Genomic DNA, 56,722 nt, shown 5'->3' with positions numbered 1-56,722 from the left:
ACCAGCACGTGGAGAAGCTGATCCCGCGCTTCGTGACCAACCTGCTGTCGGGCCTGCAGGTGCCGCTGTACGGCGACGGCTGGAACGTCCGCGAGTGGCTGCACGTCGAAGACCACTGCCGGGCGGTGCAGCGGGTCCTGACCGACGGGACCGCCGGGGAGGTCTACAACATCGGCGGCGGCCACGAGCTGTCGAACCTGGAGCTGACCTCCGCCCTGCTGGAGCTGTGCGGCGCCGACTGGTCCATGGTCCGGCATGTGGCCGATCGGCCCGGCCACGACCTGCGCTACAGCCTCGACGACACCAGGCTGCGCACCCGGCTCGGCTGGGCGCCCCAGGTGGGCTTCGACCGCGGCCTGGCCGAGACGGTCGCCTGGTACCGGGACAATCCCGGCTGGTGGAAGCCTCTGTGCGAGGCGGGGGAGGCCAGGCCGCCGGCGGCCGTCGTGGGGTGACCCCCGCCGCCCGGACCGCGCCGGGCGCTCAGAGCCAGCCGGAACGGACCGCCAGGATGCCCGCCTCGAAGCGGCTGCGCGCGTTCAGCCGCTTCATCAGGTCCGACACCAGCCGGCGGATGGTCCGCAGCGACAACCCCAGTTTGCGGCTGATGGACTCGTCGGTGTGGCCGTCGGCCAGCAGCGCCAGGATCTCCCGGTCCCGCTTGGACAGGCCGTCGCTGTCGGCGGCGGGTTTGGCGTCCCATGGGCTCGCCGCCGCCCAGAACTGCTCGAACAGGACCTTCATCGCCGCGATCGCGCCCTGGCTGCGCAGCTCCAGCGCGCCGCGCCGCCCGTTTCCGGGGTCGAGCGGCACCAGGGCGACCTCGCCGTCCACGATGATCATCAGCATCGGCAGGGAGGGGACGATCCGCGCCTCCTCCCCCAGTGAGGTCAGCAGGCGCACGTACTGCAGGGTCGCGGGGTCGTTGCGGAAGCTCTCCTGGTAGATGGTGCGCAGCGCGACGCCCCGCTCCAGCGCCTGCTGGTTGAGCGGCTTGCCCGCCTCGATGGTGTCCGACAGCTGGGCGCCGCCCGGCAGGAACGACAGGCACTCGTGGCGGGCGGTCTGCGCCAGCTCCTCCAGGCGGTACCGCACCGCCTCCAGTCCGACCAGCTGGTGGACCAGCTCGGGCGCGTACCTGTCCTTGCCGCTGTAGCGGGACGCGAGGGTGGCCACGGCGGTGCGGGTGGCCTCGATCTGGCGCTGACGGGCCGCCAGTTCCAGCTCGCTGCGCGCCAGCAGGGCCGACAGGCCGACCTCCGGGCTCACCGGGTAGAGCCGGCCGGAGTCCTCGTCCATCGGCCGCAGCAGGTGCTTGTCGGCCAGGTCGTCCAGCGCCGAGCGGACGTCCGCCTCGGAGATCTCCAGGTGAGCCGCGAGCAGATCGGGCCCCCACTCCGGATGATCCAGCATCAGCAGGTAGACGGTCTGCGTGCGGGCCCTTAACCCCAGAGCTTCCAACATCGATACGGCTCCCTCGCCCATGGCCGCCGCAGCCACGAGGCCCCCAAACAATAATTGGGACCAAGAACCTGGACAACCACGAGCACGCTCAAAGTGGTTGAATGTTCAATCATTCAGTGGCGGGCGCGCCCGTCCCTTCCCCGCACGGCCGCGCGGCGTCACGGCCCGGCGGCACCTTGGTGCCGCGGCCACGACGTCCGCGCCGGAGCCGCGGCGTTCACGCCGGAGGCGTGGCACCGGCGTGCCATGACGGCCGCCCCCGGGCGCGGTACGGCTGGCACCAACAGGCCAGGTCAGATGGTGTCACGGAAACGAACGCGCTGCTCAACGCGGTCACCGTACCGTCCCCTGGCGCAGCACCATGATGCCAAGCACGTTGGTGCAACCCCAGATCGTGGAAACCGCCCCCTACCTGCTCCAATAATCGGCTTACCCGATACGGTCCCGGCAGGTCAGGGAGCCGGAAGCGGGAACCATCCCCCCCTCCGGAAACGGACGACTCCCAGGAGCGGTCACCATGAACCTCACCCCCCGCCTCGCGTCCCGCGCCCTCGCCACCCTCACCCTGACCGCCGCGATCGTCGCCGCCGGCGCGGTGGCCGGCGGCGCCGGCGCCTCGGCCGCGGTCACCGGCCCGACGGTGGCGTCCGCCGGGTCCGGCCAGTTCTCCGACCCCGACGACAGCGGCTTCGACTGGGGCGTCTCCGACCCCGACGGTGTCGGCTTCGACTGGGGCGTCTCCATCTCCCACGACGGCGGCTTCGACTGGGGGACCCCCACCCCCGCCCCCGCCCCGGGCGGGCACGGCCAGGGCTGACGAGACCGCCCCACGGCCACCCACCCCATCCAAGGACACCCCATGTACATGGTCGCCGCCTCCCTCACCGCCCCCGAGGGCTCCCCCTCCCCCGACGGCACCGTCGTCTCGGACGTCTTCTGGTCGCTGGCCGTCCCCGAGGACGGCCTGGAACACCTGCGCCTGGCGACCCGCCGGCCGGCCCGCGTCGACCTGGTCGTCTTCCTGCGGGCCCCCGGCGAACAGGAGGCGATGAAGGCCGCACGGCGACTGTGCGACCGGGTGATCGCGACCTCCTCCGTGCTCTCCGGCTGGCGGGTCGACGCGGTCGCCCCGATCGACTACGAGACCGGAACCGGCCGCTCCCCCGGCGGACGTCCGGCCGGCACCCCTCCCCCTGAGAACCTCCCGGAACCGTGAAGGAATCCAGAGAGGACCGAAAACCCCGTGGAAATCAGAATCCTGGGACAACTGGAAGCGTGGGAATCGGGCACCTCGGTACTCCCGACCGCGGGCAAGCCACGACAGATCCTCGCCCTTCTGGCCCTCAACCGCGGTCAGGTCGTGACCGCCGCCGCCCTGGCCGAGGAACTGTGGAACGGCAACCCCCCGCGCAGCGCCAGCACCACCCTCCAGACCTACATCCTGCAACTGCGCAGGAAACTCGACAGCGCGCGCGGCCTCACCCTCAAGCGCACCGGGAAGGACGTGCTCGTCACCCGGCACATCGGCTACCAGCTGCAGATGTCGGACGTCGAGGTCGACGCCTGGGAGTACGAGCGGCTCGTCGCCGCCGGCCGCCGGGCCGTCGACGAGCACGACGACGCCCGCGCCGCGCAGCTGCTGTCGAAGGCCCTGAACCTGTGGCGCGGCGCGGCCCTGGTGGACGTGCCGACGGGGCCGCTGCTGGAGCTGGAGGTGATGCGCCTGGAGCACCTGCGGCTGTGCGCCGCCGAGTTGCGCATCGAGGCGGAGCTCCGGCTCGGGCGCCACCAGACGCTGCTGGGCGACCTGGCCGTGCTGTGCGCGCAGCACCCGCTGAACGAGAACCTGCAGATCGACTACATGCTCGCCCTGTACCGCTCGGGACGGCAGTGGCAGGCGCTGACGGTGTACCGGCAGCTGCGCCACACCCTGGACCTCGAACTCGGCGTGGAGCCGTGCCCGCGCGCCCAGCAGATGATGCGGGCCATCACCGCCTCCGACCCCGCTCTGGACCAGGTCCTGCACCCCGCGCTGGGCCGCCTGGTCGGCTGAGCGCCGTCCCGTCCGTGCCCGCCCCGCGCACGGGGGCACGGGGCGCTCCCCGCGCCCACCCCGGGCGGCTCTCCCCCGCGCCCGCCCCGCGTACGGCTCTCTCCCCGCCCCCACTCCGCGTGCGGGACGTCCTCGCGCCCGCCTCGTGCGGAACACGGACGACCCTCTACCGCGGTGCGATGCGCCCGGCGCAGGCTGGTGACACGACGCTCCCCTCCCGCCCCGCCGGCCCGGGAGCGCCACGCCTACCCAGGGAGAGAAGACATGCCCCCTCACCTGTTCGCCCCCGGGCCGATGGCCGCAGGCCGCCCCGGCGGTGCGGCGGGCCGTACCGCCCCCGCGACCGGCGGTACGGCCCGCCGTGCCGTCCCCGCGAGCGGGCCGCGCCCCGGACCGGACGCCACCGGAGCCCTCCGGTGAGCCCCGAGCAGGTCGCCGCCCTCCTGCTCGGCGTCGCCGTGGTCATCATCGCGACCCGGCTGGCCGGCACGCTGGTCGCACGTCTCGGCCAGCCGCCCGTGATCGGCGAGATCCTCGCCGGGATCCTGCTGGGACCCACCCTGTTCCACGGGGCGGTGACCGACGCCCTGTTCCCGGCCGACATCCGCTCCCATCTCGGCGCGCTGGCCAACATCGGGGTCATGGTGTTCATGTTCCTGGTGGGACTGGAACTGGACCACGCCCTGCTGCGGGGCACGGGCCGGCTGGCGGTCAGCGTGTCGCTCAGCTCCATCCTGCTGCCGCTGGGTCTCGGCGCGCTGCTGGGGCTGTACCTCCTGGAAAGCCACCCCAACCCCCACCGCCTGGGGTTCGCGCTGTTCATGGGGGCGGCGATGGCGGTCACCGCCTTCCCCGTGCTGGCGCGCATCCTCACCGACCGCGGCATGCACCGCACCGCCACCGGCGGGCTCGCCCTCACCTGCGCCGCCGTCGACGACGTGCTCGCCTGGTCGCTGCTGGCCGTGGTGGTGGCGGTCACCGGCGCGGACACCGGCCAGTGGCACGCCGTCCTCGTCCTGCCCTACGTGGCGCTGATGTTCTGGGTGGTCCGGCCGCTGCTGCGCCGCCTGGCCGCCGCCCACCGCCGGACCGGGCACCTCAGCCCCGGCATGCTCGCCACCGTCCTGGCCGGGCTGATGCTGTCGGGCTGCGTCACCGAGTGGATCGGGCTGCACTTCATCTTCGGCGCCTTCCTGTTCGGCGTCGTCATGCCGCGCGAGGGCGCCGACCGGCTCCGCGAGGAGATCTCCGACCGTGTCGGGCAGGTCAGCACGGTGCTGCTACTGCCGATCTTCTTCGTGGTGAGCGGCCTCAAGGTCGACCTGTCCGCCGTCGGGGCGCCGGGCCTGACCGAGCTGGCGCTGATCCTGCTGGTCGCCGTCGGCGGGAAGTTCGCCGGCGCCTTCACCGCGGCCCGGCTGAACGGCCTGCCCCCGCACCAGTCGGCCACGCTGGCGACGCTGTTGAACACCCGCGGTCTCACCGAGCTGGTCATCCTCAGCGCGGGCCTGCAACTGGGCCTGCTCGACACCGGGCTGTACTCGCTGATGGTCGTGATGGCCCTGGTCACCACCGCGATGGCCGGCCCCCTGCTCCAGCTGCTCCGCCCGGGGCGGACGCCCGTGGCGGCGGGCGTCCGCGAAGCGGAGCTCAGGAGCAGTTCCACCTGATGCCCTGGTAGTTCAGCCCGTTGCCCCACTTGTACGACCGCCAGCGGTTCGGGCCGACGATGAAGCAGGGGCTGTCGGGCCCGACCCGCCGGACGGAGAAGGAGACGGTGGAGGCGCAGTTGTTGGTGACCTTCACGGTCTGGGTGACGTAGCCGGACGAGTGGCTGACGTGCACGCAGTTCGCGGCGCGCGCCGGGGCGGACGTGGGCGCGGCGGCGCTGGCACCGGCCTGGCCTGCGGCGGCGACGGTCAGCAGCCCCGCCGCGGACAGGGCCAGTGCGCCGTTGCGAATCCTCCGGTGAGTCATTCGCGGTCCTTTCTCGGGAATTCGCGGAAGAGATTCTCCCTTCCGCTCCACGGCCTTTTAGATGACCGCCGGACTCCCGGCGTTCGGCGTTTCACCGATTTTTTCCGGCCCGCTCTCATGGAATTTCCTGAATCACCAAATGTGAGATAATAAACGAAATAACCGGAAATTTTATTAAAAGCCGACACTGTACGGCGGAGCAGTCCGGAGTGCGGCCGCCGCCCTCGCGCCACGCGCCACGCGGTGCCTCGCCGGCGATCACGGACGGCCGTAGATTCGGTGGTGACGAAGCAACCGATGATCGTGGGAGGTTCCCGATGACACCGCTGAAGGGCAAGGTCGCCGTCGTCACCGGGGGGTCGCGGGGCATCGGCCGGGCCGTGGTGGAGCGCTTCGCCCGGGACGGCGCGGGGGTCGTGTTCAACTACGCCAGCAGCGCCGACGCCGCCGCCGAGGTCGAGCGGGCGGTGGCGGAGGCGGGCGGCGCCGCCCGCGGCGTCCGGCTGGACCTCGCCGAGCCGGACGCCGCCGAACGCCTGATGGAGACCGCCGCGAAGGAGTTCGGCGGCCTGGACATCCTGGTGAACAACGCCGTGCTGAGCTTCACCCCGACCCCCATCGCCGAGACCACGGACGAGCTGTTCGACCGGGCCATGGCCGTCAACGTCAGGTCGGCGTTCATGACCATCCGGTACGCGGCCCGGCGGATGCGCGACGGCGGGCGCATCGTCAACGTCTCCACCCTCAACACCGTGCGCCCCGCCCCGGGCCTGGCCCTCTACATCGCCGGCAAGGGCGCGCTGGAGCAGCTGACCGCCGCGGCGGCGCAGGAGCTCGGCAGGCGCGGCATCACCGTGAACACCGTCTCCCCCGGCGCCACCGACACCGACCTGCTGCGGGCCACCAACTCCGCCGAGAACCTCGAGATGGCCGCCAGGATCACCCCGCTCGGCCGGCTCGGGCAGCCGTCCGACGTGGCCGACGTGATCGCGTTCCTCGCGGGCCCGGACGGCCGCTGGGTCACCGGCCAGAACATCCGCGCCACCGGCGGCCTGGGCTGAGTCACTCGGCCGGGCAGACCGTGCCCGGCGCGGGCAGCGTCAGGTCGGTCAGATACCGGGTGGCGTGCCGGATCGGGCACTTCTTCCCCGACAGGTAGAGGGCGTGACCGGGCCCGTCGTAGGCGACGGTGACCGACCCCGGCACCAGCCGGGTGAAGCTCTCCGTCCACGCGTAGTCGCCCCACGTGCTGCCGGCCCCCAGGAACGGCGGCAGGCCGCGCACCGGCAGCGGGCGGGACGGGTTGGCCACCGGCAGCGGCCACCCGGCGCAGCCCAGCCCGCCGAGCTCGGCCCCCCCGAAGTTCGGCGAGGCCTTCCGCACCTTCCGGAGGGACGCCTGGAACTCGGTGTACCCGGCGTATCCCCGGCCGTCCCCGCAGCTCATCGCCGGCACCCCGGGCATGGCCCAGACCTGCGCGTTGCCCAGGGCCACGTCGGCGAAGCCGGACCCGTCCCCGCGCCGGGCCTTGTCCACCGATTCAGCGAAGGCCAGCCAGCGGGAGTTCCCCGGCCCGGGGTCGGTGAAGCCGAAGCTCTTCAGGCGCCATCCGGTCAGCTCGCCCTTCCCGAACTCCGCGGAGGTGACCGGGATCGGCCTGCGGTCGGCGTCGCGGATCAGCCGGCGCCAGACCTTCCCGGCGTCCTGCCCGTGCAACGCGCAGGCGGGGGTCTCCGCGCACCAGCGGACGAACCCGGCGAACACCTTCTCCCTGGCGGGAGATGACCGCAGTGCCTGGTCGGTCCAGCCGTTCACCAGGTTGATCGTGCCGTCGAGGTACATGGCCCGGATGCGCCGGGGGAACAGCCGGGCGTAGGCGGCGGCGGGGGCCCCGCCGTAGGAGTTGGCCATGAAGCTCAGCCGCTCCTCCCCCAGGGCCTCGCGGATCGCCTCCATGTCCCTGGCCACCGACAGGGAGTCCAGGTGCTCGAACAGCCCGGTGCGGTCCGCGTCCCGGCACGCCTCGAACGCCTTGGTCATCGCCGTGGTCAGCGCGGTGTAATCCTTGCGGTCGCGGGGCTCGCGCAGCGTCGTCCCGGGTTGCCTGCAGACCGGCGGCATCTGACCGAGCCACACGGTGACCCTGGGGGCGTAGGCGACGATGTCGAACCTGCGCCGCAGGTCGGTGAGGTCGGCGGCGGCGCGCTTCAGGTCGTCGATCCCGCTGTTGCCGGGGCCGCCGGGGACGCCCAGGACGCTGCCGATCCGGTGCCGGGGCTCGGTGGTCGCCAGCCGGGCCAGCTTCAGCGTGATCTTCGGCCCGTCCGGCCGGGACCAGTCCACCGGCACCTCGATCGCGGCGCACCGCATGTCCGCGGGCGCGTCCTTCCCGGCGCAGTCGCCCCACACCGGCCGATCGTCCCGGGCGGCCGACGCCGCCGGGGTCATCCCCGCCAACGCCGCCGCGGCCATGCCGATGACCAGCCATCCGGTCCTGCCGAGAGAATGTCGTCGCTTCGTCGTCGTCATGGCTCCACCGTGGCCGGGCCGGGCGGGCGTCCGCCACGGGGATGTCCTCCGTACCGGGTTCGGGATGTCCCCCGGGTGCCGTCCGGCTGGGCCCGCACCCGCGCGTCCGCCAGGCTTTACGACGACGCCGCCGGAAAAGAGCCGCCGGCGGCGCCGCGGGGTGAGGAGGGGCATGGAGAGTCAGGCGGGAAACGGGCCGCGGCGCGCGACGGGCGCGGATCCGGTGTGGGCGCGGGCGTGGCGCGAGCTCATCTACGCGCTGGTGACGCCGCTGATGGCCGTGATCGGCCTGGTCTACGCCGTCGTGGTGGCGCTGAGCGTCGTGTCGTCGGCCGGTGTCGTCGGCCTGCCGCTGCTGGCGCTGGGCGTCCCGGCGGCCAGAGGTCTCGGCGCGGCCAACCGGCGGCTGGCGCGCGCGCTGGCCGGGGTGCGGGTGGCCGATCCCGCCCCGTTCCGTTCCGGTCCGGGCCTGGCGGACCGGCTCGTGGCGGCACTCAGTGACCTGCCGGGATGGCGCGCCGTCATCCACGGCCTGGTCCGGCTGCCGGCGGCCGTCCTGGCCTTCGCCGTCGCCGCCGGGCTCTGGGGAGGCGGCCTGGCCCTGCTCGGCTGTCCCCTGTGGTGGCGCTCCGCCGCCCTGCCGGTCCTCTCCTCGTACGGTTGGCCGGGCGCGGTGCCGACGAGCGCCGTCGGGGCGGTGCTGCTGCTGGCGGCGCCGTGGGGCGTCCATCTCGCGCTGGCCCCCGAGCGGCTGCTCGCCCGGACGCTGCTGGGCCCGCCTCCGGGCGAGACCAGGACCCGGAGGCTGGAGCGGGCCCGGGCGATGGCGGTGGACGGCGCGGCCACCGAGCTGCGCCGCATCGAACGCGACCTGCACGACGGCACGGCCGCGCGGCTGGTCACGCTGGCCATGAGACTGGGCATGGCCCTGGAGGAGTTGGAGCACGCCGACCGGCCGGAGCGGCCGGCCCGCGCCCGCACTCTCGTCGAGGACGCGCACCGCGACGCCAAGGAGACCCTGGTCGAGCTGCGCGACCTGATCCGCGGCATCCATCCGCCCGCGCTCGGCGAAGGGCTGGAGACCGCCCTGACCACGCTCGCCGCGCGCAGCCCGGTCCCCGTCCGGTTCGACGCCGACCTGCCCGAGCGGCCCGCCCCGGCGATCGAGGCCATCGCCTACTTCTGCGCCGCGGAACTACTCGCCAACGTGGCCAAACACAGCGGCGCCCGCCGCGCCGTACTCGGCGTGCGGGCGTCGGACGGCCTGCTGACCCTGCTCGTGCGCGACGACGGCGACGGCGGCGCGGCGATGGACGCCGGATCCGGGCTGCGGGGCCTGGCCGGCCGGGTGGCGCCGGTGGACGGGACGATCGACGTCCACAGCCCGCCGGGAGGGCCTACGGTGGTCACCGTCGAGCTTCCCCTGCACGTCTGAACGGAGAACGAGCCCGTGCGCATCGTGATAGCCGAGGACGCCGCGGTGCTCAGGGACGGGCTGCGCATGCTGCTCACCTCCCGGGGTCACGAGGTGGCGGCGGCCGTGGGCGACGGTGAGGCGCTGGAGGCGGCCGTGGCCGAGCACCGGCCCGACGTCGCCGTGGTGGACGTGCGCATGCCGCCCTCCCACACCGACGAGGGGCTGCGGGCCGCGCTCCGGATCCGCCGCGCCCATCCGGGTCTGGGCGTGCTGGTGTTCTCCCAGTACATCGAGACGCGCTACGCCGCGCGGCTGCTCGCCGACGGCGCCCACGGGGTGGGCTACCTGCTGAAGGAACGCGTCGCCGACGTCGGGGACTTCCTGTCCGCCCTCGACCGGATCGCGGCCGGGCAGACCGTCCTCGACCCGGAGGTCGTCACCCAGATCATGGGTGCCGGCCACCGCGCCGAGGCGCTGGCCGCGCTCACCCCCCGGGAGCGCGAGGTGCTCTCCCTCATGGCCGAGGGGCGGTCCAACAACGCCATCGCCGCCGCGCTGTTCCTGTCGTACGGCTCGGTGGAGAAGCACGTGGCGCAGATCTTCACGAAGCTCGGCCTGTCGCCGTCCGACGGCGACCACCGCCGGGTGCTGGCCGTCCTGCGCTATCTCCAGGGCTGATTGTGTTCATTGCGACGCTGCGCGTCGCGGCTCGGGGTTGTGCTCATGGCGACGCTGCGCGTCGCGGCTCGGGGGCTTGAGCCCGGTGTCTTCCCTCGTCACTCCGTCGCTCCGCGACTGCGTTCCTCAGTCCAGACACCGGCGCCCCCGAGCGGGTCAATGGCGGATTTCGCGGTGAGCCTGTGCGGGGTGGTCGTGGCCCGAGCCCGCACAGGCCGGCCGCATCACGCGACGGCGGTCCCCTCAAGCTCGACCATCAGGCTGGGGATCGCCAGCCGTGTCACCCCGAGCATCGTGGTGGACGGTGCCACCCCGGCGGCGCCCAACCTCGACGCCAGCACGCCGTAGTGCTCGAAGAGCCGATCGACGTCGGTGGTGTAGACGTTGAGCCTGACGAGGTTCGCGAGGGACATGTCGGCCTCGCCGAGCACGGCCTCCAGGTTGTCGAGGCTCAGCGCCAGCTGCGCCGCCATGTCATCGGCATGCTGGGGCCTGCCGTCGCCGCTCATCGCGGTCTGCCCGGCGCAGTACAGGGTCCGGGTGTGCCCGGAGACGATCTCACCCTGGTTGTATCCCAGCTCCACCGACCATGCCCACGGGTTGACCGCCGTTCGCTCCATCTCCACATCAGCTCCATTCGATTCTTCATCACATGCGTCGACCGGATCGGTCGCCGCCGTCTTTCGGTCGTGTCGATGAGCCTGCCAACGAATCACGACATCCTGTGTCGTGTATTTCGGTAAATTCCTCGCATGCGCGCCGACCGGCTGGTCTCCCTGGTGTTGCTGCTGCGGCAGCACGGCCGGCTGTCCGCGGCCACGCTGGCCCGCGAGCTGGAGGTGTCCACCCGCACGGTGCTGCGCGACATCGAGGCGCTGTCCGCGGCCGGTGTCCCGGTCTACGCCGAACGCGGCCGGCACGGCGGTTTCGCGTTGCTGCCCGGTTTCCGGACCGAACTCACCGGACTGAACCCCGACGAGGCGCTTGCCCTGCTGGTCGCCGGATCGCGGCGCGGCGCGCAGGCATTCGGCCTCGGCTCGGCGCTCGCTTCGGCGATGCTCAAGGTGGTCGACGCGCTGCCCGAAAGCTATCGGGACACCGCGGCCGGCGCGGCCGAGCGGCTGCTCGTCGACCCGGAGACCGACCTGCTCTCGCGTCGGCTGGCCGCCGAGGAGGTACCCGACGCCGTGGCGGCCGAGGTCCTGCGCGCGGTGTTCGCCGGACACAGGCTGCGGATCCACTACGCGGCTGTGGACCGGACCCCGAAGTGGCGCACGGTGGACCCGATAGGCCTGGTCACCATACGCGACCGGGGCTACCTGCTGGCCACGAGGTCCGGCGAGGACCGCACCTACCGGTTGTCCCGGATCCTGTCCGCCGAGGAACTCGCCGAACCCGCACAGCGGCCGGACCGGGTCGATCTGGAGCGGGCCTGGCAGGAGCGCAGCACACGGTTCCGGGCCGGCGGCGACCAGGTCACCGTGCTGGTACGGATGGACCCGGCGCGGCGGGAGGACCTGGTGGGAACCGCGCTGGCCGTTCTCGCCGAGGAACCCGACTCCGACGGCCGGCTGCGGCTGGAGGTGACCTTCCAGGACGCGAGACACGCCGAATGGGCGCTGTGGCAGCTCAGCACGAACGCGGAGGCCCTGGCCCCACAGTGGTTGCGTGACTCCCTGCGCGACCGCGCCGCCGCGGTCGCCGCCCGCTACGGAATGTGATCCTGAGAGCCGTCGCCTTCCGCGGACCGCCCATCCCCTTCCCGCGGCGCATGGACCCCGGGCTGCGCTCTCCTCGGCCACACTGACTCCATGGAATACGTCGTCCGGGTGCCCGCGCCGCCGCTCGACCGGTTCATCGACGACATCTACTGCCTGACCGGGACGCCGCGCCACCGCCGGATGAACGTCCCGCCGATGCCGTCGGCACACCTGTTCGTCAACCTGGGCGGACCCGTCCGCCTGTGGGACTCCGACCCTTCGGTGCCGCCGGCGGTGCTCACCGACGGGTGGTTCATGGGTGTGTGGACCAGGCGTTTCCTCTTCGAGTACCCCACACCGGTGCGGCTCGTCGGGGTGCACTTCAAGCCCTGGGGGCTCTCGCCGTTCACCGGCATGCCGGCGGCCGAGCTGCGGAACCGGTGGGTGCCGGTCGACGCCGTCTGGCAACGGTCCCTGGACCGGATCCGCAACCAGGTCGACGGCATCGCGTCGGCCACCGGGAGACTGCGGGTGGTGGAGGAGGAGCTGCGATCGCGACTCGCCGAGGCGCCGTCGCACGGCCTCGACCTGGTCCAGCACACGGGCAGGCGTTTGGAGACCTCCCACGGCGCGATCCCGATCGGTGCGCTGACCGATGCCGCCGGGGTGAGCGGCAATCACCTGGCCACGCAGTTCAAGTCCCATGTCGGGGTCACCCCGAAGCGGGTGGCGCGGATCTATCGTTTCGCGCGGCTGATCGTGTCCGTGGACGCCCTGCGTCCGGTCGACTGGTCACGGCTCGCCCAGACGGCGGGCTACTTCGACCAGGCCCACTTCGGCAGGGAGTTCAAGGACTTCACCGGCCACACCCCGACGGATTACCTGGCCCTGCGCCGCCGGTTCCCCGCCGAGCGGGGGTTCCCGCCGGACAGCGGCCCGATGCCCGTCGATTGATTTTTTACAAGCCCACCCGCTCCCGAGGGCGGCAGGATCGGGGGCGGATACGCGAGGGACTTCGGGAGAACCTGTGGGCACAGTGATCATGCACAGCGTGGTGTCGGTGGACGGCTTCATCGCCGACGGGAACGACGACGTCGGGCCGCTCCACGACTGGTACTTCAACGGCGACATCCCGATCACCGAAGGCGGCGACGGGCAGTACGACCATTCCGGAGCCGGAGGCCGCATCAAGGTCTCACGTGCGTCGGCGGAGTACGTCCGGTCGACGTGGGAGACGATCGGCACGATCGTGATGGGCCGCCGGCTGTTCGACCTGGTGAACGGCTGGGAGGCGCAGCCGCCCGCGGGCGACCACGTGGTCGTGGTGTCCCACCGGCCCAAGCCCGAGGGCTGGCACCCCGAGGCGTCGTACCACTTCGTCGATGACGTGACGGCTGCGATCGGCAAGGCCCGGGAACTCGCCGGGGAGCGGACCGTCGCGGTGAACGCCGGCGAGGCGGGAGGCCAGATCCTGGCGGCCGGCCTCGTGGACGAGGTGGCGATGGACGTGGTGCCGGTGGTGTTCGGGTCGGGCAAACGCTACTTCGGCGGCATCGACGGGCGACGTCTGCTGGAGGACCCCCACGTGGTCATCCAGGGCGAGGGGGTGCTGCACCTGAGGTTCAAAGTGCGCCGTTGAATCCGATGGGGCGCGAAAACGCCGGCGGGCCCCGGCGCCGCGGTGGTGGCGGAGTTCAGCCGGCCCCGGACCGCCTTGCCTCACAGGGCGGAAGTACCTAAGCACGTCAGATTCCCCGTCGTTCCCGTCTGCGTAATTTGGTGGTCACAAGAGAGAACGACCACTGAGGAGACAGCCATGAGCGACATGAACGAGCTGGTCCAGCGCTACCTCGCCGCGTGGAACGAGACCGACGCCGCCGCGCGGCAGGCCGTGCTGGCGGAGGTCTTCGCCGAGGACGCGGTGTACACCGACCCGCTGGTCTCCGTCAGGGGCAGGGACGGGCTCGACGCCACCATCGCGGCGGTCCAGGGGCAGTTCGGCGGGCTGGTCTTCAGCCTCGGCGGCGCCGTGGACGCCCACCACGACATCGCGCGCTTCACCTGGCACCTGGGACCTGAGGGCGCCGAGCCGATCGTCATCGGCTTCGACGTCGCGGTGGTCGGTGACGACGGGCGGATCAGCCAGGTGCTCGGCTTCCTCGACAAGGTGCCGGCCGGAGCCTGAACGTCTCGGGGAGACGGCCGGTCCGTACCGCTCATCCAGGAACAGCGGAGGAACCATGACCGCCTACGTCATCGCTCACCTGCAGGACGCCGCTCCGCACCCGGAGATCGCCGAGTACATCGAGCGCCTGCCCGGGACCTTCGCGCCGTACGGCGGCCGCTACCTCGTGCACGCCACGCAACACGAGGTGAAGGAGGGCAGCTGGCCCGGGAGCGTCGTGATGCTCGGCTTCCCCGGGATCGCCGAGGCGCGGGCCTGGTGGGACTCACCCGCGTACCGGGAGATCGCACCGCTGCGCTCGCGGCACATCGAGGGCGACCTCATTCTGGTGGAAGGCGTCCCCGAGGGCTACGACCCGGCCGCCACCGTGAAGGCGATACGAGAGGCACTGCCCGCCGAGTAGCGGCCAGGTCAAGCGGGGACGTCGTAGTTGAAGCCGAAGACGCGCACACCGGTCTCAGTACGGGGCCGGTGGCTCGTCCTGGGACCGAAGGCGACGTAGGTGCCCGGTCCGTGGGTGCGGTCGTCCTCGATGAGCTCACCGCTCACGACGAAGTACGCCTCGCCGTAGGTCTCATGGACGTCGAGGCCCGGCCATTCGGCGCCCGGAGCGAGGTCGATCACCCACGTCCTGATCCCCGGCATGCCCGGGAGCATCCGTACGTGGACGCCGGGGCCCAGCTCGATCGGCGTGACCTCATCGACGTCCACGGGAAGAATCCGCCCAGGTGGCACCTGCTCCATCATCGATGACAGGATCTCACAGCCCCAGTTGATCGGCGAAATCCCTGAGCTCGCTCCGGGACGCGACGCCGAGCTTGGGATAGGCCTTGTAGAGGTGGTAGCCGACCGTCCGGTGGCTGAGGAAGAGCTGCGCCGCGATGTCGCGGTTGGACAGGCCCTGCGCGGCGAGCCTGGCGATCTGCAGTTCCTGCGGAGTGAGGCCGGCCGCCACGCCTTCGGCGGGCCTGGGGCCCTGGTCCTGGGCGCCGGTCGCGGTGAGCTCGCCGCGGGCGCGTTCGGCCCACGGCCGCATGCCGAGCCGGTCGAAGACCTCCAGGGCCTCGTTCAGCGGCCCGCGCGCCTCGGCCTTCCGCCGGGCCCTGCGCAGCCATTCGCCGTAGAGCAGCGCGGTCCTGGCGTACTCCAGCGCGCGGCCGTCCTGGTCGTGCAGTTCGAGGGCCGCCGTGTAGAACTCCTCGGCCCGGTCGTCGGCGGCGAGCAGCCCACGGCAGCGCATCACGAGCGCGTCGGCCCACGGCTGCCTGACCGACGCGGCCCACCGCTCGAAGCGCGCCAGAGGCTCGGCGGCGCGTTCCTGCGCCCCCACTCGTACGGCCGACTCCACCAGGTCGGGAGTGGAACGGATGGCGCAGATGTGATGGCGCATCGGCTCGCGGGTCAGGCGCTCGAAGCGGGCGAGCGCCGCCTCGGCGCGGCCGAGGCCGAGGTCCAGCAGGCCGAGCGACCAGTGCGCCCACGGCGCCCCGGGGGAGATGGTTCCGGCGGTGGCCCCCGCCAGTCCTTCATCGGCGTTGCGCCGGCAGGCGGCCTCCTCTCCCCTGGCCGCGGCGAGGTAGGCGAGCACGCTGCTGAACTGGCTGACCCACTGCTGCTGTCCGGTGTCGCGGGCGAGCCTCAGCGCCTCGGTCGCCGTGGTGAGCGCGTCCAGGTGCCGTCCGGTGAACACCTCGCCCTCGACCACGAAGAACAGCACCGTCGGCAGCCGCCCGGCGCCGCCCCTGGCGCGGTGCCCGGCGGCGAGCGAGGTCGCCAGCTCGTAGGCGTCGGCGTCCTGGCCCAGCGCGAGTGCCACGCCGCAGAGGATCATCAACACCTGGTCGGGGGTACGGCCCCGCCGACGCACCGCCGCGAGGGTGTCGCCCAGCGGCGGCGGGTTGTCGGACCGGTTCCGGTCGAGGTGGACGAGGTAGGGTCCCACCGGCGCGAGGGGATCCGCGTCGTCCAACGGCAGCGCGATCAGCCGTTCCAGCGTTTCCGCAAGCTGCTGCTCCCCCAGGTACCAGGAGGTGTGCACGGCCTGGATCAGCAGCACGGCGGCCTGGCCTGGATCGGTGTCGCGGATGAGCCCGGCGCCGTCGAGCAGCAACCGGTGGGCGGCGGAGTAGGAGCCCTGCCAGAAGTCCGCGAGCGCGCGCACGTGCGCGAGCCGCGCGTTCACCGCCGGGACCCCGTTCAGCCGACGGGCCGCGCGGCCGCCGAGGGCTCTGGCCCGCTCCAGATCACCGGCCTCCAGTGCCGCCTCCGCCGCCAGGGCCTCGCGGTGAGCCCTGGCGCCGGGCTCGGCGCTCAGGCGGGCGGCCCGTTCGTATGCCGCGGCTGCCGCCTCGTGGCCGCTGCGTTCGCGGGAGCGGGCGGCGGCGCGTTCCAGCGCGGCGGCGGCCTCCTCGTCGACACCGGTGGCGGCGGCCGCCAGATGCCAGGCCCGGCGGTCCGCGTGCTCGGGCGAGTCGAGGGCGGCGGCGAGCGCGCGGTGGGCGGCGAGGCGTTGCCCGAGCGGCGCTCGCTGGTAGACGGCGGCGCGGATCAGCGGATGGCGGAAGCGAATCGTGGTGCCGTCAGCGTCGCCGCGGACCACCAGGCCGGCCCGCTCGGCGGGAGACAGGTCCTCGACGGCCGCTCCCAGCGCGGCGGCGGCACGCAGAATCACGGTGAGCTCGCCGGTCTCGTCGGCCGCCGCCACCAGGAGCAGGCTCTGGCAGGCCTCGGACATCCGGCTGACCTGGCCGTGGAAGGCCAGTTGCAGGCGGCTGGTGAGGGGAAGCGCCCCTGGCGAGAACGCGCTGCCGCCTTCGGCGGCCAGGGCGACCGGCAGCTCCAGCAGGGCCAGCGGGTTGCCGCCTGCCTCGGCGAGCAGGCGGTAGCGCACGGCGGGCGCGAGTGAATGCCGGTCGAGCAGGGCCGCGGCCGCCTCAGGGGCCAGCCCGGACAGGCGTGACTCCGGAAGGCCCGGGGCGGGGAAGGACCCCTCGCCGTCCCTGGCTGCGAAGATCATGACCACGCCCTCGGCGTGCAGGCGCCGGGCGGCGAACAGGAGCGCGTCCCGCGACGCCCGGTCGAGCCACTGCGCGTCGTCGACGAGGCAGAGCAGCCCCGTCTCGTTCGCGTGTTCCGCCAGTAGGGAGAGCACCGCCAGTCCCACCAGCATCGGCTCTGAACCGGCCGCCGGCCCGAGCCCGAACGCCGCCTCCAGAGCCTCGCGCTGCGGGCCGGGCAGCGCGGCGAGGGATCCGAGGGCCGGGCGCAGCAACAGCTGCAGCCCCGAGAACGGCAGCTCCGCCTCGAACTCGACCCCCGCGCCGCGCACCAGCCGCATGCCACCGGCCGCCGCGGCGGCGTGGTCGAGCAACGCCGTCTTGCCGATGCCCGGCTCGCCGCGCAGCACCAGCGACGAGCTGGTGCCCGCCCGGGCTCCTGCCAGCAGTTCGGCGATCGTGTCCTCTTCGGCCTTTCGCCCGTGCAGTTCCCCCGCGCCCATGACCCCATCCTGGCATTCGTCCGGGACTGTCCCGTACCGGTGGGAAAGGATGGGCAGGCCGGTCGTGAGGAAGGCTCGGGAGCTGAATATGCCAGTAGGCCCATGGGGCCCACCTGGAATCGAACCAGGAGAGAAGGAAGCCCTCGAATGGCCTCACGACCGGCGTGCGAGGAAGGCGGGAGAGCTGGCGTTTTCACTAAAAGGTGAGAGAAGGAAGCCCTCCCATGGCCTCGCGGTCCCAACCGTATCAGGCGGGGATCAGCTCGTGCAGCGTCCCGGGCGTGTACACCCGCGAGCCCGGCGGCGGATCGGCCGGCGCCTCCAGCCCGATGTAGGTGGTGTGGGCGGCCGCCGATCCCCTGGCGCGCAGCAGGCCGGCGAGATACCGGACCCGCAGGTGGTCGCGCTCCACGATCGAGCGCGCCAGCAGCGAGGTGGTGACCCGGTTGCCCTCGACCTGGTTGAAGTGCGGGAACCCCTTCAGGTAGAGGTGCAGCCACTTCACCCGCCACCGGCCGTCGTCTCCGCGCAGCAGGACGAACGGCAGGGCGACCCGGCCCGACCCGCGCAGGTCGGACTTCATCCGCACGGTCCGCGGCTCGAACGGCCTGCCCTCCTGCGCGGCGTCCCTGGTCATGTAACCGAAGAACGCCTCGGCGGCCTCGTCGAACGGCTCCCCGTCGTAGATGTTCACCTGGGGGATGATGATCGGCCGGGTCGCCTCGGCCAGCCGGATGTCGATGAACTCCGACGCGCCGTCGGGCGCCTCGACCAGGTCGCCGGAGTAGGTGGCGAAGCCGTTGCCGTAGTTCGTCCACGAGATGTGCTCGGGGTCGCCGTAGGAGGCGTCGAGCATGAGCGCCGACAGGTCGTAGTCGGTGCGCCGCGCGGCCTGCCGCCAGTGGACGAAGAACCGGAACAGCTCGCCGTCCACCGCCGACAGCGAGCCGCGGGGCAGCACGCCGATCCCGGGTGCGACGGCCTTGCCGGACAGCGGCAGGGCGACGTCGAGCACGTCGGGGTCGACGATCAGCTCGCCGGGGTCGGGGAGGCGGCGGGTGATCTCCTCGTCCAGGACGGCGAGCGCCCGCGTCAGGAACTCCCGCGCCAGCGGCGGGCGGGAGTCGGGCGTCGTCCACGCCCTGCCGTACCGGTTGGTGAAGACGCGGCCCGCGGCGGGGGCGAGCCGGTTCTGCAGGTGTTCGCGCAGGGACAGCAGCACGCGGCCGGAGGCGCCCGCCGCGGCCTTCTCCGCGGCGTCCAGCACGGCCGGCGCGGAGCCGGTCCGCAGCAGGTGGTCCAGGCGGCGCAGCAGCGCGCCGGGCGCGTTCCCCAGCAGCTCGACGGCCTCGGCGGTACGGCCCGCCGAAAGGGCGGCCTCGACGCGGCCGTCGAGGCTCACCACCCGGCGCTCGCCCCTGGCCGCCTCGAAGACGCGGGCGGCACGCGCCAGGTGCGGGTACTCGTGGGGGTGCAGCCGCTCGCCGAGCCGCTTCCACCGCTCCCGGTGGCGCTGCACGTCGCCGAGCGCGGCCGGGGAGGCGACGGCGTCCAGGGCTTCGAGCAGGGTCCGCCGCTCGGCGCGGCGGAACGAGCGGAACCGGGTGGGTACGGCCAGCGTGACGTCGCCGCCGGAGCAGCCGCAGGCGAGCCTCAGCACGTCGGTCACCGTGTCGACGAGCAGTGGCCGTCCGGCGGCCAGCCGCGCCTCGTTGACGACGGCGCGGTTCTCCCGCACCGGGATGCGCTCCGGCTGCTCCGGCCGGTCGGCGCAGAACGCGGCCAGGGCGCGCAGCGCCGCCAGGTCCTCGGCGGCCAGGGGCGTCTCCGCCCCCGCCAGCGACAGGTAGAGCCCGGCCGCCTCCGCCTCCAGGCTCCCGCCGAGCTCCAGCACGGTCACCCGGTCGGCGGCCAGCGGGACCAGCTCGGCGTGCGCGGCCAGCAGGTCGGCGTAGGAGTGCCGGTAGCGGCCGTAGCCCGGCAGGGTCAGCAGGTCGAGCACCGGCGGCCGGACGCGGTCGACGGCGACCGGGTCGAGCAGCGCCTCCCGCATCAGGCCCGCCCAGAACTCCAGGGTGTCCGGCACGTTCGCGGGGAAGTCGATGAAGTAGGCGTTGTGCCGTACGTGGTCGCCCACCAGCTCCCGGACGGCGGCCAGGACCCGCACACCCAGGTCAACCACGGTCTCGCCGGGCAGCTCCGCCAGGCGGCCGAGCAGGGCCGGCGAGCACGTGAAGCCGACGCTCAGCAGTGCGGCGTCGAGCTGGCGGGCGGCCGTCTCCCCCCAGCCCGGTACGGCGCCGGCGGGAGCGTCGACGGGGACCCGCAGCCGCCTGGTGATGACGAGCTTTTCAAGATTGTCCACGGCCGCACCCTATGCCGGGGAAAGCTGGCGTTTCCCGGATTTTCCGGTGCCCGGCGGCCACGCCGCCCCTCCGACCGGACCGCCCTCGGCGTCACCGGTGACCGGCCAGGTGCCGTCCAGGTGCCGTCCAGGTGCCGGCCAGGCGGTTCAGGGTCTTCAGGTCGGCGCTCGGCCGGTAGGTCTCGGACATCCCGTCCTCCTGGAGTGTCCTGGCGAGTGCCTGCCGGTACCTCGAAAGCGGCCCGCGGGCCTCGATACGCCTCGGGTGTGCTTCAGATCACATCGGGATCGTGTCGAGAGGCCGGATCCCACCCCGAGGTAGCGGCAGGAATCCCATCAAGGAGGAAGCCATGGCCACCACCGTGACCACCGCCGGCGCTCCCGGCGTCCACCGCTCATCCCACCGTCTGCTGCTCGCCGGCGCCCTGGCCGGGCCGGTCTTCTTCGCCTCGGCGACCGCCCAGATGCTCACCCGCGAGGGCTTCGACATCACCCGCCATCCGATCAGCCAGCTCTCCACCGGCGACCTCGGCTGGATGCAGATCACCACGTTCGTGCTCGCCGGTGTGGGCGGCGTGGCGCTGGCCGCCGGTATCGGGCGCACCGTCACCGAGGGGATCGGCCGGCGGGCGCTGCCCGTCCTCGTCGGGATCTTCGGCGTCGGGATGATCGCCGCCGGTCTGTTCACCATGGACCCGGAGAAGGGGTTCCCCGCCGGAACCCCCGACGGTCCGGTGGCCCAGATGTCCTGGCACGGCATCGCGCACTCGGCCGCGGCCGCCGTCTCCTTCACCTCGCTGGCCATCGCCGCCATCGTGCTGGCCGTCCGATGCGCCCGCCGCCGAGCCGTGCCGTCGGCCATCGGCAACGGCGCCGCCGGGCTGATCCTGCTGCTGCCCATGTCGCCGGAGCACATGAGCATCCAGATCGCCGTCAACGGCCTGGTCGCCTTCACCTGGACGACCGCCGTCGCGCTATGGCTGCGCCGTTCCGCCTAAGCTGGCCCGATCACGACCACCAGAAGGAACAGCGGTGAAGTATCTGCCGCTCGGCTGCACCCCGGCCGTCGTCTGGGACGCCGCGACCGCCGGCACTCCTTCCGAGGAGGCGCCGGCGGCGTCCGTCGCCTGCCGGAAGTCCGAGCAGGAGTTGATCGCCACCGGTGAGCCGGCCGGCGGCGAGGGCTTCACCGCGTGACCGACCAGGCCGGGCAGCGCCCGGCGCGGGCGGGAGACCGTCATCACCGGGAGAAAGGCGCACCTGGCATGAACACCGACATCGAGCATCTGCTCCGCGTCGAGGCGCCGCAGGTGCTCGGTGCGCTGGTGCGGCGCTTCGGCCGCTTCGAGGTCGCCGAGGACGCGGTGCAGGAGGCGCTGCTGGCCGCGAGCCGCACCTGGCCGGCCGAGGGCGTGCCGGACAACCCGCGCAGCTGGCTGATCCGCATCGGCTACCGGCGGATGGTCGATCTGCTCCGTGCCGACCAGGCCCGGCGCCGGCGCGAGCAGGAGGCCGGGGCCGCCGAACTGGCCATGCAGGAACCGGCCCGCTGGGCGGGCCACGCGCAGGAGGCCGACGACAGCCTCGCCCTGCTGCTGCTCTGCTGCCACCCCGCGCTGAGCACCACCTCCCAGGTGGCGCTCACGCTGCGCGCGGTGGGCGGCCTGACGACCGCCGAGATCGCGCACGCCTACGGGATGACCGAGAACACCATGGGCACCCGGATCAGCCGTGCCAAGCAGCAGCTGGCCCGCGCCGGCGCCCGCTTCACCCCGCCGACCGACACCGACCGGGACAGCCGGGTGGCCGCCGTGACGCAGGTGCTCTACCTGATCTTCAACGAGGGTTACACGGCCTCCGCCGGCGACCGGCTCGCCCGTGTCGACCTGACCAGCGAGGCCATCCGCCTGACCCGCATGCTCCACCAGTCCCTGCCCGCCGACGCCGAGGTCACCGGCCTGCTCGCGCTGATGCTGCTCACCGAGGCACGCCGTCCCGCCCGCACCGGCGGCCACGACGAGCTGGTTCCCCTGGACGAGCAGGACCGGACGCGCTGGAACGCCGAGCTCATCCGCGAGGGCACCGAACTGATCGACGGCGTCTGGAACCGCGGCGAGGCCGGCCCCTACCGGTTGCAGGCGGCGATCGCGGCCGTGCACGCCGCGGCCACCGCGCCGGAGCAGACCGACTGGCCGCAGATCGCGGCGCTCTATCTGTGGCTCGAACGGCTCAACCCCACCCCACCGGTACGGCTGAGCCGGGTGGTGGCGGTGGCCAAGGCGTACGGGCCGGCCCGGGGGCTGGCCCTGCTCGATGACCTCAACCGCCGCTTCCGGCTCGATCAGGACCCGCTGATCCGGCAACGCGAACGCGCGGTGCGTGCGCACCTGCTGCGGATGACCGGCGACGCGGCGGACGCGGCAAGACTGTACCGTGAGGCGGCTTCCCTGACCGGCAACCAGATCGAGCGGCGATACCTGCTCGACCAGGCCGACCGCCTCGGCTGAAGACGCGGCGGCGGGGGGCGAAGGACAACCGGACTCCCCGCCCTCCGATCATGCCGAGGTCCGCGAGGGCCGGTCAGGCGTTCGTGCGTGACAGGTGGCCGGGGAGGTCGGTGAGGCGTTCGATGCGGAGGACCGTCTCGTCCGCCGTCGGCGACGGCCCACCGGTGACGAAGTCGATGCCGCGGTCCAGCCAGATGCCGGTGAGCCCGGCGAGGGCGGCCGCGTTCACGTCGCTTTCCAGCATGTCGCCCACGTTGACCGCCTGCTCGGGGTCCGTCCGCATCCACCGGCAGGCGGTGGCGTAGGCGACGGGCTTGGCCGCACCGAGCTCGGTCGGGGTCAGGACGGCTTCGAAGTATTCCAGGAGGCCGAAGCGGGCGAGCTTGGCGCGCTGCTGCTCGGGGTCCCCGTTGGTGAGAACGGCCAGACGCGGTCCTCGGGGAAGCCGTCTCAGGTTCTCCAGGCAGGGCCGGACATCGGGATAGCACCGCCAGGACCCCTCGAACGCGGTGAGGTAGCGCTCGGCGATCCAGGTGTCCAGGAGGCCGGGATCCTCAGGGACCGGCTCGCCGAGCGCGGGCAGGAAGGAACGGAGCCTGCGCCGGTGGTGCTCGGCGAAGGAGCACTCACCGGCCAGGTACTCCCGCATGTGGCGTCCCTCCAGCGTCCACCACAACGCCACCAGATCCTCCGGTGAAGCCGTCGCGTTCGGCGCGGCCCGGACGATCTGGCCGATCGCCTCCCAGACCGCGCTTCGGTGATCGATCAGGGTGCCGTCCAGGTCGAAGAAGACCACATCCGCCATGGAGTGATCATCTCGTGGCGCTCGTTCCCGATGCCAGAGGGGGGTCTCCGCAGTATCCGCCGAACATCCGACACATTTACCTGGCCGGCGGAAACGACGGAGGTGGACCCGTATCGCGGAAGGCGGCGCGGCGAGCACGGTGAACACCGCGCCGGAGGGGCCGTGGTCGCCCTGACCCTGCTCGAAGGTCGCCCTGATCGCCGCGCTGGCCTCCGACGCCGAGCTGCTCATCCTCGACGAGCCCACCTCCGGCCTGGACCCCTGATGGAGGAGGTCTTCCGCGAGACCATCCGGGAGGAGCAGCGCCGCGGGGACCGTACCGTGCTGTCGTCCAGCCACATCCTGGCCGAGGTCGAAGCACTGTGCGGCCGGGTGACCATCATCAAGGACGGCCGCACGGTCGAAAGCGGCTCCCCGGCCGGTCTGCGCCATCTCACCCGCACCTCCATCCAGGCCGACCTGGCAGCGCCGACGGAGGAGCTGGCCGGCCTGCCCGGGCTGCACACCGAGGGCAGCCGGGTGTGGTTCGACGTCGACACCACCGACCTGGACGCCGTGCTGCGGCACCTCACCGACACCGGCGTACGCGCCCTCATCAGCCGGCCCCCACCCTGGAGGAGCTGTTCCTACGGCACTACGACCGCACCGGCAGGAGCGACGGGCGACACGCAGGAGCGACACCATGAACCCTCTTACCGGCACCGGCACCGGCACCGGCACCGGCCACCTGGTCCGCCTGGTCACCCGTCCCCCGAACCCGACCACATCGACGGGCCCGGCCGTGGGTCTCCCGGCCGGAGGCCGCACGCGCCGCTGCGACCCGCTCCGGCAGCGTCACCACGCCCGGCCGGATCGCCTGCGAGGAGATCAGATGCTCACACGCCAACCGGAACGACAAGCTGAGCGAGTCGTGCTTCATCGCCCGAGCCGGCAGGAACTCCTCCGGCTCCCCCGCGCTCCGCCGGCCCAGGTACCGGGCCACCTGCTGCAGATGCGTGGAACGCGTCTCGTGGGCGGGGCCGACCCCGCTGCCGCCTGGACACGGCCCGGGCGGCAGGATGGCTCAGTGACACGTCGTTCCCCCTCTCAAGTGTTGCTGGACCGCTTCCAGCATCCGGCCCAGGTCATCGTGACCGCTTTCGCCGCCGCGGCGGCGGTCGGCACCGGCCTGCTCGCGACCCCGTGGGCGGCGGAATCCGGCATCGGCACCCGGTTGATCGACGCGTTCTTCACCGCGGTCTCGGCGGTGTGCGTGACCGGGCTGGTGACCGTGGACACCGGCGGCCACTGGTCGGCGTTCGGCGAGGTGGTCATCCTGGTGCTGATCCAGACCGGCGGCCTGGGCATCATGACGCTGGCCACCCTGTTCGCGATGATGATCTCCGGACGGGTCGGGCTGCGCGCCCGGATGTGGGCCCAGGCTGAGACCAAGTCCCCGCAGCTGAGCGACCTGCGCCGGGTGCTCGGCAACGTGGTGGCGTTCACGCTGGCGTTCGAGGCGCTGACCGCCGTCGCGCTCGCGGCCCGGTTCGCGTTCGGCTACGGCGAACCGCCCGGCCGCGCCGCCTACCTGGGCCTCTTCCACGCGGTCTCGGCGTTCAACAACGCCGGCTTCGGACTGTGGCCCGACAACCTGGTGCGCTTCGCCGCCGATCCGTGGGTCTGCCTGCCGATCGCCGCGGCCGTCGTCGTCGGCGGCCTGGGCTACCCGGTGGTCTTCGAGCTGCGCCGCTCCTGGCGTCATCCGCACCGTTGGTCGGTGCTGACCCGCATCACCGTCGTCACCACCCTGATCCTGCTGCTCTTCGGCTTCCTGGTGTTCACGATCACCGAGTGGGCCAACCCGAAGACGCTGGGGCCCATGGATGCGCCCGGCAAGCTGCTGGCCGGGTTCTTCGCCGGGGTGATGCCGCGCACCGCCGGGTTCAACAGCCTGGACATCGCCGGAATGCACCCGACGAGCTGGCTGGCCACCGATGTTCTGATGTTCATCGGTGGCGGCAGCGCCGGCACCGCCGGCGGCATCAAGGTGACCACCTTCGGGGTGCTGGCCTTCGTGGTGTGGACCGAGCTGCGCGGCGAGACCCACGTCAACGCCGGCCACCGCCGCCTGGCCGCGACCGTGCAGCGCCAGGCACTGGCCATCGCCCTGCTGGGCGTGGCCCTGGTCATCGCCAGTACCTACGCGCTGTTGGCGTTGACCCCGCACAGCCTGGGGCAGATCCTGTTCGAGGTGGTCTCGGCCGTCGCCACGGTGGGGCTGTCGACCGGCATCACCGCCGACCTCACTCCGGCCGGGCAGATCCTGGTGGCGCTGCTGATGTTCGCCGGCCGGGTCGGCCCGGTCACCCTGTTCTCCGCACTGGCGCTGCGGGATCGCAGGCGCCGCTACGAGCTGCCCGAGGAGAAGGTCATCGTCGGCTGAACCACGCGGCCCGCGGTACAAGCGCTCTCCGCGGCCGCATGACGGCCAACCGCCTCGCTCCCTCCGGAGCATCCTGTACCGGCACGCGACGAGCCGGCCCGGGATGTCTTCCGACGCGTCCTCGGCCATCCTGGGCCCGTCGGTACGCACGGGTCATGCCGGCCGCATCACCGAGGTCGGCCTCCGGGCTCGACGCGCAGCTCACGTCATCGACCGCGACGGCGTCACCGTGGTGTTCGCTCACCGCGGTGGTCCGGACGGCGGGCACGGCTCCGGCGCGGTGCGCATCCCGTGCCTCCGTGCTCATGGGCTGGGCTCCTGACGGACCCGGCCGCGCAGGCGGCGGGCGGCGCCGTACCAGGCGGGCACGTCGCGCTCGTCGTCGAACCAGCGCGCCACGACGATGTCGGTGGAGGAGTGCAGCAGGATCGAGGCCACGATGGTGACCGCGATCAGCTGGAACTCCTGGCCGGCCGCGGCGATGCCCGAAGACAGCACGATCAGGCCGTAGACCACGGAGGCGAAGCCTTTGGGCCCGAACCACGCCACCGCGGCCTGCTCCCGTACCGACAGGCCGGAGCCCAGGAAAGAGATCCAGATGGCGATGGGCCGGGCCGCCACCAGCGCCAGGACGGCGAACAGCCAGCCGGTCCAGCCGACCGCGCCCAGCAGGGCCGGGGTTATGAGCGCGCCGAACACCAGCAGGGCGGCCAGCTTGAACAACTCGGCGATCAGCTCACCGAAATGCTCGAACGCCTCGCGCTGCCGCTGTCCGAAGGTGGCGACCGTGATGCCGGCGGCGAAGGCGGCCAGGAACAGGTTGCCGTGGGTGGCCTTGCCCAGCGCCAGCACGAGCAGGCCGATCGCCAGCGCGTTGAGCGGCTCATAGGCGGTGGAGGCGGAGAACCAGCGGGTCTGTTCCAGCTTGATGGCCAGCCACGGTACGGCCACGCCGATGAGCAGGCCCAGGGCGAGTTCGAGTCCCAGCTCGCCCAGATGCAGGTTGCGTGAGCCGGCGGCCAGGGCCAGGAAGACCATCACGAACGGCAGCGCCAGACCGTCGTTGACGCCGGATTCGACGTTGAGCAGCTGGCGCAGCCGGGGCGGCACTTTCTCGTTGCCGACCAGGGCGGCGGCGAAGACCGGGTCGGTGGGGGCCAGGACCGCGCCGATCAGCAGGGATTCGATCCAGCCCAGGCCGATCAGGTAGTGCGCGATCAGCGCGGTGATCACCAGGGTGAGCGGCAGACCCCAGCCGAGCGCGCGGCCGGGCAGCCGCCAGGCGCTGCGCAGGTCGGCCCAGCCGACCCGCATGCCGTCGGTGAACAGCACCGCGAACAGCGCCAGCTCGGCCAGCGTGCCGACGACCTCGTCCCCGGCGGTGATCGACACCACGCCCAGGACGCCGTCGCCGAGCACGAACCCGGCGACCAGGAACAGCGCCGCCGTGGACAGGATCGTGCGGTGGGCCAGGCTGGACAGCAGGACCGCCACCAGCAGCACGCCGGCGAAGGCCGGCAACAGGGCGTTCACCGGCGACCCGGCCCGTACGGGCGGCGTCCACTGATTGAACGCTCCGACGATTGCCGTACCACGGCACCTCCATCTGGACCGACGTCAAAGGACATTGCCGACCAGACTTCCCGGCGCACCGCGCCCTACCGTAACAGCAGGCGTCCCTCGGCAGAACGGGCGGACGCGGTGAACACCGGAAAGGCCCGGCACTGACTCGTCGACCAGCGGGGCGGACCAGCGCCGAAAGGCGGCACCTCTGACATCGGCAGGCCCTGTAGATCACCTACGTGTGCGGAGGACCTGGACGGCGGCGGTGATCGCCTCCCTGTCGTAGCCGCCGGTGGGCATGGTGGAGCCGTGGGCGTGGCGGACGATGCCCTGGGAGTCGATAAGGATGCTGCCTGACTGCTGCAGCGAGCCGAAGACCTTTCTGCCCAGGCCGATCATCTCGTGCGGGGTGCCGCGGCGGCCGGTGAGGACGGGGAACGGGATCTGGCGCTTGGCCTTCCATTCGGCCGCTGCCTGGCGGTCCTCGGGAACCGCGACGAACACCCGGACGTTGCCGGCGGCGAACTCGTCGCGGCGCCGGATGAGGTCTCGGACGTGCCGGTTGCAGACAGGGCACGACGTCGACCGCATGAAGTAGATGAGCACAGCGTGATCACCCTGGTGGCCGGACAGGCGGACGGCCTGGCCGTCGGTGTCTTCCAGCACGAGGTCAGGCACGGTCGATCCGGTTTCGAGCATGGCGGAACTCCTCTTCGACTCGGGTTGTGGGAATACGGTCGGCTCAGGTCAGGCACTGGTGGGTTCCGGGGGCGTGCGGCCGCCCGTGGCGCCGGTCTTTCCGCCCAGGCCGAGCCGTACCGTGCTGCGTGCCCGGTGTAGCTGGGACTTCATCGCGGCGTTGCTCAGACCGAGCCTCTCTGCGACCACCCGCCCCGGGTAGCCCAGGACGTCCCGCATGATCAGCACTCTGCGCTGAACGTCCGGCAGCTCCCTGATCGCCTGCGCGACGATCTCGGCTTCCAGACGCCGGATGACCTCCTCCTCGGCCGACGTCACCAGATCGGCGCCGGCCTCGTCATAGTGCTCGAACAGCAGCCGGGCCCGGCGCAGGCACTCGTTCCGGACGATTCTGAACATCCACGATGCCAGCGCCCCGGTGGCGCGGAGTGAACCGATCTTCCGATAGAGAATGATCATCGCTTCCTGTGCGGCGTCCTCGGCGTCCTGCGGGGACGCGCAAAGATGCTCCGCGAAGCGCCGCACATGAGAGTGGGCGCCATGGACCACCGCGGTGATCGACTCTCGATCACCGGCCTGTGCGGCCTCGATGAGCCGTGTGCTCACCCAGCCGCGGTCAGCCACGTCCGCGTCCTCGCCGCCGGAACGAGGTCGTGAACGGTGCCGGCCGCACGGCCGGCATCACGACGTCACTCATCCGAATCTCCTTCCCAGCGTGACCGTCATCCCATAAGAGGCCCCCGCACCGCGAAAGGATTCACCGTCTCAGGATCGATCTCGCTCGGCGCACTTTGAGCGGTTCACCGGCAGGCGGATCCGTCCGGCCCCGGCGGCGATCAGGAGCCCGTCTCAGTGGCGGGCCGCGAGGACGAGCAGTTCGGCCAGGTCGTACCAGGCCTCACCGGTCCAGATGAGTGAGCTCACCGCCAGGGCGGCCGGAAGGGCGGCCGGCCACAGCCGGCCGCCGTGGGCCTGGCGCAGGAGCGCGGCGACCCGACGCGGTATCACCCCGGCACGTCCGGGCCTGGCGAAGGACGCGAGCGGGCCGAGCCTGAGCGGGGGCCGTCCCCCGGCGGCCAGAGCCGCCGTGCCGATCGCCTGCGCGAGGATCCTGCGATCACCGACCGTCTCCGCCGCGTGTTCGTCGGCGGCGCGCTCGACGAGGTAGCCGACACGGTCGGAGACCCACCGCAGCGCGGGATGGACCGCGCCGGCCAGATCGCTCAGCAGCATCAGCTTGAAGTGGTCGTGCTCCAGGTGCGCCCGCTCATGGGCCACCAATGCCCCATATTGGTCATCGGTGAGGATCTTCCGCATCCCGGTCGTGACGACGACGTGTCCGGGCCTGCCCGGCACGGCGAACGCCTCGATCTCCTCGCTGGGCACCACGACGATCCGATCATGGCTCTCCGCTTCGCCGAACCGCAGTGCCCATGCGCGTCCTCGGCGATAACGTGCCACCACGTTGCGGACGGCCACTGCGGCGGACACCATCAAGATCGAAGACAGCCACGGAACCCAGCGCACCTGCCGGGTGTCGTCGATCACGGTCTGGTAGGACCACTCGAAACAATCGGCGACGACGGGAATCTCCGCCACGGCTTTGACGGTGAACGCCACCACGTTGAGCAGGCTCGCCAGGGCTGCTCCGGCGGCCGACCAGGCCAGGATCTTGGCTGCGGGCGATGGCGGCAGCCGGTCCGCGAGAAGCGCGATGAGAGCGACCATCACCACCGGGACCGTCAGGACGGACCAGACGAAGTGGTCAAACACTGCTGCGCTCCAGTGGCCGGGCCGCTCCGGGGAACCGTCTGCGTCGACGTCCGGTGCCGTGCGGGCGGATAAAATTCGGTAGATGACAGATCGTCAGCCGTCGGCCCCCGGACCTACCGTCCCCAGAAGACGGGTCGGCCAACTCGAGGCGCAGATCATCACCGCTCTCTCCGCCTCCGATCGACCGCTGACGACGGGCGAGGTCCTCGAACGTCTCGGAGACCCGGCCGGCCTGACCTACAGTACGGTGATCACGACACTGAACCGGCTGGCCAAGAAGGGCGCCGTGACGCGGCGGCGTGATGGCAGGGCCTTCCGGTACACGGCGATCGCGGACGCGCCGGGCCTGGTGGCCGCGCACATGAACCGTCTCCTCGCCAAGGAGGACGATCGGACCTCGGTGCTGCGGCGGTTCGTCAGCGGGCTCGAACCCGGTGACGAGGAGATCCTCCGGCATCTGCTCAGCGATCCTGACTCCTGACCACCAAAGGCACATATCAGGACAAAGCACCAAAGAATTCTCCACAACGCCATGCGATCGGGCAAAGCCCACTTAACGTGAGGTGAAGGGCGGCAACCGAGGGTTTGCGTGATCGGGCCGGTTCGCGGCGGGACACTACCCGCTGTGCGCTCCTCATCTCTGATCGCCCTGACCCCCGCCCTGCCCGCGGCTCTGGCGGCCCTGGTCGCCGTGGGATCCCTCGTGGCGTGGCTGGGCCGCCTCGGCCACGGACGGGCGGTGCTGACCGCCTGCCTGCGGGCGGCCGTGCAACTCGGTGCCGTCTCCCTCCTGATCACCTGGGTGATCGGCTGTTCCGCGGCCACCGCCGGGTTCATCCTGCTCATGTACGGCGTCGCCGCCCTCACCGCCGGCCGGCGCATCACGCCGAGCCGATCGGCCTGGTGGGCGGCGGTGCCGGTCGCCGCGGGCACCGCGCCGGTGCTCGCCCTGCTGGCCGCCACCGGAGTGATCGCCATGGACGCGCTCGTGGTGATCCCCGTCGCGGGCATACTGCTGGGCGGCTGTATGACCGCCACCTCGCTGGCCGGCCGGCGGGCCGTCGACGAGCTCAGGCAGCGCAGGGGCGAGGTGGAAGCGGCGCTCGCGCTGGGCCTCCCGCCGAGGGACGCGGCGCTGGAGATCTGCCGCCCGGCGGCGAACCAGGCGCTGATGCCCGCCCTGGACCAGACCAGAACGGTGGGGCTGGTCACGCTGCCCGGCGCCTTCGTGGGGATGCTGCTCGGCGGAGCCGGCCCGATCCAGGCCGGGATCGTGCAGCTCGTGGTGCTGGTGGCCCTGCTGGCCGCCGAGGCGATCGCCATCCTGGTCACGACCGACATGGTCGCGCGCGGATACTTCCCCTGAAACGCTCCGGCCCGGCTCCGGCGGCGACGCGGTGCGCGAAGCGGTCGCCGCCGGTCAGCCGCTCAGCCGAACAGCGAGCGCCCCCAGTAGTCGCCCGCGTCCTGAACCCCCGGCGGGCAGGCGAACAGGCCGCTGGAGACGTGCTGGATGTACTCGTTCAGCAGATCGTTCTTCGCCAGGCCCATCTGGATCGGCACGAACTGCTTGCGCACGTCCCGCTGGTAGGCGATGAAGAACAGCCCCGCGTCCAGCCGCCCGAGCCCGTCGGAGCCGTCGACGTAGTTGTAGCCCCGCCGCAGCAGGTGCGCGTTGCCGTGCGCGCTGGGGTGCGCCAGCCGTACGTGGGACTTCTCCGCGATGTACGGCTGGCCGTCCGGCCGCCGGGCCGCGAAGTCCACCGCGTCGAACTCCTGCTTCTTGCCCAGCGGGGCGCCCTCGCCCTTGTCCCGCCCGAAGATGTCCTCCTGCTCCCGCAGCGAGGCGCGGTCCCAGGTCTCGATGTTCATGCGGATCTTCCTGGTCACCAGGTAGCTGCCGCCCGCCATCCACGCGCTGCCGTCCTGCTCCGCCGCCCAGAGCTGGTCGCGCAGCAGTTCGGTGTCCTCCAGCTTCATGTTGGCGGTGCCGTCCTTGAACCCCATCAGGTTGCGCGGAGTCGCCTGGGCTCGCGAGGTGGACGAGGTCCGGCCGAAGCCGAGCTGCGACCAGCGTACGGAGACCCGGCCGAAGCCGATCCTGGCCAGGTTGCGGATGGCGTGCACGGCGACCTGCGGATCGTGGGCGCAGGCCTGCACGCAGATGTCGCCGCCCGAGATCTCCGGGATGAGCCGCTCACCTGGGAACTTCGGCAGGTCGGCCAGCGCGGCGGGCCGTTGCGCGGCCAGGCCGAAGCGGTCGTCGAACAGCGTCGGGCCGAACCCGATCGTCAGCGTCAGGCCCGAGGCCGGCAGCCCCAGCGCCTCCCCCGTGTCGTCCGGCGCCGCCTCGGGGTCGCCGCCGGCCGCACCGAAGGAACCCGCCTCCTTGCCCTGCGTGAGCCGGGCCGCCGCGGCCGTCCACTCCTGCAGCAGCGACACCAGCTCCGCCTTCTTCGTGGTGGTCACGTCGAAGGCGACGAAGTGCAGCCGGTCCTGGGCGGGCGTGACGATGCCCGCCTGGTGCGGGCCGTAGAACGGGAAGGGATCGGAGGGAGAGGGGGCGTGCGCGGTCGTCGGCTGCTGCGGCGTCGAGCGGGTCGCGAGAGCGCCGGCGCCCGCCGCCGCCGCGAGCCCGGCCGCGCCGAGGCCGAACATCGTCCGGCGGCTGATCCGCTCGCTCATGAGATCACTTCTCTTCTCCTGGGACTTCTTCTTCTCGCGCTACTTCGCCACGATCGGCGCGATCTTGCTGATCGGCTCGGCCAGCGCGTTGATGGCATCGGAAAGGGCCTTCAGCTCCGCCTTGGACAGCTCGTTGTGCAGCTGCCAGCCGTCGCCCTTCCGGTGCGCGCCCAGCGCGGCCTCGGCGGCCGTGAACTTCTCGTCCAGCGTCTTGACCAGGTCGGGGGCGCGTTCCTCCAGCACCGGGCGCAGCGACTGAACGGCCGCCTTGGAGCCCTGCAGGTTGGCGTCGAAGTCCCACAGGTCGGTGTGCGACCAGATGTCCTCCTCACCGGTGATCTTGCCGGTGGCGACCTCGTCGAGCAGTCCCTTGGCGCCGTTGGCCAGGTTGAGCGGGGTGAGCTGGGCGGTGCCGGCCTTGGCGACGATGGTCTTGACGTCGGCGAGCAGCTTGTCCGCGATGGGCCCGTCCTTGCTGACGTCCTTGCCGACCCACAGGTCCTTCTCGATCCTGTGATAGCCGGTCCACTCCTCGCCTTCGGCCAGGTCGGCCTCGCGGGCGTCGATGGCCGGGTCGAGGTCGCCGAAGATCTCCGCGACCGGCTCGATGCGCTCCCAGTACGTCCGCGAGACCGGGTAGAGCTCCTTCGCCTTGCCGATGTCGCCGGCCTTGACCGCGTCCACGAACTCCTGCGTCTTGACCAGCAGCGTGTCGCTCTGGCTCTCGATGTAGCGCTTGTAGCTCTTCGTCGCCTCGGCCAGCTTGGCGTCGGCGTCGAGCGGCGTGTGCTCGCCGGTCACCTTCAGCGCGTTGCGGATGCCCTTGCCGACCATGCCGGGCTTGCAGGCCGTCTCATAGGTGCCGGCCGGCAGTTCGGCGATGAGTTCGCGGGTCAGGCCGGGCACGATGTTCTCCATCTCGGCCATCACCCGGTCGCCGGGCGCGTACACGTAGAACTCGGTGACCTTGCTGCCGCCGTTGGTGATGGCGAAGGTGCTGGTTCCCGCGGCGATCTCGGTGGCGGCCACCTTGCACTCGGTGTCGGTGGCGGCGACGGCGACCTTTCCCGGCGACTTCCGCTCCGCGGCGGAGCCGTCGGAGGCGGGGGTCTCGGTCGCGCAGGCCGTGAGCGTGGCCAGAGCGAGCACGCCGAGGGTGAGACGGGCGATGGTGGACATGACGCTCCTGTTCAGGCCGCGGGCGCGGGGGTGAACTGCGCACGCGCGGGGCGCAGGAAGAGGATGAGGACCGGGATCAGGTAGGCGGCCCAGGCGATGACCTCCAGGACCGTCGGCTGGGGGGTGATGTTCAACATCCCCGACAGCAGCGCGCCGTACCAGGAGTCGGCGGGCAGCGCGGCGCTGAGGTCGAAGGCCGGGGTGCCCAGTCCGGGCAGGATGGCCGCTTCCTGCAGATCGTGCACACCATATTTGAAGATGCCCGCCGCGACGAGGATGAGCAGCAGGCCGGTCCAGGTGAAGAACTTGGTGAGATTGATCCTGATGGCCGACCTGTACAGGCCGTAGCCGATCGCGACCGAGGTGAGCACGCCGAGGCTGATGCCGATCAGCGGCTGGGCGGTGGTGGCGGCGCCCTGGGCGGAGGCGAAGAACAACAGCGCCGTCTCCAGGCCCTCGCGTGCCACGGCCAGGAAGGCCATGACGACGACGGCGGTCGAGCCCAGTTCGAGAGCGTCGCTGAGCTTCCCGCGCAGCTCCTTCGACAGCGCGCGGGCGGCTCTGCGCATCCAGAAGATCATCCACGTGACGAAGACGACCGCCAGCAGCGAGGCGACGGCGTCGAAGAGTTCCTGGCCCGTATGGCCGAGGTGAGCCGAAGTGAAGGTCAGCACCGCCCCGAACCCGACGGACAACGCCACCGCTGCGAGCACACCGGCCCACACCGAGGGGAGCCGGTCTCTCCGCTCGCTTTTGACCAGGAAGGCGACCAGCACGGAGACGACGAGCGCCCCCTCCAGCCCTTCGCGCAAGCCGATGAGATAGCTGGCGAACACTGTGGCTCCAAGGCAGTAGGAAGGCTTATCTGATTGGGTTGCGCGGCGGCTGCTCGGACCGTTCGTCGCGGGGGTGCGGAGGATGCGGCGAGCATGGCAGGCTCCTCAAGAGGTCATGGGAAGCGAGCCCCGCATCCGAGCTCTTTTACACACGATAAAAGTTAGCATAGCCTCACCTAATGAATAAGATGGGCGGCCCCCGAACCCAATCGGGGCGGCTCGGACCTTCCGTGGCCACGGGGTGGCCGCCGAGGAGACGGCCTCAGCCGGCGTCGTGTGGTCGCGCCGGCTCCTCCCCCGCCGGGAGGTCGCGCAGCGCCCGCAGCGGCGAGCACACGATCGGCAGGCAGCTCACCGCCAGCACGCCCACCCCCGCCCACAGGGCCGTCCGCACCCCTGCCAACTCGCCGACCAGGCCGGACACCCCGGCGCCGATCGCCAGCGCCCCGGTCAGCAGGAAACGCATCGTCGCCCCGACCCGGCCCAGCAGCCGGTCCGGGGTGGCCCGCTGCCGGTAACTCACCTTGATCACATTGCTGACGCCGACCTTGACGGTGAGCACCGTCCACGCGGCCCCGGCCGCCCACAGCCCGGCGCCGCCGTCCAGCATCGGCACCAATGGCAGGAAGGGCACGATCCCGACGCTCGTCAGCAGGATCAGCCGCCCCTCCCCCAGCCGCCGGCCCAGCCGGCGCGCGGCGGCCGAGCCGAGGAGGGACCCGGCCCCGCCCACGCCGAGGAACGCGCCGAGCCACAGCGGGGACAGTCCCGGCTCCCGGACGAACAGCACGGGCAGCATCGTCTGGACGATCTGGATGCCCAGGTTGGTCAGCGCGCCCTCGGCGGTGAAGGCCCGCAGGATCGGGTGGCGCGTCACCAGGCGGACCCCTTCGGCGATGTCACGGCCCAGGCCCACCCCCGCCGGGTGGGACCGCGGCTCGGGGCGGCGGATGGAGCGCAGGCACAGCGCCGACCACAGGAAGCTCAGCGCGTCCACGGCGATCGCCACCGGGGCCGACAGCAGCTCCACCATCAGGCCGCCGACGCTCCGGCCGGCGAGCTGGTTGGCCGCGTCCATGCTGACCAGCGCGGTGTTGGCGGCCGTCAGCCGTCCGGGTCCGACCAGGTGCGGCAGGTAGCTCTGGTCGGCGACGTCGAAGAACACCGTGGCAGCCCCGCACAGCAGTGCCACCGCGTACAGCTGGGTCAGGGTCAGCGCCCCCGCCCACCAGGCGAGCGGCACCGATCCCAGCAGTACGGCCCGCGCCAGGTCGGCCGTCACCATCACCGGCCGCCGCCGTACCCGGTCCACCCAGGCCCCCGCGGGCAGACCGATCAGCAGGAACGCCAGCGTGCTCGCCGTCGCGAGCGTCCCGACCTCCGCGGGACCCGCCCCGAGCGCCGTCACCGCCGCCAGCGGCAGCGCCAGCTGCCCGACCGAGGTGCCCAGCCTGCTGGCGGCCGCCGCGGCGAACAGCCGCCGGAAGCCGGGATCGGCGAACACCTGGCCGCCTGATGTCGTCACAGTCGTCATGCGCCGAACCCTGCCGCCGCCCGGTGGCCCGCTCCATCGATTCGCACTGGAGCGAATCGGCCGGCGCGCGGTACCGTTCCGGCTGCGGCGGAGAGCCGCCGGGGCGCGGGTGGAGAGGAACGGTACGGCGTGCTGCGGCTGGAGTTCGGGCTGGCCGACCTGGCCTGCACGCGGTTCGCGTTCTCACCCCTGTGGGAGGTGGTGGCGAGCACACGGGTGCTCAGGAGTCCCGGCGAGCACCCGCTGCACCGCCCCTGGGTCTCGGCCGTCACGCCGAGGCTGCGGGCCGCGGGCGTCGACTGGGGCGTGCTCACCGAGCTGGTGCCGGTGCCCACCCGGATGATCCCGTCGTTCGTCTGCCCGCCGCCGGTCACCACCGCGCCCGGCCTGGACCTGGAGCTGGCCACCATGCGCGCCACCCCGCCCGAGCGGGTCCGCGCCGACCTCGCCGGGATGGACGGCCCCCGGCTGGCCGCGTTGCGCGAGGACCCCGCGCGCGGGCTGGCGGAGCTGTCGGAGGTGATCCGCGCCTACTGGGACGTGGCGCTGGCGCCGTACTGGCCCGGCATCCGCACCCTGCTCGACGGCGACATCCTGCACCGGGCCCGGCTGCTGGCGGAGGGGGGCGCGGAACGGCTGCTCAACGACCTGGACCCGGCCGTCCGGTGGGAGGACGACACCCTGCTCGTCAGGCACCGGCACGTGTCGGGCGGGCGGAGGCTGGGCGGGCGGGGGCTGCTGCTGGTGCCCTCGGTCTTCATCTGGCCCCGGGTCTTCTCGGTCACCGTCCCGCCGTGGCAGCCCACGCTGCGTTACTCGCCGCGCGGGATCGCCACGCTGTGGGAACGCCGCCGGACCGAGGTGCCCGAGGCGCTGGCGGCCGTGCTCGGCCGCACCCGGGCGATGCTGCTGGGCGAGCTGGCCGCCCCGGCCTCGACCACCGAGCTGAGCCAGCGCACCGGCATGTCCATGGCCGGGGTGTCACGGCACCTGACCGCGCTGCGCGCGGCGGGGCTGACCGGCGCGCACCGGTCGGGCAGGTTCGTGCTCTACGCGCGTACCGAGGCGGCCGAGGCCCTGCTCGCCGGGCAGCCGCGCTGAGCCGACGCCCTCACGGCCGTCCCCGGGTCAGGGGAGGTCGCTGCGCCCGCGGTAGTCGTTCCACGCCCGGACGCAGAAATCGTGACGCCAGTCGTCCTCCCGGAAGTTACGGCAGGCGTAGGCGGCGTCGAACCGGAGGCCCACACCGCCGGGACCGCCATGGCCGCCGGGCCCGCCGGGACCGGCGGGGGTGTCACGACCGTCGCGGACCGATGCGCCGGGGGCGCCGCTGTCGGCACGGCCCCGCAGCCCGGCCCCGGAGCCGGGCGACCCCGGGCCGTGCCCGTGCCCGTGGTCGCGGTCGTGGCCGTGCGGGGTGCGGGGGGTGCGCGGCGGGTTCGGGAGGTCCGGCGGCTCCCGGCGGCCCGGCCCGGCGCCCTCCACCCGCGGTCCCGCGACGCCCTCGGCCCCCGGCGCCGCTTCCGCCCTTCCCCGCGCGGCGGCCTCCGGCGTACGGCGTGCCGCGGCGTGCCGCCGCTCCCCCGGCCGGGTGCGGCCGTCCAGCGCCTCCGCCGCGCCGGCCCGGGGCCGCACCAGGCGGGGCTTCAGCTCGCGGACGACCATGACCCGGCCGGGTGCGGAGGACGGCGTGCGGGCGGCCTGCGGCGGGTGGACGACCGCCGTGCCGCGCGGGGCGAGCGACGGCGCGGGCGCCTGGGCCGCCATGACGGAGGGCCGGTCGGCCATCGGGGACCAGCCGGAGGACCAGACGCCGAGCCCGGCGGCCGCCAGGAAGGCGCCGATCAGCGCGGGGCGCAGCATCCGGTCGCGCCGGGGACGCGGACCCGTCCAGGAACGCGGCGGCTCCCCGCGCGGGGAGCGCGGCCGGGTCGCGGCGGCGATGCCGGCGTCCACCAGCGACCCGTGCACGAAGGGGTCGCCGGGGTTCTGCGCCGGGCCGTCGTACCGGGCCGCGGGGCGGACCGGCGGACGGGACGGGGACGCGGCGGGCCCGGACGAGGCGTCCTGGGGTCCGCCGTACGGCCTGCGACCGCGGGGACCCGCACCGGGGCCGCGCCCGCGGGCCGGATCGTGGTCATCCTGCATCTCGCCTCCCCGTCGCCGGAACCGATCCGCCCTCCAGCCTGCCGAACATCACCGCCCGTACGCGTCAGGTAACGGCGTGCTCTTACGGAGCTGTTACCAAGAGGACACCACGAATCCCCACAGACAGGACGTCATGGACGGGGTCGCCGCCGGCGGTGACCGCCCGGGAGCCCGGCCGCCACGGCGGACCGGCCCGGTCTCCGGCCGGTCCGCGCGGTGAGGCGTCAAGTTTTTACCATGGGCCCGGACCCCCGGCGGCCACGGCGGTCCGGGGCCCGCCGGACCCCCGGCGCACACCGCTCCACCCCAGGTCACTTGCCCTTTCCGTGGGGCGACGCATACCTTTGGTCATCGCGGCCTGAGAGCCGCTCCATTGACCGGACCCGACGCCGTCCTGTGGCGATACCCGCCGACGGCGTACGGACGCCGAATCCGCGCCTTCTCAGCGGAACCGGGGACCCACCTTTCCGGGGTGAATCGGACGCCTTTCCATCAGCGCGCCCGTAGGGCACTTCCAGGCCCGAACCCGTCAGCTAACCCGGTAGGCGACATGGAAGCAAGGAGTCGACACCCCATGCGCAACCCCCGGATCAGCAGGTTCGGAAACCGTCTCGGCCTGGCCCTCGCGGGCACGGTCCTGGCCGGTGCCGCCGTCGGCGGCGCCGTCCCCACCGCGGCCCTCGCCTCGTCCACCGGGCACGTCGCGGCCGCCCAGCACGTCTCCCAGCAGGAGGCGCATCCGCTCACGTACGGCCTGGACATCTCCAACTACGAACCCACGTACGACTGGAACGCCAGCTCCGCCCAGTTCGGCATCATCAAGGCCACCGAGGGCACGGGGTTCCGCGACGGCTCCTTCGCCCGGCACTGGAGCGAGCTGGGCAAGAAGGGCATCGTGCGCGGGGCGTACCACTTCGGTCACCCGGGCAACGACCCGATCGCCGAGGCCGAGCACTTCCTGTCCGTCGTGAACGCGCAGCCCGCCAAGCGCGGCGACCTGCTCGTCCTGGACCTGGAGGCCACCGACGGCCGCTCCGTCGAGCAGGTCAACGCCTGGGCCAAGACCTGGCTGTCGTACGTGAAGGACAAGACCGGAGTAACGCCGATGTTCTACAGCGGCCTGAACTTCGCCGAGACCTACGGCAGGGGTCTGGAGCAGTACCCGCTGTGGGTGGCCGCGTACAGCATGGACAAGGGCGCCGTCACGCCGCCGGCCGACTGGAAGACGTGGACGATCCACCAGTACACGGAGTCGCCCATCGACCAGAACGTCTCCGCGCTGAGCCCGGACCAGCTCCGCGCCCTGGGCCGCCAGACGGCCTGACGGTCAGGCGTCCCAGGTGACCGGGAGGCTCTTCACTCCGAAAATGTCCGCGACCTCCGGGCGCAGGGCGACCTCCTCGGCCGGTACGGCCAGGCGCAGCGTGGGGAAGCGGTCGAACAGGGCGGGGAACGCCACCCGCATCTCGACGCGGGCCAGCTGCTGACCCAGGCACTGGTGGACGCCGTGGCCGAAGGCCACGTGCCCGCCCTCCTCCCTGCGGAGGTCGAGCACGTAGGGGTCGGTGAAGCGCTCAGGGTCGCGGTTGGCGGTGTGGTTCGACAGGACGACCGTCGTACCGGCCTCGATGGTCCGGCCGCCCAGCTCGACGTCCTCCAGCGCCGTCCTCATGAACATCTTCGCGACGCTCAGATACCGCAGCAGCTCCTCCACGGCCCGGTCGGTGAGCGCGGGATCGGCGCGCAGCGCGGCCAGCTGCCCGGGGTTGCGCAGCAGCGCGAAGGTGCCCAGCGCCAGCATGTTCGCGGTGGTGTCGAGCCCGGCCGCCAGCAGGATCAGGCTCATCCCCCTCAGCTCCTCGTCGGTCAGGTCGCTGTCGGCGAGGTCGCTGAGCACGTCGTCGGTCGGGGCGGCGCGCTTGGCGGCCACCAGCTCCGCGAGGTAGTTCTGGACCGCGGTGTAGGCCGCGATCAGGGTCTCGTCGTCCGTCTCCCCGTTGAGGAATGAGTCGATGTGCCCCTGGAAGGAGCCCCGGTCCTCGTACGGCACCCCCAGCAGTTCGCAGATGACGATGGCGGGGATGGGCTTGGCGAACGCGGTCACCAGGTCCGTCGGCGGCCCGGCCTTCTCCATGGCGTCCAGCCGCTCGGCGGTGATCTGCTCGATCCGCTCGGTGAGCAGGCGCATCCGCCGTACGGTGAACTTGCCCATCAGCGGTTTCCGGTACCGGCTGTGCTGCGGATCGTCCATGAGGATGAACTCGCCGGGGGACGCCGGAGGGGCCTCCATGCCGGAGTAGTCGATGAACGGGTGGTGGAGCATGAACTCCTTGCGCGAGCTGAACCGCGGGTCGGCCAGGACCGCCCGGACCAGGTCGTATCCGGTGACCAGCCAGCCCCGGTGTCCGTCGGGGAAGACGTAGCGGCTGATGGGGCCGTGCTCGCGGGCGTCGACCAGCTCCGCCGGCGGGTCGAAGGGACAGCCGGGCCGGCGCTCGGCCGGTAGCGCGGTGACGGTGTGTTCCATGGTCGGTCCTCTCCTCGGCCCGGGTCTCAACGGCATCCACCATCGCCGGCCGCGCTGACACCGGGCCGTCGCCGTACTGACACGGCCGCTGACACGACACCGCGTGCTACCGAAATGCGGGCCGGTGCTCCGGCTTTCAGGCCGGGGAGCGCGTCAAAGGACGGTTAGGTGGCCGTACCTGGATAGGGCTGCGGCCAGGTCGCCGGATTCGCCTCGGAGTACGGCGTCGAGGAAGGCGACGGTGGCCGCTGCGGTGATACGCGGCCCGGTGGTCCGACCGAGGGAGCCGATGAGCGTGGGCAGCGGCGGCAGGAAGAGCGGAGCGTCGGTGAAGGTGAGATGTGCCGAACCGGGGACGGTGAGCCGGTAGCTCGTCGCCGTGCTGAGCTGGAGCACCCGCGTGAGGCGAGGGATGTAGTCCGGCTCCTCGCCCGGCTTCACGTCGTGGGTGAGCGCGAGCACGGGCTGGTCGAACGGTTGCGGTGCGGGGTCTCGCGGGAAGCCGTCCATGTCGATGACGGCTGCGAACCGGGGGTCCTGGCGGGCGGCCTGCAGGGCGGCGGCGCCCCCGAGGGAGTGGCCGGTCGCCGCGGCCCGGTGGATGTCGAGCCGCCCGGTCAGAAGGCCCGGGATCTCACCGCGGTCCAGGCGGCCGAGCTGGGTGAGGACGAAGCCGAGGTCGGCGGCCCTGACCGCTGTCCACCCGGCCGCGCGCCTGTCGTCCTCCGCCTGGTCGCCGGTGGACGTGACCCGGGTGCGGATCGTCTGGCCGTCGGTGAGGGTGACGACGGCTGAGTCGTACGGGTGGTCGAGGGCCGCCACGACGTAGCCGCGGCCGGCCAGTTCCTCGGCCCAGGCGGTGCTTTGGGTGCGCACGCCTCCGAGCCCGGGCGAGAACAGGACCACGGGGAACCGGCCGCCTCCGGCGGCCACCGGGGTGTCGGGCACTGAGCGCGTGTGGGCGCGTGCCGCCTCGTCGAGGATGAAGCTCGGAAGGCCGAGGTAGTCGGCCTCGCCGCGGGCGACGAGCCGTGCCTCCTGCGCCGTACGGCCCAAGTACCACGCCCGCCGGGCGGCAGGATCACGCTGCGCGGGATACCAGAGCTGGACGACGACCGTCCGCTTGTCATCGGTCCGGGACGTGGCGGTTTCCGCTCGATCGAGGTCGGTCCACTGCACGACGGTGGTGCCGACGGCGTATGCGCCCGACGGCTTGGGGAACACGGGCCGGGGTAGTGCCCACGCCGCCGCCGCGCCCGCGAGAACCAGAGCCAGACATGCCGCCGACCCCGGCAGGGCCGGCCACCACCGAGCCCGCCGTGCGGGCCGCCCGGCATGCCGCCTCGGCAGGGAGGGAGCGGCGAACGTCAGCGCGACGGCCCCGCCCGCGAGGACGGGTATGAGCTGCCAGCGGATCCCGAGCACGGCCAGCACGATCGCGGACACCGCGAGGGCTGCCGCACCAGCCCACGTCGAGGGTCGGCGCGCGCCGGGCGGCAGCCAGCGGGCCAGCACCAGCACGACGGCGGCCGCCAAGGCCGAGAGCTCTGCGAGGGACAGGCCGAAGAATACGGTCACAGTCATGTTGATCACCGTGGCGGAGTGACCTCAGCCGGACAACGGCCCCGATGTGGAGAGTTGCGCGCGACCTCGGTATGACCTCTCACGACCGGTCTGCGACCGGGGTCGTAGGGCCCGGTGGTCCTGGCGCCTCCGGGCGGACGCTCGCCCGGCCTACCTGGCGCCTCCGGACGGACACTCGCCCGGCCTACCTGGCGTTCAGGGCGTGTTCGGGTGAAGGACCCCACTGGGGGCATGGCTCTCTACCGGGAGTCGTCCTCGTCGCGGGCGTCGGGGCCGCGGAGTTGCCGGGTGGCGGTGGCGCCTTTGCCGGGGCCGGCCACGGCAAGGTCGTGCTGCCCAAGGGAACGCAGATCCTCCCCCTGCTCGGCAGGCTGTCAGGAGCAAGAGAAAGGAGCCGCCACCATGACCGCCCAACCTCATGCGGGTCACCCCGGCCCGGCGATCGAGCGCACCTTCACCGCGGTACGGGCAGCGCTGCCTGCCCCGAACGTGACCGTGTTCGACGCCGAACTCGTGGCGACGGCTTCGGCTTCACGTATTTCGGCTTCTCCGCCTCGCTGTCGGCCACGATCAGCTCCGAGTTGAAGGTGACCATCTCCGCCAGCACCACCTCCGAGTCGTCCCGGACCGAAACCGTCTCGCGCTCCTCCCCGCCAGACGCCGCACGCCGTCCAGCCTGACGGACACGCACGCGCGAGAACAGCCGGACAGCCCGTGGGGACATCCCGAAACCAACACGGAGGACGTCCCGGTGGCGGCCATCCGGTCGGTGTCACCAGAGTGATCACCATGACGACGACCAAGCAGCGGCGCAGGCGCGGCAGGACCAGAGGGCTGGTCATCGGTGTAACGGTGGCGGCGCTGGCAGGAATGATCCCGGAGGTCTCCGCCGCTCGGGATGCGCAGCCGACCTGGCGAGACTGCGCCGGCCAGGACATACCGGCGGGCATGCAGTGTGCTGCGATCGAGGTGCCCGTGGACTGGGCCAGGCCGGACGGGCCGAAGGTCGAACTGGACCTGGCCCGGCTGCCCGCCACCGAGCCTGTGCACCGGATCGGCAGCGTACTGGGCATCCCCGGCGGTCCCGGGGCCAACGGGATCGACGACCTGAAGCGCGCCGCGACCGACCTCACCGAACTAGGCCGCAGGTTCGACCTCGTCGCCTACAAGCCGCGCACCACCGTGTGGCGCGATCAGATGCCGCCATCCTGCATGCAGCCCGGGACGTCACTGTTCGAGCCACAGAGCCAAAAGCAGTACAAGGCATTGGCCGCGGCGATGACCAAGGGCCTCAAAGCCTGCCAGAACGCGGACAGGACCAGCCTGTTCGCCCACATGGACTCTCTGTCGGCGGCCAGAGACATGGACGCGGTTCGCGAGGCTCTGGGCGAGGAACGGCTGAGCTTCATGGCCAACTCCTACGGAGGGGTGCCCGCCGCCGCCTATGCCCGGCTGTTCCCGCGGCGCATCCGAGCCATGTATCTCGACGGGACGATCAACCAGGTCGACGGCTGGCGCGACCAGGCGCTGCGGACTCTGCCCGTCCTGGAACGGGTCTTCACCAGATTCACCACCTGGTGTGCGGACACCCCCGCCTGCGCATTGCACGGACAGGACGCCGGGGCGGTCTGGCGCAAGCTCATTCGAGACGCCGATCGCAGGCCGATCCCGGTCACGTCGTCCGAGTTCGGCAAGGGCAAGCTGACCGGATGGCATCTGAGGAGCTTCGGCTTCATCAGCGACCCCGGACCGGACAACTCTCGGTGGCTGGCCTTCGCCGAGGCGGTCGACAAGGCCCGGGGCGGGGACGGGTCCGGTTTCGCCGATTTCGCTCTCGGCAACGCGCGGATCTGGGCCGCCCCCGGAGCGCTGGCGATGACGTGCGCAGATGACCGTGGCTACAGCAGCTACGCGCAGTTGCAGAAGTTCCGCCGTCAGGCGCAGAAGGTCTCGCCGAACTTCGGAGCAGCCTCATTCGACGCGCTCGGATGCACCGGTTGGCCGCTAGCGGTCGCCAACCCGTCCCGCCCGCTGCCGACTCGCGGCCTGCCGCCATTCCTGGGAGTAGGCAGCACGTGGGGCGACCACGCATGGACCGAGAGCTTCACCAGGATGATCCCGGGCTCAGTGACCGTCGGCTACGACGGGCCTGGCCATGTCATGTACCTGTCGGGCAAGAAATGCCCCATCCAACACGCCACCACGTACCTGACCGACCTGAGGCTGCCCAAGCCGGGTACCGCCTGTCCTGCCGAATGACAGCCATATCGATGGAATCGGCTGCTCGATCAGCACCACCGCAGGACCCTGAGGAGGCGCGCAGGTTGATCGGGTGACGCAAACAGCTCTCACGAATGAGCGATTCCCATAGAAGATCATCAACGCGTCGCAGGGGATGGCCGGAGGTCTCGAATCCTTCTCTCTGACCACCGCCCGGCAGATCAAGGCCCATGCTCCGCACTACCGCGTCATCCTCACCGTGTACGAGATGAAGCGGCTCGGCCGCGACGCCGGCGAGCTCACCGCCCTGGCCGACCACCTCACCACCCACGCCGGCCTCCCCGAACCGGCCTAGCGTGCGATCCGGTTCCGATGTGGGTCCCGCCCCGAAGCGAGGGTGATCTCGGCCAGCTCGCGCCAGTCCCGTCGCCGGCCGTCGCGGGTCGCCTCGGCGAACGCGGCCTCACCGAGGCGGCTCCGCGTCTCCGCGGCGATCCTGGTGCCGTCCGGCTGCGAACGGTCCGGCGTGCCGCGCACGCCGTCGCTCGCCGCGAGCAGCCGCGCGGCCTGCTCATGGTCTCCCCGGCGCAGCGCGAGGTCCGCGATCCCGAGCAACACCCCGGCGATCGCCGGCGGATACCCCGTCTCCGCGGTCGCGCGGAGCGTCTCGCTCCAGTGCGCGCGGGCCTCGTCGAGATCCTCGATGAGGTGGCCGTACAGGCCCGAGGCCCTGACGCGGAACCAGACGCCCGGTTCCCCGTCGTCGCCCAGCGCCGCCCGGGCCGCCGCCAGGTGCCGGCGCACCCGGTCCGGCTCGCCGCGCCAGCACGCCAGTTGCGCCTTCGAAAGCGCCAGCTCGGCGAGCACGTACGCGTCCGGCCAGGCGATCCCGTCCGCGCACCGCTGCGCCTCGGCCATGGCGGAGGCGCAGGCCCGCTCATCGCCGAGCAGCCAGTGCAGCTGGGCCTGCCGCGCCCGCAGGCCGACCACGTCCTCGGTCGCACCCATCTCGGCCAGTGCCACGGCCGCCTCCTCGTAGTGCTCGCACGCGCGCGCGAACTCGCCGCGCATGGCGAGCCGATCGGCCAGGAAGGCCAGCGCCAGCGAGATCCCCGACCGGTCACCCAGCGCGCGGAACTCGGCGAGGGCGATCCCGGCGTCGGTGTCCACGCCGGTCTCGTCACCGTTGTGCGTGAGCCGCAGCCGGCCGCGCGTGAGCCTGGCCTGCGCGCGCACCCATGGATCGCCGTCGGTGATGAGCGGCTCGAACGCGGGCAGGAACTCCGCCGGCTCCCGCAGCATCCGCTCCAGCGGAGCGACGAACCCGAGCAGAGGGTTGCGATGCCCGCCGCGCCGGGTGAGCCGGTGCGCCCGGAGGATCCACTCCCGCGCCTGGTACTGGTCGCGGCCGGGCCCGGAGGTCGCGAACACCGTCACGATGAGATACGCCGTCGCCCGCACCTCGTCGGGCACCTCACCGGGCAGCGAGGCCGCCGCGACGCTCAACTCGGCGCCCTCGGCCCGGTGCCCGCTGAGGAACCAGTACCAGCCCACGGCCGAGACCAGCCGCATCGCCTCCTCGGCCCATCCCTCGGCGATCGCCCGGCGCAGGGCCGCGGCGATGTTGTCGTGCTCGGCCCTGAGCACGGCCAGCCACTCCAGCTGCCCGGCCCCGCGCAGGTGCGGCTCGGCCGTCTCGGCCAGCTCGGTGAAGCAGGCGAGGTGCGCCCGGCGCGTCCGCTCGGTCTCCCCGGCCTCGGCGAGCCGGTGCGCCGCGTACTCCCCGATGGTGCCGAGCATCCGGTAGCGCGGCGCGCCGTCGCCTTCGGCGAGCAGCAGCGACTTCTCGACCAGCGCGGTCAGCAGGTCGAGCAGCTGCTCCCCGGCGAGCGTCTCGTCCCCGCACACCCGTTCGGCCGCCTCCAGGCTCGCCCCGCCGGAGAACACCGAGAGCCGCCGCAGCACGCGGCGTTCGGCCTCGGTCAGCAGATCCCAGCTCCAGTCCACGACCGCGCGCAGCGTCCGGTGCCGGGGAAGCGCCGTACGGCTGCCGCCGGTCAGCAGGCGGAACCGGTCGTCGAGCCGATGTGCGAGCTGGTCGACGGACATGGTGCGCAGCCGTGCCGCGGCCAGTTCGATCGCCAGCGGCATCCCGTCGAGCGCCCGGCAGATCCGCGCCATGGCCGACAGGGTGCGCGCGTCCGCGCCGATGTCCTTGCGCACCAGGCCCGCGCGGTCCCGCAGCAGCCGCACCGCGGGCGAGGCCGCGGCCTCGGAGGGGCCGGCCCCCTCCGCGGGCGGGGCGAGCGGCTCGACCTGCCACAGCACCTCCCCGGTGATGCCGAGCGGTTCCCTGCTCGTGGCCAGGATCCGCAGACCCCGGCACTCCCCCAGGAGCCGGTCCGCGAAAGCCGCGGCCGCCTCGATCACGTGCTCGCAGTTGTCCAGAACCAGCAGGACCGCGCGCTCGCGGACCGCGGCGATGAGCCGGTCCATCGGCTCCCCGCCCCGCGCGCCGCCGAGCAGCCCCTGGTCACGCAGGCCGATCGCGGTGAGGGCGGCCTGCGCCGGCTCGCCGCCCGCCGGCACCGGGGCCAGTTCGACCAGCCACACCCCGTCCGGCAGTCCGGCGAGCATCGTCCGGGCGGTCTCCGTGGCCAGCCTCGTCTTGCCGGAGCCGCCCGCCCCCGTCAGGGTGACCAGCCGGTGCCTGCCGGCCAGCTCGGCGACGGCGAAGACGTCGTCGTCCTTGCCGACGTAGCTCGTCAGCTCGGCGCGCAGGTTCGTCCTGCGGCTCTCCGCCCGCTCGCCCAGCTCGCCCCTGAGCAGAGCGGTGTGCAGCGCGGAGAGCCCGGCCGACGGGTCAGCGCCCAGCTCCTCGGCGAGCCGCTCGCGCGTCCGCTGGTACACGGTCAGTGCCTCGGCCGCGCGTCCCGTCTCGGCGAGGGAGCGCATCAGGGCCGCCACGAGCCCCTCCCGCAGCGGATACGCGGCGACCAGCCCGGTCAGCTCGGAGACCAGCTCCGAGCCGCGGCCGAGACGGATGTCCGCCTCCACCCGGTCCCCGAGCGCGGCGACGCGGAGCTCGTCCAGGCGCGCGACCGCGGCGTCGAACGCGTCGCTGTCGCGCAGCCCGACGTCCTCCATGGCCGTGCCGCGCCACAGTGCCAGGGCCGAGCGCAGCAGATCCGCCCGCGCCGCGGGCTCGGCGCCGCGGGCCTGACCGACCAGGCTCTCGAACCGGCACACGTCCACGGCGTCGGGAGCCACGGCCAGCCGGTACCCGCCGGAGTCCGCCTCGATCACGCCGTCCGGCAACACCCTGCGCAGCCTGGACACCAGCGCCTGGAGGGCGTTCACCTCGTCCGCGGGCGGCCGCCGCCCCCAGATCCAGTCGACCAGTCTCGACCGCGTGACGACCCGTCCCGGTTCGAGGGCGAGTACGGCCAGCAGCGCGCGCAGCCGGGTCCCGGGAACCCCCACCACGGCTCCATCACCGTTCCGGACCTCGAACGGCCCGAGCAGTCCGACTCGCACACCGGTGATTGTCCCGCACACCGGTGATCGGGCCGAACCGTGGCGACGGCCGGCAGCGGCCGTAGCCGGCCGGCCTCGTCGTGCAGCGCCTCCAGGACGTAGGCGCCGCTCATCCGGCTGGTCGCGTGGGCGTCGGCATGCAGGGGGAGCATTTCCGCGAGCGTCAGCCGCAGCACGTCACGGGGGTGCGGACGGTCACCGAGCTTCTTGAGGCCCTGCTCGACGCGCAGCGAGGTCCGCCCGGACGCGAAGTCCCTGGCGTTCGGCAGGTTGGACAGCCCCGTCGGAGCGCAGTTCATCGGCGACGAGCCCACCCCCGAGGCCATCGCGCTCGCCCACGAACTCAAGGGGGCATGGATCCGCGGAGAAGGCCGTCAAGTTCAACGAGTCACTCGCCAACCGCGCGATCTACACCTCCTCGGGGCCGACCGGCTGGGGCGCCGGGCACTCGGCCTTCGTCACGACGGGGTCGCTTCCGGCCGCATGAGCCCGGTGCCAGAGCTCCAGCTGCAGCAGTGTCCACAGCTGGTCACCGTGATCCGCGCCGTCGATGTGCCGCTGAAGTAGGCCACGGACCGCCGATGGCCTGAACAGATTCCTGCCGCGAGCAGTATCGTCGGTCAGGACGTCGCAGATCAGCTCTCGCAACTCGCCGCGGAGCCAGGCGGCGAGCGGTACGCCGAAGCCCTGTTTCGGACAGCGCAGCAGCTCCTCGGGCAGCCAGGGGGCGACCGCCCGTTTCAGGAGCAGTTTGGTCTTGCGGTTACGGACCTTCAGCGCGGAGGGGAGGGTGGCCGCCCACTCCATCAGATGGTGGTCCAAGAACGGGGAGCGGATTTCCAGCGAGTTGGCCATGCTGGTGATGTCGACCTTCACCAGCAGGTCGTTCGGCAGGTAGGTGAGAGTGTCGACATCCAGAACGCGGCCGAGGTCGGTGTCGGCCGACGAATTCTCGAAGACGGTCTTCAGCAGACTGTGGCTGTCCACCTCCGCCAGTCGGTGGCCGAGCGCCTCGCTGTAGATCCCGAGCTTCTGCTCCTGCGTGAAGCAGGACATCAGGCTGGGATAACGCCGCGGCGGAGGCTCGGCGGCGAATCGCATCAGCCGGCCAAGCTGCCGCAACGGTGATCTGGCGGCACTTCGTTCGGCGAAGACGGTGCCGATGCGGGAGGAGGCAGCCGCCAGAGGGCGGGGAACGGCCGGGATCCTTCCGGCCTGGTTCATCAGGGCGTAGCGCTGGTAGCCACCGAAACACTCGTCCCCGCCGTCACCGCTGAGTGTGACGGTGACATGCCGTCGGCTCAGTTGCGCCGCGTAGAAGCTGGGAATCGCCGAGGAGTCGGCGAACGGCTCGTCGAAGTGCCACGCCAGCCGCGGCAGAACATCGAGCAGGCTGGTCGTCACGACCATTTCATGGTGGTCGGTGCCATACCGGTCGGCGACCAGGCGCGCTTTGCGACGCTCGTCGTAGCGGCTGTCTTCGAAGCCGATGCAGAACGTCTTCACCTGTCCGGGACTCTGCATGGCCATGGCCGCCACAACCGCGGAAGAGTCGATTCCACCTGACAGGAACGCTCCAATGGGCCGCTCGCTCACCATGCGGATCCGGGTCGCTTCCAGCAGCAGCTCGCGCAGCCGCTCCTCCTGCTGCTGTTCGTCGGACACCGGCCGTGGGGTGCGGTCCAGCTCCCAGTAACGGCGCACGGTGATCTGGCCCCGCTCCCAGATGAGCACGTGTCCGGGAAGGAGCTTGTACACACCCTGGTAGATCGACCACGGAGCCGGAACATACTGGTAGCTCAGGTAGTGATGCAGGGCGACAGGGTCTGTCTCCCGGGACATCCGGGGGTCCTGCTCCAGGGATTTCAGCTCCGAGGCGAACCAGATAGAAGTGTGATCGGCCCGCCAGTAGAGCGGTTTCTTTCCCACTCGATCCCGAGCCAGGATCAGCCGCTGCCTGTCACGGTCCCAGAGGGCGAAGGCGAACATCCCACGGAGCCGCTGGACCATGTCGGCGCCGTACTCCTCGTACAGGTGGACGAGACATTCGGAGTCCCCTGCGGCGCGCATCCGGTGTCCTCGGCGGATCAAGTCCCGCCGCAGTTCGGCGAAGTTGTAGATCTCACCGTTGAAGATGGCCACGATCCGGGTGTCTTCGTTGTAGACAGGCTGGTCGCCCGTGGTCAGGTCGATGATCGCCAGCCGGCGCATGCCGAGCGCCGCGTGTTCGTCGCTGTGAAAGCCATCGCCATCGGGGCCCCGGTGCGTGATCACCTCGCACATGCGGCGGACGAGCTCCAGGTCGGGGACAGAACGCGACGCCATCCCGGCTATCCCGCACATACGTCGCTGCTCTTCGGAAGTCGGGAGCACAGACCGGTGCGGCCTTCGAGCGTGACGCTCACATGATGTTCTTGGGCCAGAGGCAGGCGCATCGGCCTGTATCCCCGTGGGAAACGCATGTGCATCGGTACCTCTTGTGGCTGAGTATCCGGCTCCTCGGCGAGTGAGGACGACCGCGCTCCGAGGCATTCCGCTCCACCTGCTTGATGGTGAGCCCAATGCGCCGGAGACCGGTGTGTTTTCCCGCCGCCATGACGGTGCCCTTTCCCGGGCAACGCCTCGGTGAGACGAACCTAACCGAAGGTGCCCCTGCCCGCCGTTATGATCAAAAGCGGCGGAAGGCGTGTTGTGCCGGTATTAGCCAATCCGGCCAAAACTGTCGGCGACGGCGGCCCCGAGGAACCGGTCGCGCGCCGCTACCGCCGGTTTCTGCGCTCAGCTTTTACCGCCGGTTTCTGCGCTCAGCCTTTTCCGAAGGCCCATCGGGCCGTCATCGCGGATCGGGCGAACGCTCCCCGGCGGCGGCGCGCAGTTCGGCGGTCACCGCCCGCTCCCGCAGCGCCGCGGCCTCGGCCTGCAGCGCCTCGATCCGCTCGCGCAGGTCCGCGCTCCTCATCTGCTCCAGGGTCAGCCGGGTGCGTGCCTCGTCCCGCTCCGCGCGGGCCTGGGCTGCCTCGGCCGCGGCCCGGTCGGCGGCCTCGGCCACCCGGCGCGCCGCCCGCTTCTCGGCGTCGGCCGCCCGCCGCTCCGCCCGGGTCGTCCGGATCCTGGCCTCGGACGCCTCGGCCTGGGCCTTGGCCCGCGCCCGCGCCTCCTCGTCGGCGCGGGCCAACGCCCGGTCCCGCTCGGCCTCCAGCACCCGGGCGCGGGCCTCGGCGGCGGCGACGGCCCGTTCGGCGGCGGCCCGCGTCTCCTCGGCCTCCGCCGCCGCCCGCCGGGCCAGGTCGCGCTCGGCGTGCGCCCGCTCGGCCAGTTCCCGCTCGTGCGCGGCCCGCGCCTGCGCCTGCCGGGCCGCGGTCTCGGCCGCCTCCACCCGCTCCGACATCTCCCGCACGCCCGAGTCCATGGCGGCCTCGGCCCGCTCGGCCCGCCGCCGGGCCTGCTGCTCGGCATTCTTGGCCAGGCGCTCGGTGGCGGCGGCCTCGTGCAGCGCGGCCAGGGCCTGCTCCCTGGCGGTCTCGGCGTCGGCCAGTGCGATGTCCCGCTCGGCGTTGGCCTCCTCCACCTGCCGCACCATGGCGTCGCGCTCGCGCCGGGCGTGGCCGGTGGCCTCGCGGGCGAGCCGTACCTGCTCCAGCGCCTGCTCGCGCTCGGCGTGGGCGAGCGCCACCCGGGCGTGCGCCTCGGCCTGCACGGCGCTGAGCCTGGCCTCCACCCCGGCCGGGCTCAGCTCGTCGGACAGGGCCTTGGCCAGCGGGGCGATCGCCGCGGCCATGCCCTTCTCCATGCGGTCGTAGAACTCCTCGGCCCGCGCCAGCGCGCCCTCCAGGCCCGGCGCGGCCCGCTTCAGCTCCCGCTCCCGTTTGGCCATCGCCTGGCAGCCGCCCTGCGGGCAGTAGACCCGGGGACGTCCCCGCCCGGGGCGCTGCTCGATCGGCGCACCGCAGTGCTTGCATGCCGTCACCACGCCTGCCTCCTTGACCACCGGACGAGCGTAGCCTTTTCCAATTTCCAGAAATAAAAAAACAGTAATTCGGGCATGGGCGTGTCGCGAGGATCGTCCGCCGGCCGCGTGTCTGGGATCATCCGCCCGGCCGCACGTGCGGAACCCGGCCCCCGGGAGCATCGGCACAGCGGTCCCCGGTGAGAACGATCGTGGTCGGCCGCGTCCGCGGACGTGGTGCGCGGGCTCCCCCGGCCGGACGGATCGCCTACTCAGCCCGCTGTCATGATCGCTCATGTACGTGATAGTGGTCCGTCATCACGTCCGGGCGGGTCCTTGCCAGGAGTATCGGCGCCGCTCAGGCGATGTGCCGATGGCCGATATGACCCGTATCGACGCAATACAGCGCGGTTCCGGCGAACATGTCTTATGAACAATCGTCAGAGGAGGGCTCTGGCGGCGTCAGCGGCGGGGTGGCCGAGTTCTTCGAGCAGGAGGAGCGCCGCCTGGGCGTGTGTGCGGACCAAGGCGGTGTGGCCGAGTGCGTGACGGGCCCTGGCCAGGCCGAGGTGGCCATGGGCGGCTTCGTGGGGGTCGTCGAACTCCGTGGCCATGGCGAGTGCGGCGTCGTGATCGATGAGGGCCTGGTTGTGGTCGCCCATGGCGTGTGCGGCGGCGCCCAGGGCGTTGAGGGTCTCGGCCTGCAGGTGCGGGCCGAGGTCGCGACTGATCGCGTAGGCGTGCAGGAAGGCGCGGCGAGCGGCGTCGTGCTCGCCTTGGTCGCTGTGGAGGTTTCCGAGGGCGAGTTGGGTGTTCCAGAGGCCTGTCGGGCTGCCGATCTCATGGTTGATCCGTTGGGCCTGCTCCAGGTAGTCGCGGGCCAGGTCGGGCTTGCCGAGTTCCCCGTAGTTCCTGCCCAGGTCTGTCAGGAGGACCCCTCTGCCGACGCGGTTGTCCGCTGCTTGGAAGCGTTCCAGTGCCTGTTGATAGTGGTCCTGGGCGTCATGAAGGTCGCCTTGGCGTTCGAGCGAGTGGCCCAGGTAGTGATGTCCCACCGCTTCGCCCTCCGGGTCGCCGGCCGCCCGGCAGGTGGTGATCGCCTCGCGGGCGTACCGGACGGCCTGGGCGACGTTTCCCATGGCGTGGTGGGTTCTGGCCAGGTCGGCGAGGGTGCGGCCCTCGCTCCGCAGGTCGCCTGCCCGCCGCACCGCTGGAAGGGCTTGGAGATGGAGTGTGAGTGCGGCGCCGCGACGGCCGCGTTCCTCCAGGAAGGGGAACAGGGTCGTGGACAGGAAGAAGACGTGCCCGGGCCAGCCGTGTTCCGCCGCGTACGCACCGACGGCCAGGAGAACGGGCAGCTCCGCGTCCAGCCAGGCCGCGGCGTCGGCGCGGTCGGACAGGGGCGGGATCTCCAGGCCTGGCGCGGGCTCGTGCGGCATCGGGAGCGCCGTGTCCGAGCGCTTGAGTGCGGCCATGCCCGTGACGTGGGTGTAGAAGGTGAAGAGCCTGGTCAGGGCGGCGTTTCTGGAGTCGTCCTGCTCCTGCAGCCCGGCCGCTGACCTGGCGTGGTCGCGTTGGAGGTCGTGGAAGGTGTAGCGGCCTGGTTCCTGCTGGATGAGCATGTGGGCATCCAGCAGGTCCTCCAGGAGCGACTCGGCACGTGTGACGGTCAGGTCGGCGAGCGCGGCGGCCGCGTAGGCGTCGATGTCCTGGCCGGGGTGGAGGCCGAGCAGGCGGAACATGCGGCGATGGTCGGGGCTCAGATGCTCGTACGACAGTGCGAAGGCGGCCGCGACGCCCCGTTCCGCGGTGGCCAGTTCGGCCAGGCGGCGGCTCTGGTCGCGCAGCCGTGCGGCGAGGTAGTCCACCGTCCATCGGGGACGGTGGCGCAGCCGCGCGGCGGCGATTCGCACGGCCAGCGGCAGGAACCCGCACAGGCGCAGGACCTCGACGACGGCGGCGGGCTCCGCCTGCGCGCGCGGCCCGACGACTCCGGTGAACAGCTCGACCGCGTCGCGTTCTGAGAGAACGTCAACGGACATGGCGTAGGCGCCGTCCAGGTCGGTCAGCCGACGTCGGCTGGTGATCAGGACCATGCTGCCCGAACCGCCGGGCAGCAGCGGCCTGACGTGCTGGGTGTCAGCGGCGTTGTCGACGACGACCAGGGCGCGCAGGCCCGACAGCTCGGCGCGCCACAGCGCGGCACGTTCGGAGGTCCCCGGTGGGATGCGCTCCGCGGGCACGCCGACCTGGCGCAGCAGGATCTCCAGCGCGTCGCCGGGATCGACGGGGTCACGGCCCGCGGTGTGGGCCTGCAGGTCGACGAAGAGCGCGCCGTCGGGGAAGCGCCCGGCGAGCAGGTGTCCCGCGTGTACGGCCAGCGTGGTCTTGCCGATGCCCCCCATGCCGTCGATCGCGACCACGCTCACCCCGTCGGGCAGCATGGCGAGTCGCTCGAGCTCGGCTTCCCGCCCGGCGAAGTCGGGCACGTCGTACGGCAGGAAGCTCACCACCGAGGGCCGGTCGTCTCTCAGCACCGCCTCTTCGACGGCTGCGAACTCCCGGCCGGGGTCCAGGCCCTGCTGCTCGGCCAGCGTCGTGCGGTAGTCGCGTGCGGCCGCCAGCGCCTCCGCCTGCCGTCCCGATCGGTGCAGCGCCAGCACGTATTGCCCGCGTAGGCGCTCCCTCAGCGGGTGGTCGGCCACTTCCGCGGCGAGCTCATCAAGCAGCACGGCATACCGCCCGGCCTCCAGTTCCAGCTCCGCCAGCCGTTCCAAAGCCGTCAGCCGCTGCTCCTCCAGCAGGGCCCTCGTTGCGGGCACGAAGTCGGCCTGCACGTCGGCCAGCGCCTGCCCTCGCCAGAGCGCGAGCGCCTGGCGGATCTCGTCGCGGTCGCCCGCGGCCAGCCGCCTGAACTCATGGACGTCCACCTGGCCCGGCTCGGTCACCGCGGCATAGCCGGCGGGACGCGTCTGCACGATGTTCTCGGCCTGCGCCGCGCGCAGCATCCGGCGTATCGCCATCACCGACGCCTGGACCTGTGCCTTGGCCGTCTCTGGTGGGGTCGGCCCCCACATCGCCTCGATCAGCCGGTCCGTGCTCACCGTGCTTCCCGCGTTCAGCAGAAGGTAGGCGAGCATCGCGCGATGCCGTGGCGCTCCGCCCAGCGCTTGCCCGCCGGCGCTCACCTCCACTGTGCCCAGGAGCGAGAAGCGCATAGAGATCATATGGGCGAATGTATCAACGCCCTCGCTCAGTATTTCTCCAGGCCTCGGGACGTACAGGACAGGAGTGCACATGAGCGGAGACGTACTGATCTCAGGTGCGGGTGTCGCGGGCATGTCGCTGGCGTACCGGCTGCATGGGCAGGGCTACGCGGTGACCGTGGTGGAGCGCGCCGCCGCGTTGCGCGGCACCGGGTACGCGGTCCACTTCCGCGGCCAGGCGATCGGCGTCCTCGACGGCATGGGTCTGCTGTCGCAGATGCGCGATCACGCCACGGGAATGGGCGCGATCACGCTGGTCGACGGTGACGGGAAGTGGATCGGTGAGGTGCCTGCGGAGACGTCCGCCGGCGACCTGGAGGTGCTCAAGCCCGATGTGACGCGCATCCTGCACAGCATCACCGCCGACGACGTCTCCTACGTCTTCAACGACTCGATCACCGCGATCGACCAGGACGAGGACAGCGTCAGCGTCGAGTTCGAAAGGGCGGCCGGGCGCAGGTTCGACCTGGTGGTCGGCGCCGACGGCGTCTACTCCAACGTTCGCCGCCACGTCTTCGGTCCCCACCGCGACTTCGTACGACACCTGGGCATGTCGGGTGTCGGCTTCACCACGGCCAACCGGCTGGGCCTCGACCACGAGGGCCTGCTGTACGGCGCGCCAGGCAGGGCTGTCCACGTGTTCAGCTCCAGCGACCCCGGCAGGATGACCGTGAGCCTGTCGTTCGCCACCGATTCGCCCGGCATCGACAGGCTCGACCGCGACTCGAAGGAACGCCTGGTCCACGAGCGCTTCGCCGGCGAGGGGTGGGAGGTGCCACGGCTGCTGGAGGATATGCGGCTGGCTCCCGACTTCTCCTTCTCCTCCGCCTGCCAGATCGTCATGGACCGTTGGTCACACGGCCGCGTCGTCCTCGTCGGCGACGCCGGATACTGCGTGGCGCCGGCGGCGGGCATGGGCGCCTCCCAGGCCCTGATCGGCGCCCACCTGCTGGCGACCCGCCTGGTGGAGACGGCGGGCGACCACACCGTCGCATTCCCTGCCTACGAACGCGAACTACGCCCCTACATCACCGAGAACCAGTCCAGGGGCGCAGAGGCGACAAAGACGTCCGGCACCTGACGGAAAGGAGCGTGGCCGCCGACATCGCCCATGCGGTGTCGTGTCAGCGGCGGCGTCAGGACGGCAACGGCCCGATATCAGAGCGGTCGGCGATGGTGGATGCCATGAACTGTTCAGCGATGGCGGCTCCAAGGCTGGGTGCGATCTCCTCGGGCGACCCGGTCTGAGCCGTCCGGATACCCGGGCACCAACAGGACCGCATTTCACCATTCGCCCGTTCAATCGACTTCTCGTAACACACTTAAGGAGCACACCATCATGTCCATCACCCTTACCGACCAGGACAAGAACACCCCGCGGACCGGGCAGGGCCGCCCGGAGTTGCAGAAGATCCTCCAGGAGATGGTCGATTCCGGTCTCGTCGGGGTGTCGCTGCGGGTGCGCGACGAGCGGGGCGAGTGGGTCGGCGCCGCCGGGGCGAGCGAGCTGGGCGGCGCCGAAGCGCCGCCGGCCGACGGGCACGTCCGGATCGGCAGCAACACCAAGACCTTCACCGCCACCGTGGTGCTGCAGCTGGTGGCCGAGGGCAGGCTCGGGCTG

Annotated in this window: 50 protein-coding genes, 1 pseudogene and 1 riboswitch (1 of these 52 cut by a window edge); of the genes and pseudogenes, 27 read left to right on the top strand and 24 right to left on the bottom strand. The window is 72.0% G+C overall.

Annotated elements, in window-relative coordinates:
* On the top strand, nt 1-455 hold the 3' end of the coding sequence (gene rfbB, locus IEZ10_RS28110) for a dTDP-glucose 4,6-dehydratase (protein ID WP_189249541.1). The gene continues 547 nt to the left of window position 1, outside the view; only the last 455 of its 1,002 coding nucleotides appear in the window; the start codon falls outside the window, past its left edge; its stop codon occupies nt 453-455.
* Between the two features lie 28 nt (nt 456-483).
* On the opposite strand, the gene IEZ10_RS28105 is transcribed toward rfbB, so the two are convergent.
* Nucleotides 484-1,464 carry a LuxR C-terminal-related transcriptional regulator gene (locus tag IEZ10_RS28105; RefSeq protein ID WP_189249540.1) on the bottom strand — a complete coding sequence of 327 codons (981 nt, stop codon included), beginning with the start codon at nt 1,462-1,464 and terminating at the stop codon, nt 484-486.
* A 517-nt stretch (nt 1,465-1,981) separates the two neighbouring features.
* Here IEZ10_RS28105 and IEZ10_RS28100 point away from each other — a divergent pair.
* The 4 genes from IEZ10_RS28100 to IEZ10_RS28085 all read left to right on the top strand — a co-directional run bounded on the left by IEZ10_RS28100 (nt 1,982) and on the right by IEZ10_RS28085 (nt 5,187).
* Nucleotides 1,982-2,281 (top strand): hypothetical protein, encoded by a 300-nt coding sequence (locus tag IEZ10_RS28100; RefSeq protein ID WP_189249539.1) that lies wholly within the window; start codon nt 1,982-1,984, stop codon nt 2,279-2,281.
* A 42-nt stretch (nt 2,282-2,323) separates the two neighbouring features.
* Nucleotides 2,324-2,680, top strand: a complete 357-nt coding sequence (locus IEZ10_RS28095) for a hypothetical protein (protein WP_189249538.1) — start codon at nt 2,324-2,326, stop codon at nt 2,678-2,680.
* Between the two features lie 27 nt (nt 2,681-2,707).
* Nucleotides 2,708-3,517, top strand: coding sequence for an AfsR/SARP family transcriptional regulator (locus IEZ10_RS28090; protein ID WP_189249537.1), 810 nt, complete (start codon nt 2,708-2,710; stop codon nt 3,515-3,517).
* Nucleotides 3,518-3,933: 416 nt separating this feature from the next.
* Nucleotides 3,934-5,187: a cation:proton antiporter domain-containing protein gene (locus IEZ10_RS28085; protein WP_189249536.1), complete on the top strand. Its 1,254-nt coding sequence runs from the start codon at nt 3,934-3,936 to the stop codon at nt 5,185-5,187.
* On the opposite strand, the gene IEZ10_RS28080 is transcribed toward IEZ10_RS28085, so the two are convergent.
* Nucleotides 5,168-5,494, bottom strand: a complete 327-nt coding sequence (locus IEZ10_RS28080) for an alpha-amylase inhibitor (RefSeq protein ID WP_189249535.1) — start codon at nt 5,492-5,494, stop codon at nt 5,168-5,170. The genes IEZ10_RS28085 and IEZ10_RS28080 overlap by 20 nt on opposite strands.
* A gap of 317 nt (nt 5,495-5,811) precedes the next feature.
* Here IEZ10_RS28080 and IEZ10_RS28075 point away from each other — a divergent pair, with 317 nt between their 5' ends.
* On the top strand, nt 5,812-6,555 hold the full coding sequence (locus IEZ10_RS28075; RefSeq protein ID WP_189249534.1) for a glucose 1-dehydrogenase: 744 nt from the start codon (nt 5,812-5,814) through the stop codon (nt 6,553-6,555).
* A 1-nt stretch (nt 6,556) separates the two neighbouring features.
* Here IEZ10_RS28075 and IEZ10_RS28070 read toward each other — a convergent pair whose 3' ends face one another.
* Nucleotides 6,557-8,023, bottom strand: coding sequence for an alpha/beta fold hydrolase (locus tag IEZ10_RS28070; protein WP_189249533.1), 1,467 nt, complete (start codon nt 8,021-8,023; stop codon nt 6,557-6,559).
* Between the two features lie 172 nt (nt 8,024-8,195).
* Here IEZ10_RS28070 and IEZ10_RS28065 point away from each other — a divergent pair, with 172 nt between their 5' ends.
* Both IEZ10_RS28065 and IEZ10_RS28060 read left to right on the top strand, forming a co-directional pair.
* Nucleotides 8,196-9,458 carry a sensor histidine kinase gene (locus IEZ10_RS28065; RefSeq protein WP_189249532.1) on the top strand — a complete coding sequence of 421 codons (1,263 nt, stop codon included), beginning with the start codon at nt 8,196-8,198 and terminating at the stop codon, nt 9,456-9,458.
* Between the two features lie 15 nt (nt 9,459-9,473).
* Nucleotides 9,474-10,118, top strand: a complete 645-nt coding sequence (locus tag IEZ10_RS28060; protein WP_189249531.1) for a response regulator — start codon at nt 9,474-9,476, stop codon at nt 10,116-10,118.
* A 224-nt stretch (nt 10,119-10,342) separates the two neighbouring features.
* On the opposite strand, the gene IEZ10_RS28055 is transcribed toward IEZ10_RS28060, so the two are convergent.
* A complete protein-coding gene (locus tag IEZ10_RS28055) occupies nt 10,343-10,738 on the bottom strand; it encodes a RidA family protein (protein WP_189249670.1) in 396 nt (131 codons plus the stop codon).
* A gap of 132 nt (nt 10,739-10,870) precedes the next feature.
* Between IEZ10_RS28055 and IEZ10_RS28050 the strand changes: the two genes are divergently transcribed.
* The 5 genes from IEZ10_RS28050 (at nt 10,871) to IEZ10_RS28030 (ending at nt 14,406) form a co-directional block, all read left to right on the top strand.
* Nucleotides 10,871-11,839: a helix-turn-helix transcriptional regulator gene (locus IEZ10_RS28050; protein WP_189249530.1), complete on the top strand. Its 969-nt coding sequence runs from the start codon at nt 10,871-10,873 to the stop codon at nt 11,837-11,839.
* A gap of 90 nt (nt 11,840-11,929) precedes the next feature.
* Nucleotides 11,930-12,772, top strand: coding sequence for a helix-turn-helix domain-containing protein (locus IEZ10_RS28045; RefSeq protein WP_189249529.1), 843 nt, complete (start codon nt 11,930-11,932; stop codon nt 12,770-12,772).
* Nucleotides 12,773-12,845: 73 nt separating this feature from the next.
* Nucleotides 12,846-13,457, top strand: a complete 612-nt coding sequence (locus tag IEZ10_RS28040; RefSeq protein ID WP_189249528.1) for a dihydrofolate reductase family protein — start codon at nt 12,846-12,848, stop codon at nt 13,455-13,457.
* A 177-nt stretch (nt 13,458-13,634) separates the two neighbouring features.
* Entirely contained in the window at nt 13,635-14,003 is a 369-nt protein-coding gene (locus IEZ10_RS28035) for a nuclear transport factor 2 family protein (RefSeq protein ID WP_189249527.1), read from the top strand.
* A 55-nt stretch (nt 14,004-14,058) separates the two neighbouring features.
* Nucleotides 14,059-14,406, top strand: a complete 348-nt coding sequence (locus IEZ10_RS28030) for a DUF1330 domain-containing protein (protein WP_189249526.1) — start codon at nt 14,059-14,061, stop codon at nt 14,404-14,406.
* Between the two features lie 8 nt (nt 14,407-14,414).
* Here IEZ10_RS28030 and IEZ10_RS28025 read toward each other — a convergent pair whose 3' ends face one another.
* The 3 genes from IEZ10_RS28025 to IEZ10_RS28015 form a co-directional block, all read right to left on the bottom strand.
* Nucleotides 14,415-14,714, bottom strand: coding sequence for a cupin domain-containing protein (locus tag IEZ10_RS28025; protein ID WP_229811724.1), 300 nt, complete (start codon nt 14,712-14,714; stop codon nt 14,415-14,417).
* Nucleotides 14,715-14,763: 49 nt separating this feature from the next.
* A complete protein-coding gene (locus IEZ10_RS28020; protein ID WP_189249524.1) occupies nt 14,764-17,502 on the bottom strand; it encodes a helix-turn-helix transcriptional regulator in 2,739 nt (912 codons plus the stop codon).
* A 247-nt stretch (nt 17,503-17,749) separates the two neighbouring features.
* Nucleotides 17,750-19,867, bottom strand: a complete 2,118-nt coding sequence (locus IEZ10_RS28015) for a TerD family protein (protein ID WP_189249523.1) — start codon at nt 19,865-19,867, stop codon at nt 17,750-17,752.
* A 350-nt stretch (nt 19,868-20,217) separates the two neighbouring features.
* Here IEZ10_RS28015 and IEZ10_RS28010 point away from each other — a divergent pair, with 350 nt between their 5' ends.
* The 3 genes from IEZ10_RS28010 (at nt 20,218) to IEZ10_RS28000 (ending at nt 22,374) form a co-directional block, all read left to right on the top strand.
* Nucleotides 20,218-20,865, top strand: coding sequence for a DUF998 domain-containing protein (locus IEZ10_RS28010; RefSeq protein WP_189249522.1), 648 nt, complete (start codon nt 20,218-20,220; stop codon nt 20,863-20,865).
* Between the two features lie 34 nt (nt 20,866-20,899).
* On the top strand, nt 20,900-21,064 hold the full coding sequence (locus IEZ10_RS28005) for a hypothetical protein (protein WP_189249521.1): 165 nt from the start codon (nt 20,900-20,902) through the stop codon (nt 21,062-21,064).
* A gap of 68 nt (nt 21,065-21,132) precedes the next feature.
* Nucleotides 21,133-22,374 carry an RNA polymerase sigma factor gene (locus tag IEZ10_RS28000; RefSeq protein WP_189249520.1) on the top strand — a complete coding sequence of 414 codons (1,242 nt, stop codon included), beginning with the start codon at nt 21,133-21,135 and terminating at the stop codon, nt 22,372-22,374.
* 73 nt (nt 22,375-22,447) lie between these two features.
* Here the strand turns inward: IEZ10_RS28000 and IEZ10_RS27995 are convergent, their stop codons facing one another.
* Entirely contained in the window at nt 22,448-23,179 is a 732-nt protein-coding gene (locus IEZ10_RS27995) for an HAD family hydrolase (RefSeq protein ID WP_189249519.1), read from the bottom strand.
* 184 nt (nt 23,180-23,363) lie between these two features.
* Between IEZ10_RS27995 and IEZ10_RS27990 the strand changes: the two are divergent.
* A pseudogene (locus IEZ10_RS27990) lies at nt 23,364-23,865 on the top strand (AAA family ATPase); the annotation flags it as partial.
* Here the strand turns inward: IEZ10_RS27990 and IEZ10_RS40435 are convergent.
* A complete protein-coding gene (locus IEZ10_RS40435) occupies nt 23,814-24,161 on the bottom strand; it encodes a DUF4158 domain-containing protein (RefSeq protein ID WP_373287427.1) in 348 nt (115 codons plus the stop codon). The pseudogene IEZ10_RS27990 and the gene IEZ10_RS40435 sit on opposite strands and share 52 nt — an antisense overlap.
* Before the next feature lie 84 nt (nt 24,162-24,245).
* On the opposite strand from IEZ10_RS40435, the gene IEZ10_RS27985 reads away from it, so the two are divergent.
* The gene (locus IEZ10_RS27985) at nt 24,246-25,604 is read left to right on the top strand and encodes a TrkH family potassium uptake protein (RefSeq protein ID WP_229811723.1); all 1,359 of its coding nucleotides are present in this window, start codon (nt 24,246-24,248) and stop codon (nt 25,602-25,604) included.
* 303 nt (nt 25,605-25,907) lie between these two features.
* On the opposite strand, the gene IEZ10_RS27980 is transcribed toward IEZ10_RS27985, so the two are convergent.
* The 4 genes from IEZ10_RS27980 to IEZ10_RS27965 form a co-directional block, all read right to left on the bottom strand.
* A complete protein-coding gene (locus IEZ10_RS27980; RefSeq protein WP_189249517.1) occupies nt 25,908-27,137 on the bottom strand; it encodes a cation:proton antiporter in 1,230 nt (409 codons plus the stop codon).
* A 261-nt stretch (nt 27,138-27,398) separates the two neighbouring features.
* On the bottom strand, nt 27,399-27,866 hold the full coding sequence (locus IEZ10_RS27975; RefSeq protein ID WP_189249516.1) for a peroxiredoxin family protein: 468 nt from the start codon (nt 27,864-27,866) through the stop codon (nt 27,399-27,401).
* Between the two features lie 48 nt (nt 27,867-27,914).
* Nucleotides 27,915-28,490 (bottom strand): RNA polymerase sigma factor, encoded by a 576-nt coding sequence (locus tag IEZ10_RS27970; RefSeq protein ID WP_189249515.1) that lies wholly within the window; start codon nt 28,488-28,490, stop codon nt 27,915-27,917.
* 225 nt (nt 28,491-28,715) lie between these two features.
* On the bottom strand, nt 28,716-29,639 hold the full coding sequence (locus IEZ10_RS27965; RefSeq protein WP_189249514.1) for a M56 family metallopeptidase: 924 nt from the start codon (nt 29,637-29,639) through the stop codon (nt 28,716-28,718).
* Between the two features lie 82 nt (nt 29,640-29,721).
* Between IEZ10_RS27965 and IEZ10_RS27960 the strand changes: the two genes are divergently transcribed.
* A complete protein-coding gene (locus tag IEZ10_RS27960; protein ID WP_189249513.1) occupies nt 29,722-30,120 on the top strand; it encodes a BlaI/MecI/CopY family transcriptional regulator in 399 nt (132 codons plus the stop codon).
* 144 nt (nt 30,121-30,264) lie between these two features.
* Complete coding sequence (locus tag IEZ10_RS27955) at nt 30,265-31,005, top strand: ABC transporter permease (protein ID WP_229811722.1); 741 nt, start codon at nt 30,265-30,267, stop codon at nt 31,003-31,005.
* Nucleotides 31,006-31,067: 62 nt separating this feature from the next.
* Here the strand turns inward: IEZ10_RS27955 and efeB are convergent, their stop codons facing one another.
* From efeB to IEZ10_RS27935, 4 genes are all read right to left on the bottom strand, one after another.
* Nucleotides 31,068-32,324 (bottom strand): iron uptake transporter deferrochelatase/peroxidase subunit, encoded by a 1,257-nt coding sequence (efeB, locus tag IEZ10_RS27950; RefSeq protein WP_189249512.1) that lies wholly within the window; start codon nt 32,322-32,324, stop codon nt 31,068-31,070.
* A 39-nt stretch (nt 32,325-32,363) separates the two neighbouring features.
* Nucleotides 32,364-33,503, bottom strand: a complete 1,140-nt coding sequence (gene efeO / locus IEZ10_RS27945) for an iron uptake system protein EfeO (RefSeq protein WP_189249511.1) — start codon at nt 33,501-33,503, stop codon at nt 32,364-32,366.
* A gap of 11 nt (nt 33,504-33,514) precedes the next feature.
* The gene (gene efeU / locus IEZ10_RS27940; RefSeq protein ID WP_189249510.1) at nt 33,515-34,339 is read right to left on the bottom strand and encodes an iron uptake transporter permease EfeU; all 825 of its coding nucleotides are present in this window, start codon (nt 34,337-34,339) and stop codon (nt 33,515-33,517) included.
* Between the two features lie 262 nt (nt 34,340-34,601).
* Nucleotides 34,602-35,873, bottom strand: a complete 1,272-nt coding sequence (locus IEZ10_RS27935; RefSeq protein WP_189249509.1) for an MFS transporter — start codon at nt 35,871-35,873, stop codon at nt 34,602-34,604.
* 129 nt (nt 35,874-36,002) lie between these two features.
* Between IEZ10_RS27935 and IEZ10_RS27930 the strand changes: the two genes are divergently transcribed.
* Nucleotides 36,003-36,974: an ArsR/SmtB family transcription factor gene (locus IEZ10_RS27930; RefSeq protein WP_189249508.1), complete on the top strand. Its 972-nt coding sequence runs from the start codon at nt 36,003-36,005 to the stop codon at nt 36,972-36,974.
* 27 nt (nt 36,975-37,001) lie between these two features.
* Here IEZ10_RS27930 and IEZ10_RS27925 read toward each other — a convergent pair whose 3' ends face one another.
* On the bottom strand, nt 37,002-38,021 hold the full coding sequence (locus IEZ10_RS27925; RefSeq protein WP_189249507.1) for a hypothetical protein: 1,020 nt from the start codon (nt 38,019-38,021) through the stop codon (nt 37,002-37,004).
* 414 nt (nt 38,022-38,435) lie between these two features.
* Nucleotides 38,436-38,584, top strand: a riboswitch (cyclic di-AMP (ydaO/yuaA leader).
* An 11-nt stretch (nt 38,585-38,595) separates the two neighbouring features.
* On the opposite strand from IEZ10_RS27925, the gene IEZ10_RS27920 reads away from it, so the two are divergent.
* On the top strand, nt 38,596-39,345 hold the full coding sequence (locus IEZ10_RS27920; RefSeq protein ID WP_189249506.1) for a glycoside hydrolase family 25 protein: 750 nt from the start codon (nt 38,596-38,598) through the stop codon (nt 39,343-39,345).
* Nucleotides 39,346-39,348: 3 nt separating this feature from the next.
* Here IEZ10_RS27920 and IEZ10_RS27915 read toward each other — a convergent pair whose 3' ends face one another.
* A complete protein-coding gene (locus IEZ10_RS27915) occupies nt 39,349-40,548 on the bottom strand; it encodes a cytochrome P450 (protein ID WP_189249505.1) in 1,200 nt (399 codons plus the stop codon).
* Nucleotides 40,549-40,701: 153 nt separating this feature from the next.
* Nucleotides 40,702-42,132 (bottom strand): alpha/beta hydrolase family protein, encoded by a 1,431-nt coding sequence (locus IEZ10_RS27910; protein WP_189249504.1) that lies wholly within the window; start codon nt 42,130-42,132, stop codon nt 40,702-40,704.
* Between the two features lie 789 nt (nt 42,133-42,921).
* Here IEZ10_RS27910 and IEZ10_RS27905 point away from each other — a divergent pair.
* Nucleotides 42,922-44,391: an alpha/beta fold hydrolase gene (locus IEZ10_RS27905; RefSeq protein WP_189249503.1), complete on the top strand. Its 1,470-nt coding sequence runs from the start codon at nt 42,922-42,924 to the stop codon at nt 44,389-44,391.
* A 136-nt stretch (nt 44,392-44,527) separates the two neighbouring features.
* Nucleotides 44,528-44,707 carry a hypothetical protein gene (locus IEZ10_RS27900; RefSeq protein WP_229811721.1) on the top strand — a complete coding sequence of 60 codons (180 nt, stop codon included), beginning with the start codon at nt 44,528-44,530 and terminating at the stop codon, nt 44,705-44,707.
* On the opposite strand, the gene IEZ10_RS27895 is transcribed toward IEZ10_RS27900, so the two are convergent.
* The 4 genes from IEZ10_RS27895 to IEZ10_RS27880 all read right to left on the bottom strand — a co-directional run bounded on the left by IEZ10_RS27895 (nt 44,704) and on the right by IEZ10_RS27880 (nt 55,062).
* On the bottom strand, nt 44,704-47,889 hold the full coding sequence (locus tag IEZ10_RS27895) for an AfsR/SARP family transcriptional regulator (RefSeq protein ID WP_189249502.1): 3,186 nt from the start codon (nt 47,887-47,889) through the stop codon (nt 44,704-44,706). The two genes, IEZ10_RS27900 and IEZ10_RS27895, sit on opposite strands and share 4 nt — an antisense overlap.
* A gap of 408 nt (nt 47,890-48,297) precedes the next feature.
* On the bottom strand, nt 48,298-50,232 hold the full coding sequence (asnB, locus tag IEZ10_RS27890) for an asparagine synthase (glutamine-hydrolyzing) (RefSeq protein WP_268246382.1): 1,935 nt from the start codon (nt 50,230-50,232) through the stop codon (nt 48,298-48,300).
* A gap of 490 nt (nt 50,233-50,722) precedes the next feature.
* Entirely contained in the window at nt 50,723-51,877 is a 1,155-nt protein-coding gene (locus IEZ10_RS27885; RefSeq protein WP_189249500.1) for a coiled-coil domain-containing protein, read from the bottom strand.
* A gap of 398 nt (nt 51,878-52,275) precedes the next feature.
* A complete protein-coding gene (locus IEZ10_RS27880; RefSeq protein WP_229811720.1) occupies nt 52,276-55,062 on the bottom strand; it encodes an AfsR/SARP family transcriptional regulator in 2,787 nt (928 codons plus the stop codon).
* Between the two features lie 70 nt (nt 55,063-55,132).
* Between IEZ10_RS27880 and IEZ10_RS27875 the strand changes: the two genes are divergently transcribed.
* From IEZ10_RS27875 to IEZ10_RS27865, 3 genes are all read left to right on the top strand, one after another.
* Complete coding sequence (locus IEZ10_RS27875; protein WP_189249499.1) at nt 55,133-56,182, top strand: FAD-dependent monooxygenase; 1,050 nt, start codon at nt 55,133-55,135, stop codon at nt 56,180-56,182.
* A gap of 11 nt (nt 56,183-56,193) precedes the next feature.
* On the top strand, nt 56,194-56,349 hold the full coding sequence (locus tag IEZ10_RS27870; protein WP_189249498.1) for a hypothetical protein: 156 nt from the start codon (nt 56,194-56,196) through the stop codon (nt 56,347-56,349).
* A 91-nt stretch (nt 56,350-56,440) separates the two neighbouring features.
* Nucleotides 56,441-56,722 (top strand): serine hydrolase (locus IEZ10_RS27865; RefSeq protein WP_189249497.1); only part of this gene is annotated, 282 nt, incomplete at its 3' end.

The sequence above is a fragment of the Streptosporangium pseudovulgare genome (assembly GCF_014648055.1).
Lineage (GTDB): Bacteria > Actinomycetota > Actinomycetes > Streptosporangiales > Streptosporangiaceae > Streptosporangium > Streptosporangium pseudovulgare.
This window is presented reverse-complemented; position numbering and strand designations above follow the sequence as displayed.

Coding starts and splice junctions, on each gene's coding strand:
- IEZ10_RS28105 (WP_189249540.1), bottom strand. CDS start 1,464: ATGTTGGAAGCTCTGGGGTTAAGGGCCCGCACGCAGACCGTCTACCTG.
- IEZ10_RS28100 (WP_189249539.1), top strand. CDS start 1,982: ATGAACCTCACCCCCCGCCTCGCGTCCCGCGCCCTCGCCACCCTCACC.
- IEZ10_RS28095 (WP_189249538.1), top strand. CDS start 2,324: ATGTACATGGTCGCCGCCTCCCTCACCGCCCCCGAGGGCTCCCCCTCC.
- IEZ10_RS28080 (WP_189249535.1), bottom strand. CDS start 5,494: ATGACTCACCGGAGGATTCGCAACGGCGCACTGGCCCTGTCCGCGGCG.
- IEZ10_RS28075 (WP_189249534.1), top strand. CDS start 5,812: ATGACACCGCTGAAGGGCAAGGTCGCCGTCGTCACCGGGGGGTCGCGG.
- IEZ10_RS28070 (WP_189249533.1), bottom strand. CDS start 8,023: ATGACGACGACGAAGCGACGACATTCTCTCGGCAGGACCGGATGGCTG.
- IEZ10_RS28065 (WP_189249532.1), top strand. CDS start 8,196: ATGGAGAGTCAGGCGGGAAACGGGCCGCGGCGCGCGACGGGCGCGGAT.
- IEZ10_RS28055 (WP_189249670.1), bottom strand. CDS start 10,738: ATGGAGCGAACGGCGGTCAACCCGTGGGCATGGTCGGTGGAGCTGGGA.
- IEZ10_RS28050 (WP_189249530.1), top strand. CDS start 10,871: ATGCGCGCCGACCGGCTGGTCTCCCTGGTGTTGCTGCTGCGGCAGCAC.
- IEZ10_RS28045 (WP_189249529.1), top strand. CDS start 11,930: ATGGAATACGTCGTCCGGGTGCCCGCGCCGCCGCTCGACCGGTTCATC.
- IEZ10_RS28035 (WP_189249527.1), top strand. CDS start 13,635: ATGAGCGACATGAACGAGCTGGTCCAGCGCTACCTCGCCGCGTGGAAC.
- IEZ10_RS28030 (WP_189249526.1), top strand. CDS start 14,059: ATGACCGCCTACGTCATCGCTCACCTGCAGGACGCCGCTCCGCACCCG.
- IEZ10_RS28020 (WP_189249524.1), bottom strand. CDS start 17,502: ATGGGCGCGGGGGAACTGCACGGGCGAAAGGCCGAAGAGGACACGATC.
- IEZ10_RS28010 (WP_189249522.1), top strand. CDS start 20,218: ATGGCCACCACCGTGACCACCGCCGGCGCTCCCGGCGTCCACCGCTCA.
- IEZ10_RS28000 (WP_189249520.1), top strand. CDS start 21,133: ATGAACACCGACATCGAGCATCTGCTCCGCGTCGAGGCGCCGCAGGTG.
- IEZ10_RS27995 (WP_189249519.1), bottom strand. CDS start 23,179: ATGGCGGATGTGGTCTTCTTCGACCTGGACGGCACCCTGATCGATCAC.
- IEZ10_RS27975 (WP_189249516.1), bottom strand. CDS start 27,866: ATGCTCGAAACCGGATCGACCGTGCCTGACCTCGTGCTGGAAGACACC.
- IEZ10_RS27960 (WP_189249513.1), top strand. CDS start 29,722: ATGACAGATCGTCAGCCGTCGGCCCCCGGACCTACCGTCCCCAGAAGA.
- efeB (WP_189249512.1), bottom strand. CDS start 32,324: ATGAGCGAGCGGATCAGCCGCCGGACGATGTTCGGCCTCGGCGCGGCC.
- efeO (WP_189249511.1), bottom strand. CDS start 33,503: ATGTCCACCATCGCCCGTCTCACCCTCGGCGTGCTCGCTCTGGCCACG.
- IEZ10_RS27935 (WP_189249509.1), bottom strand. CDS start 35,873: ATGACGACTGTGACGACATCAGGCGGCCAGGTGTTCGCCGATCCCGGC.
- IEZ10_RS27925 (WP_189249507.1), bottom strand. CDS start 38,021: ATGCAGGATGACCACGATCCGGCCCGCGGGCGCGGCCCCGGTGCGGGT.
- IEZ10_RS27920 (WP_189249506.1), top strand. CDS start 38,596: ATGCGCAACCCCCGGATCAGCAGGTTCGGAAACCGTCTCGGCCTGGCC.
- IEZ10_RS27915 (WP_189249505.1), bottom strand. CDS start 40,548: ATGGAACACACCGTCACCGCGCTACCGGCCGAGCGCCGGCCCGGCTGT.
- IEZ10_RS27910 (WP_189249504.1), bottom strand. CDS start 42,132: ATGACTGTGACCGTATTCTTCGGCCTGTCCCTCGCAGAGCTCTCGGCC.
- IEZ10_RS27905 (WP_189249503.1), top strand. CDS start 42,922: ATGACGACGACCAAGCAGCGGCGCAGGCGCGGCAGGACCAGAGGGCTG.
- IEZ10_RS27900 (WP_229811721.1), top strand. CDS start 44,528: ATGGCCGGAGGTCTCGAATCCTTCTCTCTGACCACCGCCCGGCAGATC.
- asnB (WP_268246382.1), bottom strand. CDS start 50,232: ATGTGCGGGATAGCCGGGATGGCGTCGCGTTCTGTCCCCGACCTGGAG.
- IEZ10_RS27880 (WP_229811720.1), bottom strand. CDS start 55,062: ATGATCTCTATGCGCTTCTCGCTCCTGGGCACAGTGGAGGTGAGCGCC.
- IEZ10_RS27875 (WP_189249499.1), top strand. CDS start 55,133: ATGAGCGGAGACGTACTGATCTCAGGTGCGGGTGTCGCGGGCATGTCG.